A 57,038-nucleotide genomic window follows, 5' to 3' on the forward strand; every position below is an offset into this window, starting at 1 on the left:
TCAATTTTCAAAATTGTCGGTGCGCCCCTCCCTTGGTCCCACAGGCCCGACCGAGTGGCCAAACCTTGCCAATTTCGAGTTTCGCCAATGGACGCATAATGTCGACCTAACCCGGGAGTTCGAGATCGGTCTGGCGCGCCCTCTTCAGGTCTCGGTCGGCGGCGAATATCGCCTGGACCGTTTCCGTACCTTTGCGGGCGATCCGCTCGCCTACGAACCGGCAACCTACACGTTCAAGCCGGGTGATCAGCAATATGACTGGAACGTGGGACGTATTGCGTCGCCTGTCGTCCAGGGCGCGATCGTCCTCTCGCCGGCGGACGAAGCGGACATCAGCCGCAAGGTCTATGCAGGCTATGTCGACCTGGGCATCTACCCTTTCGACGCCTGGTATATCGGCGCTGCCCTGCGGGCGGAACATTATAGCGACGGATCGGGCAGCCCTGTCGGCCTCAAACTCAACAGCCGCTATGAATTCAGCCCCGCTCTCGCCATTCGTGGTACGGTCGGTACGGGCTTCCGCGCCCCCTCTTTGACCCAGATCGGCTATGCCCAGACGGACGGGCGCACCTCCTCCTTCTTCAATTCGGCGACCGGGCAAACCGAATTGCGGCCTACCGTTGCCAAACTGGTGACGGCGGATTCAACCGTCGGTCAGCTCCTGGGTGCCAAGCCGCTCAAGGCGGAAAAGACCTGGAACGCTGGTCTGGGTGTCGTATTCACGCCTCTGCCCTCGCTCTCGATCACGCTCGATGGCTATTATATCCGCATCAACGACCGCATCGAACGCACCGGTCGCCTGTTTGGCACGGGCATTTCCGCAATCCTGGCCGCCAACGGCCTGTCGGATATCGAGCAGGCCGAATATTTCATCAACGCGGCCGACACCACGACCAAGGGCTTCGATTTCGTCGCCGACTATTCCACTGGCCTTGGCGATTTGGGCAAGCTCGGCGTCACGCTGGCATTCAACTATTCCCGGACCAAGGTAACCGACGTCGTCGCGACCCCGTCGCAACTATTTGCCGCCAATGGTTCGTCCCTGCTGGGCGCGGGATCGGTATTTTTCGGCGGCGACAAGATCGGCGAACTGGAAGTCCTCCAACCGCATACCAAGCTGGTGAGCACGCTGAACTGGTCGAAAGGCATCTTTGGACTCAGCCTGACCAACACGCGCTACGGCAAATATACCCAGCGCACGGCGGCAGGGGATGACCGCTATTTCGGCGCCAAGATCATCACCGACGCAACCATCAGCGCAAAGGTGACCGCCTTTGCGACGCTGTCGGTCGGGGCCACCAACCTTTTCGATGTTCGGCCGGAAACCAACGGGCCGGGCAATCCCCAGACGGGACAGGGCTATTATGGCCCGTCTCCCTTCAACCCTGCAGGCGGATATTATTATGGGCGCATCGCGCTTAACTTCTGATCGCAGAACGGTGCTTGCGGGCCTTGCCGCGCTTGGCCTCGCCGCATGTGGTGGGGATGGGAAAGGCGGGCGGACCAAACTCGTCCTGGGCGATCAGGTCCACCTCCTCCAGTCCAAAGCGGAAGCAGCCGGGGTTCTCGATAATCTCTCCTATGATATCGAGTGGGCGAATTTCGTCGGTGCCGCCCCCCTGCTGGAAGCCCTGAACGCAGGCGCGGTTGATACTGCGCCTGCGGGCGATATGCCGGTGGTGCTGGCGGCTGCGGCTCATGCGCCGCTCAAGATTATTGCCGCAAGCCAGTTTTCTACACGCAGCATCGCCCTATTGGCTTCAAAAGGATCTTCGATCCGGAAGGTCGCGGATCTGTCCGGGCACCGGGTTATCATATCCAGTGCACGGGGCAGCATATCGCATTATCTTCTGCTCGAAGCGCTCAAGGAAGCGAGGGTCGATCGGCGCAAGGTCGAGATGGGTTTCATGCTCCCTAACGACGCCGCAGCAGCTTTTGCCGCAGGTCAAATAGAAGCATGGGCAACTTTTGGCACCTACCAGATCGCCGCTGAACTGGCCGGTGCCAGGCTGCTGCGCGATGGAGAGGGGATCAACAGTCCTTATGCCCTCATCGCTGCATCGCAAAAAAGCCTGGACGATCCCGCGAAACGCTCTGCCTTGCGTGACCTTATCGCCCGGCTGAAAAAGGCAGCTTCATGGTCGCAGGCAAATCCTGACGCCTATGCAGCGATTTTCCAAAGGCAGACCAAAGTCGATGTCGAAGTGGCCCGCATCATGGCGGAACGCCAAAACGGTTTGTTGGTGGCACCCGATGCAGCGGTCGTTGTACCGCTGCAGCGCATCGTCGATCGTTTCTACGCCGATGGCGAATTGCCTGCCCATGTCGATGTCGCGTCGATCGTGGATGCCGGGATTTTCCCCGGATGAGCATTCGCCCCATTCACTTCAGTTTTCCTCATTGGGCGCTGCCCTGCCGCCCGCCTACAATTGCCTGCAAAGGAGTCTGACCCATGGCCACTATCCTCAAAGACGACCGTTTTCGGGAAAACCCCATCAGCGACGCGGAATGGAAGGTGCGCTTCAATCTCGCTGCCTTCTATCGCCTCTCTGCGCTCTATGGCTGGGACGATTTCATCTACACCCATATTTCCGCGCGGGTGCCAGGCCCGGACCATCATTTCCTGATCAATCCCTTTGGCCTGATGTTCGATGAAATCACCGCATCCAGCCTGGTCAAGGTTGACCTCGACGGCAATGTCATCGGGACAAGCGACTATGGCATCAACTATGCTGGCTATGTTATCCACTCGGCGATCCATGGCGCACGCGACGATGCCCATTATATCGCCCATTTCCACAGCGCCGATGGCATGGCCGTCTCCGCCCATGCGGAGGGACTGCTGCCACTGAACCAGCGGGCGCTGGCGCTTATTCCGCGTCTCTCCTATCATGATTATGAAGGCGTGGCGCTCAATCTTGACGAGCGGGAGCGGCTGGTCGCCGATCTTGGCGATACCAAGGTCATGCTGCTCCGCAACCATGGTACGCTGGCGCTGGGCGCGACACCGGGCGAAGCCTTCAGCGGCATCTATCATCTGGAAGAAGCCTGTAAGGCGCAGGTCCGCACGCTCAGCATCGGTCGCGAGAATGTACTGATCGCGCCGGAAGAAGCACAGGCAGAGGTTCGTCGGCAGATCGGGCGCGAACGTGCACCGGTCGAAGGCGAGCGTTCTCATTATGATCTGGTCTGGGAAGCCGCGCTGCGCAAAGCGCAGCGGCAGGCTCCCGGCTTCGACGCCTGAACGGGATTGCCATCATGACCAAACGTCAACTCAAACTCGGTCTTGTACCCACTGGCGTAGGCGGCCCCGGCGACAGCAATCGCTGGCTGGACACCGACATACCGCTTGATGCCAGTGTCAATATCGACTGGTATATCGACGTGGTGCGCCAGGCGGAGGCGGCCAAGTTCGACCTGGTGTTCATCGTCGACAGCCAGTTCATCACACCCGATTCTCCGCCCCATTATCTCAACCGGCTTGAGCCATTGACGCTTCTTTCGGCGCTCGCCGTGGCGACCAGCAAGATCGGTCTGGTTGGCACGCTCACCACCTCCTATAATGATCCGTTCAACCTTGCGCGTCGCTTCGCCTCGCTCGACCTTATCAGCAAGGGTCGTGCAGGGTGGAATGTCGTGACCAGCGGCGATGCCGGGACAGCGGGCAATTTCAGCCAGCCCGAGCATTTCGACTATGACACGCGCTATAGCCGGGCCGTCGAGTTTCTGGACGTAGCGCGGGGCCTGTGGTCATCGTGGGAGGATGGTGCGCTGGTACGTGATCGCGCGACCGGCCAGTTCCTCGATCCTGATAAACTGCACCGGCTGGATCATCGGGGCACATTCTTCCAGGTCGCAGGGCCGCTCAACATCCAGCGGTCACCCCAGGGCGAGCCGGTCATATTCCAGGCGGGTGACAGCGATCAGGGACGCGATCTTGGCGCGACCATCGCAGACGCCATCTTCACCCACGCAGCGACGATCGAACAGGGACAGGCCTTCTATGCGGACCTGAAAGGCCGGGCTGTGCGCCGGGGCCGCGATCCCGACCAGATCGTCATCCTTCCCGGCTTTTCGGTCATAGTCGGCGACACGGATGACGAGGCGCGGGACATTGAACGCCACTACCGGTCGCTCGACCAGAGTTTCAATCAGGCGCTTGCCGAATTTGGTCGCCCGTTTGGCTGGCACGACTTCCGCAGCTACGATCCCGACGCACCCTTTCCGGTTGAGTCGCTCGAACATGCCAAGAGCAGCTTCTACACGCAGGCGAAGAAGATCACGGATCTCGCTATCGCAGAAGGGCTGACGCTTCGCCAGACGGTCGAGCGTTTGCGCGCCGGGCGCAGCAGTCCTTTTGTCGGGTCGGCACGGACAGTCGCTGATGAGATACAGCGCTGGTTCGAAGGGCGGGCGCTTGATGGCCTGAATGTTCATCTGGGGCACCCGAGCCAGTTTGCCCGCTTCGTCCGTGAGGTCGTTCCTATCCTTCAGGATCGCAACCTGTTCAGGCGCGATTACGAGGCGGATACGTTACGTGGACATCTGGGCCTTGCTGTGCCATCCGGTATCGCAGCAAACGGCTCGGGACGCCGTGACGCAGCCTGACCCGCTCCATCTATAAAAATTTGTCGTTCTTCTTCCCGCAACTCTCATTGGCCTGCTCACCCCTCCATCGCCAATAATCAGGGCGTTGCGGGAAGGAGATCAATATGGCGACGATCCTCAAGGACACACTCGAAACGCGGTTCGCTGCGTTGCAGGCTGAGCGGGCGCGCAGCTGGCCGGCCGCACAACTGGAGGGGAATGCGCGGCAGCGGCAAGTCCTGCGCGACCGGTTCGACCCTGCCTCTTTGGCGCAGGTCGGTGACATCCTCCCGCCCCTTGCCTTCGAAGGGGTCGATGGAGAAACCCTCGACATCGACGCGTTGACTGTCAATGGCTCCGCATTGTTCATCTTCTTCCGCTTTGCCGGCTGCCCGGCCTGCAACATTGCTTTGCCCTATTATGCTGAGGCGCTTGTCCCTGCATTGCGCGACAGAGATATTCCCCTGGTTGCTCTTAGCCCGCAGACGCCAGAACGGCTTACCGACATCAAGAAGCGGCACAACTTGCCCTTCGCTGTCGCGACAGACAAAGACAACCGCCTCGCCCGACAGATCGGCATCGCGTTTCGGCCCGACGACCGCCCATCACCGCCGCCTGCCGGCTGGATCGGCGAAGTGACGGGCACGGGCAGCTGGGAATTGCCGCAGCCTGCCGTGCTGCTGGTCGGACCCGGTCGAGTCGTGCAATGGCTTCATGTCAGTCCAGACTGGCTGGACCGGCCAGAAGCTGAGGAAATCATTGCGCTGATCGATGCGTTCCGTACCGGGCTTCCTCGCCGATACGGCGCGGCACATGGCACGCCACCTGGACACTTGCGCGGACATTGAGGCTGCTCATGCCGTGACGCCTGCTCTTTACGCCATGCGGCAAGGCTCTTGATCATGCGATGCAAAACGCTCTCGTGGAAGGATGAAGAAGGCCTTTATCCGAACATAGCATAAATTTGATGTCTACTATTTTGGTTGAGTTTATGGGGAGGTGTCTGAACAGGGGAGTAGCTATGGCGAGCGACAATGAGCAACCGGCGCTGGATCTGGAACGGGCGCGCCTCCTTGATCACGCCTTGACGACCACGCGTGACGCTCTGACGCGCTTGCGTTACGGGGCGATCACATTGACCGTCCATGACGGAATATTGGTCCAGATGGATGTAACCGAGCGATTGCGCTTCAAAGAACGCTGAGTGCGTACACGCTAGGATATTGATCCATGCAATTGCCAATTTGCCCGTTCCTTATTGCCGATATGGCAGGTCCATCCCAAACCGAGAGTCAAAAGAAGGCTCAATGGCGATATTTTCAGGAATCGTCTCATGGCTCGGCCGATGATGAAGATCATACACTGGAAATTTTTGGCTTACTGAACGGGCCTTCATGATGTTGAAAAGGCGAAGGGCCTGATGAGGCAGAAAACCGCTCTGATAATCCGGCATGTTCCCTATGAAGGCGTAGCTGCCTTTCGTGGTCCGATCGAAGCTGCGGGCTACAGCGTTGATCGGATAGATGTTACTGATCCAGGCTTTCCCTCGATCGATCTGTGCGCCCATGATCTTTTGATCATGATGGGTGGCCCGATGGGGGTTTATGAGCAGGATCGTTATCCATGGATAGCCTGCCAACTGCGCCGCCTGGCTGCGCGACTCAACGCGGAAATGCCGACATTGGGCGTTTGCTTTGGCGCGCAGATGATTGCTGCAGCGCTTGGTGCCAGGGTCTATCCGGGGCCCGTCAAGGAGGTCGGCTTCCACCCGGTGCAGATCCATGACAACGCCAGTGATGGACCATTGCGACACCTTGTTGATGTCCCTGTACTCCATTGGCATGGCGACACCTTCGATTTGCCGAAGGGCGCAGAGCTTCTGGCATCCAGCCATGTCTATGACCATCAGGCCTTTCGCCGTGGTTCGAATCTTCTTGCCCTGCAGTTTCATGCCGAAATGGGTTTGGATGAACGCTTCAATGCATGGATTGAGGAGTGGCCGGAATCGGTTATTGAAGCTGGTGGTACCGAAAGCGACCTGCGCGCTTCCCATGAAAAATTCGGCCCAACGGCCGTGGCCGCAGGGCAGGCAATGATTGGCGAGTGGCTCGCTGGTCTAGCTAATCCGGACTGACTGACAGGCAGCCACGGTCTTGGAAGCGTCATCAAGGCGTAGGCGACCTGCAGTACAGGTGCGCGATTATACCATGCCGTCCGCGTGGGCGCGTTCGAAAACATCGCGCTGCAATGTCGCAGGCCAAACGCCATTGATCCCGACATTCCAATCGGTGCGGCAGCACGCGTTCACAGAGCAAGCTTGTAGACGGCACCAAGCGCAGCGCAGCCACCCAATACCGTCAATACACCAAGTCTGAACCGGAAAATGGCGATGGCAGCAGCGAGCGCCAGCACGACGGCCACCAGGTTCACCGACCGCAATATGGGCACATCGAACGTGCCGGTCCAGGAACGGACCAGCATCGTTTGACCGAACAAGGTGTGGATGGCGAACCAGATGGCGAGGTTGAAGATCACGCCGACGACCGCAGCCGTGATCGCGGTCAGGGCGGCGGACAGTGCCGTGTTGCCGCGCAGCCGTTCGATGAATGGCGCTCCGGCAAATATCCACAAGAAGCATGGCACGAACGTGATCCAGGTGGTGAGGATCGCACCGAGCGTCGCCGCCAGCAAAGGCGGCAGGGTGCCCGAGTCGCGAAAGGCTGCAAGGAAACCGACGAACTGGGTCACCATGATCAGTGGTCCTGGGGTCGTCTCCGCCATGCCCAGGCCGTCGAGCATTTCACCTGGCTGCAGCCATCCAAAAGTCCCGACAGCCTCCTGCGCCACATAGGCAAGCACGGCATAGGCGGCAGCCTCGGAGAATATCGGATCGACTGGGGACCGGGCTATCGACTCTATCTCGCCAAGGAAGGGCATGAGCTTATCATCCTGTTCGTAGGTGGGACGAAAAAACGGCAGCAGTCCGATATCGATCAGGCTGCGGTGCTGCTGAATGAATACAAGGTCCGCAAGGCGACCGAAAGAAAAGGCAGAATGTAACGAGATGGCGCTGACCCGAGATTTCAAGGAAACGGTGAAGGAACGCGCCATGCGCGACCCCGCCTTCTCCAAAGCCATGCTTGATGAGGCGGCGAACGCTTTCCTTAATGGCGAACCGCATGTCGCGCGGCTCATCCTGCGTGATCTGGTCAACGCCTCGGTTGGCTTTGAGGCGCTGGCAGAGGAGACCAAGCATCCGAGCAAAAGCCTGCATCGGATGCTGTCGGAAAAAGGCAATCCTAGCATGGATAATTTGGCGGCAATTTTCGGGGCTGTTCGCAAGCGACTTGGCGTGGCATTCGAAGCGCATGCCGTAGAGGTTGCTTGAACCGCCCCAAGGTTTGCCGTAGGCCATTTGGCTTAAGCGAGCGGCGATGGTACGTTGCCCAGTATGGCATCGTAGCTCTGTTTGGCTTCGGCAGCCGCATAAAGCACTGTTCCGCAGTCATCGGCGGAAAACCTATCGAAAAACATGATTTGCGAGAAATAGTTGCGGCAACTCGCGACCAGTTCCGGTTGGTCACTACATCTCCGGTAAACGTCCTCAGGCATCCCCTCATTTCTGAGATGACGTAGGGCGGGAAAGATGCTTCAGCATTTCCGTATCGAACGGAGCGCAGGATCGCATGGCGCATTGGACCGCCAACTTGACCAATTCGACAAACATGCAAGCGCGAAGAAAGGGAATGCGGGTATCGATATCTTTGTCGCCCAGCGGGCCCCATCTGTGGGGCTTGAGAATTTCACCTCGTTTTGAGGTGCGGGACAGAGAGGAAAATCCTCCGCGCGGCGACGATGCAGAAGAATCGTCGCACGGCAGGCCCATCTATCGACCATATGCTCGTGACGGCGATGTCTACTATTATCGCGCGCGCGATTGGTGGCAGGACGGGGAGTATCCGACCGCCGCAACGGTGATGATGACCACGACTGAAGCTGTCCCGGCGGCCGTAGCGCGCGAGGTGGTGCCCGATCTGCATAGAGCAGCGGCGGACATTCTGTTCGGGTGACTTTGGCCAGATGCTCATTGCGTGCCGGCCCTGCCCAAACGCTCGACAAGGGCATCAGATGGGCAAGGTTCAACGTATAGACCAGCGGCTGCCGGACATTGGCATAGACATGGCCGGGGCATAGACATGGCAGCGACCCCAGCCAGGCTTCCACCGCATACACCCTCTCGCGAATGCAGGTGAAGCCGAGGCCATTGACGAAGCGCTCGACGATGCCATGGCCTGCCATGAAGGCGAGCGCGGTCTCGAAGAAGTCGAGCCGACCGAGCGCCGGAAATTCATCCAGCATCATCAGGAGCTGATGCTTGCGGCTCTTATGCGGATCGGCCTCCAGACGTTCGGTCAGACGGTGCCCGATCTGGTTGAGGACGAGACGGACCAGCGGCTTGGTCCGCGAAATTTCGGACGGCGGAATGACCAGATAGAGTGAGACCGGATGGGCCGCATCGACAAGATCGCTGATGCGCCAGTCGCAGGCCGTCGTATTGCACGCCACGATCGGATCCCGGTGCAACCCAAGGAACGACATCGCGGTTGAAAGGACGCCGCTGCGTTCGTTTTCCGACTTGTTAAGCACCTCGCGAGCTGCGCTGGCAACCATCGGGTGGACCTGCGGCTGTTCCTTCGTCCCCAGATGGTTCGTCGCCATCATCCGTCGCAGCGTATGCGCGAACGAACGCTGGGGATCGGACAGGAAGGTCGCTACCCGGGCAAGGGTCTTTTCTTCCTCGGCATAGAGCACATGGAGGATCGCGCCGACGAGCAGCGAGTGCAACGTCTTTTCCCAATGGCTATGACACGCCAGCGCGTTCATGCTTTCTCTTCAAGCGCAATTTTTTAGCGGTCCTGAACATCGGGCTCACGATCTGTATTTGCAAGTTTCTCCCTCACAGGGCCCGCGATAAGGTAAGCGAGACTGTTGCTCCTTGGGTCTGCTTGCGCGTTTCCTTCCCGGAATAATCGCCGGCTCGGTTGGGAACGAAGAAACTCCGCAAGCGATCGCTGTTGTCTCCCGTGATCGCGCTGGCCCGCAAGGTCGTCTTGAACCCCGGCACAGCCGTCGTCTCTACGAACACGTCCCACACGGGTCTTTCCCGCCAGAACAGGCGCTCGCTTGTATAGAAAATCTCGGCCTTTTGTGCGGACTCGTAGCTGAAACCCCATGACGACCGCAGACGAGGCAGATCATGACGAAACTCGGCCTCGAAACTGGCCGAGGGCAGATCGTCCATCGCCCGGACCTCGCCTGTCAGGGGATCGCTAAAGCGGGAATCGCAAAGCGTACCTGAAACCGTGATCCGTGCGCCCTTGAGCAGGCTGTGCAATGGAAGGGTTGCGTTGCCGGTGAGGCCCCATTGCCGTGCGTCGCCGATGGTGCCGAGCGCCTCATCGCCCGTGTCGAGCACGAGATAGCCGAGCAAGCCCTTGTGCCATTGATGGTAGGCCTCGAGCGCCAGCGCCGCGCCCATGCCCCAGCGATGGTCCAGGCGCAGAAAGGCCCGCGTGACCTGTGCTGGGCGCAGCCCGGAATTGCCGCCCATGGGCCGCCCGTCGGTCTGATCGACCGAAGCGGCGAAATCCGCGAAATCGAGTTGATCGATTGTGCGTCGCATCGCGAGGCGAAGCTGCGTGCTGTCCCGTGGCGACCAGACCAGCGCGGCGGACGGCTTGAAGTAGGACAGGCTCTGCGCATGATCGCTGTCGCCATCCACCCTGAGGCGGGACAGTTCGAACGCGCCGCCGACTTCCAGATCGAGGCGCGACGTCAATCTCACCGCAACATTCGCGAAGGCCTCGCCGCGCTGTTCAGAGACGCGCGTATTCGCGTTGCTTAACACGACCGGCATCATGCTCTGTCCGGTGTCCTCGGCGTAATCCAGGTCGCTGGTCAGGCGGTTATATACCAGTTCAAGGCCGAGTTCCGGGCGAATGGCATAATCGCCCTGACGCGCCAGTGTGACGCGCCCGATCAGTTCCAGCGGCTTTTGCCGCAGGTCCGAAACACCGCGATAGTCCGGCTCCTGATAATCCTCGTCGACCCCGCTCGTCGCCATCTGGCCGAGACCGACGAGCTTCAGCATCCAGCCTGCACCCAGTCCACGCGTCCAGTCGAGCCCAAGCTCGCCACTGCTGCTCTCCTCGCGATACGCGATGAAGCGGTTGGCATAGGTCGCACCCGCTATCTCTCCGCCATAGAGGCCTACATCGGTCGCGGAACTATATACATCGTGATTGAGCCGCAGGTTCACCGTCAGTGTGCCGCCGCCCAGCGGACGGGAAGCAGACGCTGCCGCCCCATATTCCGGTGCCTTGCCCAGCGACTCCTGAAGCCGCCCCAGCGTCAAGGCGCCCGCTGCATCAAGATTATGGAACCGCGCGGTGGAGGGATAGCGCGCCTCACCCGCCATCAGCTCAACACTGGCCTGCCACGCGCCGATTGCCTTGGCATAGCTGGCCTTGGCCGTTGGTGAGAGACCGCCATCGGCCGCGCGCTCCAGCGTCAACGTCGCCGTCCCGGCGCCACGTGCATCGGTTTTGAGGATGACATTGGCGACCAGCGTCTGCCCCTGCGCTTCGGCTGCATCCGATCCACGCAACAGCACGATGCGTTCCACCTGAGCGGAAGGAATGCGCCGCAGCACCTCGCTGATACCGCCTGCCTTCACGCTAGGACGCTGCCCATCGATCAGCACATTGCCCGCCGCCCCGCCAAAGCCGCGCACGCCACTGCCATCGGAGATGGAGAAACCGGGCGTGCGTTCCAGCATCTCAAGAGCGGTCTGGGGCTGGAACGGGGTATAGAATTCCGCCGGATAGGCTGGATCGGACCCGGCGGCCGCCACAGGCCGAGGCAGGCCTTCACCCTTGAGGTCGGGCTGATCCGGGCGTTCTTCCATCGCCCCCGCCAGAGCGGCGAGGCTGGCAAGCAGCACTGCAAAGGCGCTCATCGCATGAAGAACTCGACCGGGACGACCAGTTCAACGGTGTCGCCCGCCACCTCCTTGGGTGGCTTTGGCAGCGGGGCCGCGCGCTTGGGCAAAGCGAGCGCTTCATTGTCGAGCGCGCGGACACCGGACGACCGCTCGAGGCGAACCGAGAGCACCTCGCCGTTCCGGTTCATCACGAAACGGATATAGGGCACGCCCTGCTGGCGCCGGAAAGAGGCTTCGCGCGGGTAGCGCTTCACCTTGTTCAGCGCGCCGAGCACGAGCACTTCCCAGGTCGGCTGGCCGCTGGACATCTGCGGTGCGGGCGGCGCGGGCTGCGTCTCGGGCGCCGTCGTTTCCTTTGCAGGCGGTGCCGGATCGGGAACTGGCTTCCAGACCGGAACCGGCAGGGGATTGGTGCTCGGCACGCGAATTTCCGGCGGCTCGATCTGTGGCGGCACAGTGTCAGGCATGTCTTGATCCTTCTCCACCTCTTCCGGCCCAGGCGGGATCTCCCGCGCAGGCTCTGGTGGGGCAGCAGGAGGCGCGACGTCGAACACGCTCAATGTCGCGGGCTTCTGAACGGCCTGATAGGTCGTCCAGGTGAACAGGGCGCCGCCGGCGATGAGTAAGGTGATCCCGCCGGTACCGCCCATGCCGAACAGACGCGTTTTGAGGCTCATCGGTTGATCCGAATAGCGCGTCGCTGGCTTCCATGGCTCAATGGTGGCGGCTGGCGAGAAGCCGGGCTCGGTTATCTGCCCGGCCGCGCTAGCGCTGTCTTGCGTAACCGTTTCTTCATCGTCCGCAATATCGAACATGATGGAGTTCATCCTCTCACGCCAGGCAGTAAGGCCAGCAGGGCCGCGCCCACGGGAATGGAAGCGCCGATCAGCCAAATCCATGCCCGCACCGCGCTGCGGGCATGGAACACGGCCATGGCGATCAGGGCGAAAACGGCAAAGCTCAGCAAGGTGGCTGCCGTCACGGCCTCGACCCGATCCATGCCGATCCGTGCCAGCAGCAGCGAGAGTGCCGCCGTGAACAGCGCGGTCACGCCGTAAGCACCCAGCGTCCCGGCAAGGCTGCGTGCCGCCACGGACCAGCGATGACGGGCCTGCTTGCTCATGGCGATCGCGCTGGTCATCAGTGCGCGACGAAGCTCAGCGACGCAATGTGCTGCAGGCTCGCCACCCGCTGCCCGGCGATCTCGACATCGGCCGGGGCCTCATGGCGGGCGACGAGGATATAGCGGCCTTTCGCGGCAACCGGCACGGTGAAGCGCCCTTCCCCATCCGTCTTGAAAGTCTTTTCCCAAAGATCGGGATTGATGACGGTGATGCCGGTGTCAGCAAGGGGCTGCCCCTTGAAGGTCAGGATGAAGCTGTCGCTCCCCGACGCGACGGGCACCAGCTCGAATGCGTGGACCGCCTGCGTGCTATCGCGCCCTGCTTTCGCCTGGAAGGCGGCTGCCTGATAGTCGCCTTCGTCCGTCTTCCAAGGCGCCCAGACCTGATCGTTATAATAGCGCAGGTCCCCGGCACCGCCGACATCGGCTGCCAGATGATCGGACTGTGCCGTCACAGCAAAGGCCCGGTCCGGCTGCGTTTCGTACAGGCGGGAGGTGGCGACGAGCTTGGCGATTTCCTCGCCCTTGTCGCGCTCGCCCGCAGCGTCTCCCACATGGACCCGCGCCGTCGCGCCGTCGCGTTCGATCCATATTTCATGAGCGGAGGCACTGGCGGCAGTTCCGGCGAGCAGTACGGTAGCAATAAACGTCTTGAACATGGCGATCTCCAACATTGGCAGGGTAAGAATTGCAGGCATCAGGGCCGGACCCTGGGCAGAAGGCGGTCCCGATTGAGGTTGGCGACGACGATCAGGGCGGCGGCGGCGGTCATCCAACCGAACCACGCAATCGAGCCGTAGCCCCAGCCAACGCCCGCCCCCGCAACGAGAAAAGCGAGTGCCAGCATCAGGAAGCCGGACAGACGCAGGGCTCTGCTCCGGCTCGCAGGCAGCTTGCGGCGGAGCCAGTCCTGCTGGTGTCGCGCCATCGCGAGCAGCAAGGCGGCAAAGCCAGACAGCGACAGGAGGAAGATTGCCGCGTGAATCATGCCGCCGCCGCCGCCAGCTCGCGCGTCTTGCGGCGGGGCGCAGTCTTTGGCTTGCGCGTGGCGACTTTCCACGCCGTGAAGCCGCAGGCAGCAGCCATCACCAGCATGGCAAGATCAAAGCCGGCAAAAATCCAGTCGCCAGCGATAAGGCTGGAAAGGAGACCGCGCTGTGTGGTGAGCGCGCTCACCACCGGCACCAGCGCATAAAGCCCTGCGCAGGCCGCCAGCGCCTCGATCCAGGCCTGTTTGACCGGGCGCGCGATGGTCCAGGTGAAGATCGCGCCCCAGGCGATGAACAGGCTGTGGATTTCCCAATCGGCGCGATGCGGCAGTTCGACGGGTAGCAACCGGTTCGCGAGAAAATACACGGCGAGCCCCGCACACGACCCGGCGATCACCCCGATGTTCAGGCGCTCTACCAGCCGGAAACCCAAATGCGGGCGGGATGGGTCGGGCAGCTTGGCCCGGCGCTTGACGGTCCAAAGGACGAGGCCACTCACCACCATGATCGTGCCCGCCACGCCCGACAGGAAATAAAGCCAGCGCAGCACCGCGCCTGAAAAGCGGCCCGCATGGAGGTCGATCATAACCCGTTGCGTGGCCCGGGCACCGCCGGGCTTATCGCCCGTGCCGAGGACGTCGCCCGTGGCAGCATTCAGATACACAGGCTGCCGCCCACCGCCCAGCATTTCCTGCCCCGGCCAGATGCCGGCAACCATGTCCGGCGTGCCTGGATTTTCGATGCTGACGTAACTGGCCTTCTGGCCGATCCAGTTCGCTTCGGCTCGCGCGATTATCTCGCGAAGCGGACGTGGCTGTGACGCCGAGCCGGGCGATGCGCGCGTCGAAGCTATCGTCGGCGCTGGGGGAAAGCTCTTCTCATAAAAAGCATCCATACCGCCAAACGCGGCATTGGCGCCCCAGGGCATGAGCGTGAACAGCAAGGTCACCAACCCGGTATAAGTGATCATCAGATGGAACGGCAGCGCGAGGACCGCCGTTACATTGTGCGCATCGAGCCAGCTTCGCTGCCCCTTGCCGAAGCGCAGCGTGAAGAAATCGGCGAAGATCTTTTTGTGCGTGACAATGCCCGAAAGGATCGCGACCAGCATCGCGAGCGCCGCCACGCAAACGAGGTAGCGCGCCCACATCACTGGCAAGTAATGGAGGTCGAAATGCATCCGGTAGAGGAAGAAGCCGCCTGCGCTTTCGCGCACAGCGACTTCCCGGCCAGACGCGGGATCGAGCTTCATCTCGCCCCTGTCTCGCCAACCCCCGCCTTCAGGCGTCCATGAGAGCACCAGGGCCTCGTTGCTCCGCCCGCTCGGGAGCGACACGCTCCAGCTTTCCGCACCCGATCCACGGGCGCGCAACATGGCATCCGCCCGGTCGAGCGCCTGTGCGGTGACCGGCGCCCGCTCAAGTTCGGGATGCATCCAGCCGTCGATTTCCAGCTGGAAGAAGGCCGTGGTGCCAAACAGGAAGATTACGAACAGCAGCCATCCGGGCAGGAGTCCTGCCCAGGTGTGCAGCCATGCCATCGACTGGCGAAGCGAGTCCTTCACAGCGCGGCTCCGGTCACGTCCACCTCAGAACTTTGCGCGCAAGGTGCCGACGATGCGGCGCGCCTCCCCGAACGTCGCGAAATAGGCAACGCTGGAATAATAACGCTTGTCCAAGAGGTTGCTCGCGTTGACCGACAGCGTCAGGTTGGGCGTCAGCGCATAGCGGGCAAAGGCGTCCACCACCGCATAGGGCTTCTGTTCCGCGATGGTCAGGCCATCGGCCACATAGCTGATGTCGGAATAGGTCCGGCTGTTCCACAGGACATTGCCGCCCACGGTGAGCCCGCGCATGCCAGCACCAGTCAGGTCGTAGCTGGTCAGCAGCCGGAAGCTATCGCGCGGCACTTGCGTATTGAGCGGCACGCCTTCGCGATCCTTGACTGTGACATGGCTGAACCCGCCGGCGATCTTCCATCCCGGCAGCGGTTCGCCCGTCGCCTCCAGTTCAAAACCTTCCGATCGCGTGCCGTCCACCGACTCGTAGACGGAATCGCCCGTCGGCCCCACGACATCGGGCACATAGACCGGGAAGTTCGATTGCCGGATGCTGAACCATGCCCCGGACAGGGCAAGACGCCCGTTCATCAGATCCGCCTTCGCACCGATCTCGTAATTCTTGCCGGTCAGCGGATCGAGATAATCGCCATTGATGTCGCGATAGGATTGGGGCGAGAAAATGCTGGTATAGCTGGCATAGAGCGACACATTGCGTGTCACATCCAGGATCACCCCGACATAGGGCGTGAACTCGCCCTTCACCGATGTCGGGCTGACCGTGCGCCCTTCGCCGGTTGTCTGGTTCCAATATTCGCGGCGCCAGTCGGTCAGGCGCCCGCCCGCAATCACCGAGAGCATCGGCAAGGGCTTGATCCGCAAAGTGGCGAAGGCCGCGGTCTGCTTCTCATCGTTGCCGTATTGACCAAGATAGGGCCAGCCCGGCTCGGGCAAACCGTCGCCCTGCCAGTCGTAATAATTGGGGATCGACGGATCGTAGCCATCGAAAAACCAGATCTGATAGTCGTCGCCGCCTTCCTTGGTGGTGTAATGGCTCGCGCCGACCATCAGCAGGTCGTCATCGCTGAATATCCGCAGCGGCCCGGAAGCTGTGCCGACAAGGCTGGTCATGCGCTGTTTGTCGGCCCAGCGACCGGGCCAGATGCCGGTGCCGGTGCCATCCGGGTTCAACGCGCCCCGCAAGGCATAGCCAAAGACCATGTCATAGGTCTTGCGCGTCCAGTCGAGATCGGCGCGGAGCGACCATTCGCCCAGCTTCTGCTCAATGGAAGCGAAGGCGCTGAGGGAGTCGCGATCATAGCGCGTCCAGTCCGTGACGGTGTTGCGCGAACGGGAAAAATGCGTGGGCGTGCCATCGGTGGTGACGATGGGCACGCCGGCCATGTTGGCATCGTCCGCGCTGCGATTGAGGTAATCGATGCCCGCCCGCAGCAGCGTGGTTTCGGTCAGATCGGCTTCCACCGTACCGTAGAAGATGCTGCGATGGGAGGTGGCGCGATCGATGTTGAGCCCGCCATCCTGATAGGCCGCAACGAAGCGGCCACGCACACGCCCATCCTTGTCCACCGGGCCGCCGACATCGACCTGCCCGCGCACATAATCCCAGCTTCCGCCCTGCGCTTCCAGCTGCATCTGCCATTCGCCCGGCGCACGCTTGCGAACCAGATTGACGGTGGCGGAGGGGTTGCCGGAGCCATTAAGCAGCCCCGATGCACCGCGGATCACTTCGACACGGTCATAAATAGCCATGTCCGCATAGGCATCGCCGAAACCATAGGCCGTGGGCCGCGCGATGCCGTCCACCTGCCAGTTGTTGACTTCGAACCCGCGCGAATAGAGCCCGCTTTGATCGGAATCAGGCGAACCGCCGAGATTGAAATTGATACCGATCGTCTGCGCCAGGGCCTGGCTGATCTCGGTGATGTTCTGATCCTCGATCCGCTGGCGCGTGATGACCGTGACGCTTTGCGGCGTCTCGCGCAGGGTGAGCGGCATACGCAGCGCCGTGGTGGTCACCGGCGAGCGATAGCTTCCCGTGCCTTCCGTGGTACCGAGATCGCTCGTCCTGATCGGTGAGGCAAAAACCACCGCGCCGGAACCGGCATTGCCCTCCACGCGCACGGGGCCGAGCTGGATCGCGCCTTCGGCTGCCTGCGGGGCAGGTTCAACCACCACCGAGCGGTCGGACTGCCAGCGAAATGTAAGGCCGGTTCCGGCCAGCAACTGCGACAAGGCATCGGCGGGGGCCAATTGACCCGACACGCCCTGGGTGGACTGCCCGCGCGTATTGACGCTCTCCGCCGTCACCTCGATCCCTGCCTGGCGTCCGAACAAGATCAACGCGTCGGGAAGCGACTGCGCGGGAATACTGAAAGATCGCGTGGCAGCCGAGGATTGGGCCGTGGCCGACGTCGGGGCGAATGCCGCCACGCCAGACGCGGTCGCCAGCAGCAACGCCATCCCCATCGAGCGGCTGGGTTCATTCCATCGTCCATTTATCAATCGCATTCCGATACCCCTGAGATAATCCAGCTTGGGTCAGGGCTGCGATCCATATGATAATGATTCGCATCCGCATAACCCTCAGTAACAAGGACTCTGCGAAGGCGATCGATTTTCAGATTTTTTCGAGTTTTATGGAGACGAACATCATCGCTTTGAAATTATGTGGTTTTATTCGTGAATAACGATGAGCCACGGCGTGATCTGCGTAACCGCACCGCCCAACGGCAGGATCATCGAACGGATCGCCTTGGATGGGTCGCGCGGATCATAGACGCCATTGACCCGGCGTTTCCCCAACGCCTTGCTCATCACCACGATCTTGCCCCGATACCAGGGCCGGATATCGTCGATCACATCACTTACCGCCCGGTCGCGCGCGTTCACTTCATGCAACGCCCAGGATGCAATCAGTTGCGGCGCCATATGGCCGGTCACGGCCGTGCCATCCTCGCCAATCGCCACAAGGTCTCCGGTTGAGAGGAACACGGGGCTTGCCCCTTGAGCCGTCCGGTCGACCCGTACGCGCCCATGCTGCACGCCCACTTCGGTCCTAAACTGCAGGCGGCGAACGTCGAAGCCGGTTCCCAGAACCGTAATAGTCACGTCATCGGCATGGACCCGGAACGGGCGGGACTTGTCGGGCGTCACCTGAAAGAGCGCTTCGCCTGCCAGCAGGTCTATCCTGCGCTCGCCCTCGGCGTAGCTGACCCGGATTGCAGAGCCCGGCCCCAACTGCGCGATAGAGCCGTCCTCCAACTTGGCGACGTGGAGTTCGCCTGTACCCGTGCGGTGATCGGCCTGCAGGGCAAGCATGGCTTCAGGCACCAACCAGACCGCCAGCGCAACGGAAGCGGCAACCGCCAATACTCGCCGCTTGCGGATGGTTTGGAGCGGATACCCAGTTTCACGCCTGCCCCGCTCCCGCTTCCAGAACCAGCGCCGCGACCGTGCGCGCGCCCCGACTTCCGGCCAGTGCGTTGTCATTTGCGGCTGCGTCTTGCCGATCAGATCATAGCTATCGTTGAGGTTTTCCCAAACTTCGCCATGCCGCCTGTCGGCGGCCAGCCATTGCTGGAAACGTGCCCGTGTCGATCGGTCACCCGGCCTTTCGGTCAGTGCCAGCAGCCAGTCCGTGGCTTCATCGAGGATATGCTCAGCGTCGTCCATTACCGGCAAGGTGCAATCTCGGCTCGCGACAAGCCGCAGCCGCGCGCGCCATCTTGCCGATCCGCTTGGAGGAGGACAGTCGCCCATGTCCTATAGACAGGTCTGCCCGTCCGAATTTTCAGAATAAAGCCCATCGCTCTATCTGTTGCGGTTGCGGCGATGATGGCAATGCTTGATCCCATCGGCAACGAGCGTGTGGGCGAGCCCGACTGAAATCCCCAAGGAGCCGGCTATTTCCGCGAGCGTATGCCCGCCGAACCTGTGCATTTCTACAGCGATCCGCGTACGCTCCGGCAATTCTCCGAGCGCGGTGCGGACAAGCTCCAATTCGCTGCGCGCAATCGCGATGTCTTCAGGTGAAGGCGCATCGCTGGCAATCGTATGGGTGATTGCTTCCACATCCACCGAGCAACGCGACACTTCGAGGGCAGCCCGCCGATTTTCATCAACCGCAAGATTTCGGACGATCCGATAGAGATAATGCAGCGGCTCGCGCAGGGTCACCGCATTGCAGGCGTTCCGGAAGCGCAGCCATGCGTCCTGCACCACGTCTTCCGCTGTGCTCTCGCTGCCGGTAATTACGCGCGCATAGTCAACCAGTGACGCACGATGCGACTGGTACACTTCCAATGCGGCGCCTTCTTGCGACACTATTCTTGAGGCCTCCTTTTGGCGCCTCTCCACCCACTGAGCAGACGCACACGGACTCCAGTCGCACAATTGCGATCCACTCGCAATAGTTCGTATTGTCGACAGCGCTAGCCCTGCAGCTACCAAATTCTTTCTCACGAGCCGACGTTTCAGCGTCCTGCCCCGGGGAACGTCAAATTCACCTTCTAGGCAAGCACCTCATCCATATGGTTGACACCGTCAAGTATTCTGGCGCAATTGATGGCATGAACGACGCCATTGCCTCCATTCGCAGTTTCAACCGCTTCTATACGCAACTGGCCGGGGCGCTCGATGCGCGCTTCCTGGGCAGCAAGGCGACACTTCCCGAGGCGCGGCTGCTGTTCGAGATTGCTGTCAATGCACCGGGAAGCGCCAACGCGCTGCAGGCGAGCCTGGGTATGGATGCGGGCTATGTCAGTCGCATACTCACGCGTTTCGAGGAGCGTGGCTGGATCATCCGGGACCGGGGCGCCGACGCCCGGACTCGTCCGATCCGGCTGACCGAGGCGGGTCGAGAAACATTCGCGCTGCTTGATGCACGCCAGCGCGATGCCGTGGCGGGCATGATCGGGCGGCTCGATCCCGTCGCACAGTCCGACCTGGTCGAGGCGCTGGCCAGAGCCCGCCTCCTGCTCGATGCCACGCCCACATCGGGCTTTACCATCCGCCCGTTCCGGACCGGTGATATGGGCCGGATCGCCGCTCGGCAGTCCATTCTCTACGCTGACAGCCATGGCTGGGGATGCAGCCTGGAGGTGGTGGAAGGCGAGGTCACGACCGCATTCCTGCGTGATTTCAAGCCAGGGCGCGAGCAATGCTGGGTGGCGGAGGTTGACGGCGTAATGGCCGGCTCAATCTTCCTGACCGACGAAGGTGGCGGTATCGCGCGGCTGCGCCTTCTCTATGTCGAGCCGTTCGCGCGCGGACGACGCATCGGCGATGCGTTGGTCAGGACCTGCATCGGCTTCGCGCGGGACAAGGGCTATGCCACGCTGACGCTCTGGACGCAGGCGGTGCTTGAGACCGCGCGCAGGCTTTATACCCGGCACGGGTTCGAGCGGACCGAAACCGCCGTCCATCAGGATTTCGGCGAACCGGTCGACGGGGAACGATGGCAGCTTCGCCTCGCGCGGCCTGCATGATCATAAGACCTTATGGGGCGCTCCAGCATCGTCGAGCCTGGTTGAAGCCTTAATTTCCAGCACAGGGTTGATGAGCCCGTCCCTCATATCATAAACCCATCCATGGAGCTGCAAGGGCTGATCGGCGGCGAAAGCCTGTTGGATTATATTGGTTCGAGCCAACCTGATAAGCTGGTCGCGGACATTGACCTCGACGAACCGGTTCACTTGCGCGCTCATATCGTCAGCAGCGGCTATCTCGTCTGCGTGATCCGACAAGACTTCGCGGGCGTTCGCGAGCCATATGTCGACCGGGCGGCTTGTGCCACCATCGTCGCATATTCTGGTTTAGGTTCATGTTTGCCTGCGATGAGGGACAGGCATAAGGCATGGCAAACCTTGAATTCTCGGTCAGCATTCGAAAAATAATCCGCACCGCCTCAGCACGCCTTGAACCTTATAAGGCGGCGTGGCCGACTTTAATAATGTTATAACGTCCCATTGACATATTGCTGCAGTGGCGAAATGGTCCGAGCCAACAGCCAAGGAGCTTCATTCATGTCCCTGACCGCAACCGGCCAGCGCATCATATTGTCCTACGTCAACTTGTCTTATGGCAGCTATCCTGTGCTGCGCGGCCTTACCTTGCATGTCGATGCCGGGGAGATTTACGCGCTGTTGGGCGGTAATGGCGCAGGAAAATCGACGACTATGTCCACGTTGCTGGGCTTTGCCCGGCCCGACAAAGGCACCGTGCTGGTCGCAGGACATGATCCGGCGAGGGCACCGGACAAGGCGCGCGAACAGATCGCCTATGTCCCAGAAAATGTCGCGCTCTATGAGCATCTGACGGCACGGGAAAATGCCGCCTATCTGTTGGCTCTGGCCGGACGTCATCCTGCGTCAGACGCCATTGACGGCGCGTTCGAGGCGACGGGATTGCAGAATGCTGCCTGGGACAAGCGGCTTGGCGGCTTTTCCAAGGGCATGCGCCAGAAGGTGGCGATCGCCATCGCCCTGCTGCGTGAAGTGCCGGTGCTGTTGCTTGACGAGCCGTCCTCCGGCCTAGACCCGCGCGCTACGGCGGATTTCAACACGCTGGTCCATGATGTCGCACGCAAAGGCGCCGCGGTGCTGATGGTGACGCATGATCTGTTGTCGGCGGCCGACATTGCCGACCGCATCGGCTTCCTTGAATCCGGACGGATCGTCGATGAAGCATCGGCGCAGGGCGAGGAACGGTTCGACGTGCGCGCACTGCACAGCAAATTCGTACGTGAGGTCGTTGCCGCATGAGCGCCATCAGCCTTGTTGCGCGGGACGAACTGCGCCTCATGCGGCGCAACCGGGTCGCTGTCATTGCCTTTGCGCTCCTGGTCCTGTTGACGCTGGCGGCAGCGCTGATCAGTTGGTCCCACCAGCGATCCATTGCTGAAACCCGCGCGCGCTTTCAGGAGGAGGCCAGCGAAGCGTTCGAGGCGCAACCTGATCGCCACCCCCACCGGATGGTCCATTATGGCAATTTCATCTTTCGCCCGCTGGGGCCATTGGCCGCCTTCGATCCGGGCGTGGACGCATTTACCGGCAACAGCATGTTCCTGGAAGGCCATCGCCAGAACAGTGCCAACTTCGGCGATGTTCGCCAATCTTCGCTACTTGTCCGCTTCGGCCAGTTAACGCCTGCCTTTGTGTTGCAGGTCATCGCGCCGCTACTGCTGATCTTCCTTGGCTATGGCGCGGTCGCGCGGGAACGCGAGCGCGGTACATTGCGCCAGATGCTGGCGCAGGGCGTATCCGCACGCGCTTTGGTCCTGGGCAAGCTGCTGGCGCTGTCCCTGATCGCGGCGCTTGTCGGGCTGCCCGCCATGATCGCCTTCCTGCTGATCGCGGGACAGCCCGGCGCGCTGGCTGGACCTATGCTGGTGATCGCTCTCGGCTATGGCGCTTATCTGGCGCTATGGGCGGTCATCGTCATCCTCGTTTCCGGGCTGGCGCAGCGCGGACGCGACGCACTGCTCGCCCTGTTGGCGCTATGGGCTGTGCTGGTGATTCTGTTGCCGCGGATCGCACCGGACATTGCGTCCCACGCTCATGCGCTGCCTACACGTCTTGAGACCGATATCGCCATCGCACATGACCTCCATACGCTGGGCGACAGCCACAATCCCGATGACCCCTTTTTCAAGGCGTTCAAGGAAAAAACGCTGCGCCAATATGGCGTGACGCGAATCGAGGATCTGCCGGTCAATTATAAGGGTTTGCTGGCGCTGGAGGGCGAAAAGCTGACCTCACGACTGTTCAACGATTATGCAAATCGCAGCTTCGCGGTTCAGCAGGCGCAGAGCCGACTGACCGACGGCTTTGGCATCCTCAGCCCCGCCATCTCGCTGCGACGGCTATCGATGGCGGCGGCAGGCACCGACCTAGAGGGGCATCGCCGCTTCCTGACACAGGCCGAAGCCTATCGCTACGACATAGTGCAACGGCTGAACAAGCTTCAGGCCGATGCCGTCAGCTATGACAATGATACGGCCAGCGATGCAGGTGCCGACCAGCGCAAGCGTATTTCTGCCGAGCATTGGCACGAAATCCCGTCCTTCCGCTTCAAGGCCGCCAGTGCTGCCGAGTTGGTGAAGGCCAGTGTGCCGGGCCTTGGCTTGCTTATTGGCTGGCTTATTATCGCCGCGCTGGCCCTGCTGCCTGTCGCCCGCCACCTTCAAAAGGCCCGTCCATGATCCTGATCGCTCACGAACTGCGCCTGTTACTGCGGTCGCGCATGGCTGCACTGTCGCTGCTGCTCGTCACTCTTTTGTCGCTTGCCGCCGTGGGGGCGGGCATGGCGGAAGTTGCCCGCCAGCATGATGTCATCGCCCGCATCCAGCCCAAGCAGGCGCAGGATATCGCCAGCATCGCCCAATGGGTGGACCGGGACAAGGACGCTGGAAGCGCAGCCTATTACAGCTTTCATGCGACATGGGATGCACCCGCGCCGCTGGCGTTCGCGGCGCTCGGCCTGCGCGATGTCGCACCCTATATCCTGCGGGTCCGGGCGCTGGGACTGGAGGCGCAGCTTTACGACGGCGAAGCCTTCAACCCCGAACTCGCGCTGCCCGGCCGGTTCGACTTCTCCTTCGTGCTGATCTATCTTACGCCCCTGTTCGTGATCGCGCTGTTCCATGATCTGGTGTCGGGCGAACGGGAAGCGGGTCGATTGCACATGCTGGATGCCCTTGCGGCATCACGGAGCCATTTGTGGGCGCGGCGCGTGGTTTTGCGCGGCGGCTTGTTGTTCCTGGCGCTTGGACTACCGCTGTCGATCGGCGCAATCCTGTCTCATGTACCCATCACTACACTGCTGACGGTGCTTGCCCTTGTCGCTCTCTATCTCGCTTTCTGGATCGGGGTCACGCTGTTGATCGGCCGGCTGCGCTGGAGTTCGGTCGCCAACGCTGCGACGCTGGCGGGGCTGTGGCTGGTGCTGACTCTGATTTTGCCCACTGTCGCCAATGTTGCCATTAACCGGGCCGTTCCGGTGGGTCAGGGCGTAGAGATAAGCCTGGCCCAGCGAGAAGCAGTGAATCGCGCCTGGGACATCCCGCGCGAAGACACGATGCGCGCCTTTTACGCAAACCATCCAGAGTGGAAGGACAGCCCGCCCCTGACCTCCGCGTTCCATTATAAATGGTATCTCGCTTTTCATCAGGTGGGGGACGAAAGCGTCGCGGGTAAGGTCGCGGCCTATCGCCACGCAATAGAGGCAAGAGATGCCGCTGCCCACAGCCTTGGCTGGCTTTTGCCTTCGGTCGGGGTACAGGCGGTGCTCGCCCGCCTGGCCGACACCGACATGCAGGCGCAACTCGCCTATCAGGATCGCATCCGGGCGTTCCACGCGCGGCTCCGCACTTTCTATTATGGCTATCTTTTTACCGACAAACCCTTTGGCAAGGTGGACTTCGACAAGGTGCCGAAATTCGAGGACTGATAGCGGCATCCGACGTCCCATCCCACCAATATGGTCACATGGATGACATGGTCGAAATCTATACTGCCCTCCCGTGCCGACCGCTGACATAATGCTACGAAATCGAGGATTGAAGTGCGTAGAGAGTTGATGGATCGCCGCCGTTTCACCGTCAATATGGCGGCGGCGCTCGGTGGGCTGGCAGTGGCGGGTTGCGCGCAGCGGTTTGCTGTGCTGGAAAGCGCCGGCATCACCGCTTCAGGCTATGGGCCGACCGTCGCCGACCCGGCGGGACTGATCGATCTGCCGGCGGGCTTTTCCTATCGTGTCATATCGCAATTCGGTGACAGGATGAGCGATGGCCTTGTCGTGCCTGACCGGGCCGACGGCATGGGATGTTTCGCGCTGCCTGGCGGCCGACACGCGCTTGTGCGCAATCACGAGTTGGCGATCAACAGGATCGACGACGGGGCGCTGCGCGGTGGCAATGTCGAATTGCCCGCCTTTGACAGACTGCCTGACGGCCGTGCGCTGCCCGGCGGCACAACGACCATCATCTTGGATAACGCCAGCGGTCAAATGCTTTCCCAGCATCTGAGCCTGGCAGGAACGATCCGCAATTGCGCAGGCGGCGCGACGCCATGGGGCAGCTGGCTGACCTGCGAGGAGGATGTGACGCGCGCGGGCAACGGCGTCCGGCAGGATCATGGCTGGGTATTTGAGGTGCCTGCCGCCGCGCCTGGATTGGCGGCCCCGCAACCGATCCGCGCCATGGGCCGCTTCAACCACGAAGCAGCAGCCGTCGATCCACGCACCGGAATCGTCTATCTTACCGAAGATCGCGACGACAGCCTGCTCTATCGGTTCCTCCCCGAAGAACGCGGGCAGATGGTCAAAGGCGGCCGACTTCAGGCGTTGGCGTTGCTTGATCCCGCCCGCACCGATAGCCGCAATTGGATACGGGAAGACATGCCCCAAGGCGAGTGGCTGCCTGTTCGCTGGATCGACCTCCATGGTACGGACGCACCTGACGACGACCTGCGTTTCCGCGGAAATCAGGCGGGGGCGTTGCGCTTCGCGCGCGGCGAAGGCATCCATTGGGGCGACGGCGAACTGTTCTTCTGCTGCACTTCTGGCGGAGCAGCCAAGCTCGGCCAGATCATGCGTCTGCGACCCGGCCCGCCGCAGGCCGGACGCTTTTCAGACCGCCTCCAGCTATTTGTCGAATCGCGCGCCAAGGCGATGCTCGACTTTGGGGACAATCTGACGGTAGCGCCGACGGGCCATCTGGTCGTTTGCGAGGATCAATATACCAAGGTCGTCGCCAATCGTCTGATTGGCGTGACGCCAGCAGGGGCCACCTACGTCCTCGGCGCGCTTAACACGCAAACCGAACTAGCGGGCGCTTGCTTCTCTCCCGATGGCCGAACTCTCTATGTCAACGCTTACAGTCCCGCCAAGACGTTGGCGATAACCGGGCCTTGGCAGAACGTCGTTCAATAAGTTTCGCTGCCCGCCTTTGCTACGATGGGTTCAGCCTTTAAGCACCGCCATGCCAAGACCATCCTCAGCGCGACGGAAATAGCCGCGGTCGCAAAGAGAGACCGACCGCGCTCCGCCATCAGTCGGCCACTCATTCCTGAACAATGGGTAGCCAAACGGCGCTGGCCGCCTCGCCGCCCCAGTGGATCGTCTCAGTCGCCTTCACATAATCGGCAGGCTTGGCGTTCATGATCGATGGCACCCAGCTTTGCGGATTGCGATCGTAGAGCGGGAACAGACTCGACTGGACCTGCACCATGATCTTATGACCGGGCAGGAACACATGGTCGACATTGGGCAGAGACCATTGAAAGGCGTAGGTCTTGCCCGGCTCCAGCGGCGCGGGGGTAGCGAGGCCGTGGATGTAGCGGCCTCGGAATATCTCGATTCCGATGCCGAGCTGGTAGCCCGCCATGGTGGGACTGGCGGCATTCTCCTGCGGATAAACGTCTATCAGCTTGACAACGAAGTCGCTGTCGCGACCTGAGGTTGCCGCACGCAAATCTACCTTGGGTGCACCTTTTATATGCACCGGCTTGTCGAGCACCCCAGTCGTGTAGCTCAGCACATCGGGGCGTCCATCGACGAAGCGCTGGTCGTGTACCAGCCATGTTCTCCAGTCCTCGCCCTGCATGTGCACGGGGCGCGGCAGCATCGGCACGGGCTTTGCGGGATCGGAGACATAGCTGTCGCTGCCCGTCTGCGGCCTGGTCCACGACAAGCCGAAATCGGCACCAAGGTAAAGTGGGGTGGAGGTGCCTGCCGGCCATTGCTGTGAGACTTCCCAGCGGTTGGCGCCAGTCGCATAGGTCAGCACGGGCGGCGTGGCGCATGGGGGCGGATCGGTCTTGAGATGGCAGTCCAGAAATGGCTTCATGTATCGCGTACGGAATTGAAGCCCGGTGTCGCCTTCCCACTGCAGTGGCCCGAGCGCGCGCGCCTCGTAATTCACCTGGGAATGGCGCCACGGCCCGATCACAAGGCTGACCAAGTCATTGGCTGTGTCCTGCTTCTCAAGCGCCTGATAGACTGCGGGCGCCCCATAGCTGTCCTCCTGGTCCCATTGGCCCACGACAAGCATGGTGGGAACGGTCAGCTTGCGCTCACCCAGCAGCTTGTCGACGGCCTGCCCCTGCCACCATGCGTCGTAGCTGGGATGTTCCAGCACCTTTCGCACGACAGGAAGGTCAAGCAGACCGTAAGCGCGCGCATAGTCGGCCGCCGAGCCCGCCTCCAGATAGGCTGTATATTCGTCGCCCGTGCCCTTGGGCACCGGACCGCCCCCTTTCTTCGCCGTCTGGCCAAGGTCATAGTCGAAGCCGAAGGTGCGGAACGCGCCATTGTGGAACCAGTCGTCGCCCATCCACCCATCAACCATCGGGCTTTGCGGCACCGCCGCCTTGAGCGCGGGATGCGGGTCGATCAAGGCCATCAGCGAGGTGAAGCCAAGATAGGAGGAGCCCGTTATGCCGACCTTCCCGTTGCTCTCCTTCATATTCTTCACCAGCCAGTCGATCGTGTCATAGGCGTCCGTGGCGTGATCGACATTGGTAGGGTTGAGCGGGCCGCGCAGCGGGCGGTTCATGACATAGTCGCCCTCCGACCCATCAAGGCCGCGCACGTCCTGATAGACGCGGATATAGCCGTCATTGACGAACACGGCGTCCATGACGGGCAGGATCTCCTCGATCTTCTGGCTCCGGTTGCGACTGGTTGCCTTGTCGGCATTATAGGGTGTGCGGCTCAGCAGGATCGGAGCGTCTGTCACACCTTTGCGATAAACGATCACGGTATAGAGCTTCTTCCCGTCGCGCATCGGGATCATCGCTACCTTGCGCACATAATCGGCCTGCGGGCGGACCCAGTCATACGCCTTGACCTGCTCATTCATCATCGTGTCGGTGAGCGGTGCCCGCTGCGCGGCAGCAACGCCGGTCATTAGCGCCCACCCGCAAAGTGGCAGGAAAGCAGCGCTGGCGATCCGGTGGCGTAAGGAAATGCCACGCTTTATGTTCTCAATCATCTCTTTCTTTCCTCACGAAATGATGTCGCCGATAATGCGGGCATCGGCCGTTCCATATTGGCTGTGCCACGTCAGCGCGCCTTGAGTTCGGCCACCAGTGCGGGGGCGGGGTAGAGCTTTTCCAGTGCCTCCTGCACCGCGTCGGTCGACACGACCACAGTGCGGTTCAGTAGTGGGTCATAACCATAATTGCCGCCCAGCGAATGGATATTGCCGTCGAAGGCCGCGCCGATCACAGCACCGCTGCGATCGACCACCGGACTACCCGAATTGCCGCCAATAATGTCGTTGGTGGTCACAAAATCATAGGTTGCAGCCAGATCGATAGCGTTGCGATGTGCGGCAAAGGCGGCAGGCAGGTCGAACGGAGCGCTGCCCGTCGCGCGGTCGAACGTGCCTCCCATGACCGTGGCATAGGGCACGGACTTGCCCCGTTCGGTCCAGCCCTTCACCTGACCATAGCTGATGCGTAGGGTGAAGGTGGCGTCGGGATATAGCGCGTCGCTATAGGCTGCGAAGCGTGCCTGCGCGAGCTTGCCGCCGGCTACGGTTAGTGGGCCCTGATAGGCTTCGTCCACTTGGCGGGTGAGCGCGCGTTGACGCGGTTCGAGCCTCAAGGCATATTGGACGAGCGGGTCGCTGGATGCCTCGATAACCTGCAACCCGCCTTCCCATAGCTGACGACGATAGGCGGGATCAGACAGGCGCGTCTGCGATACCAGTCGCTCGGCGAGTTGTTCAGGACTCTCCTTGCCAAGGAGCAACTGCGTGTCCGCATCGTCAACGCCCAGATATTCGCGTGCCTTCGACAGGCTCCAGGACAGTTGTAGCTTTTCGAGCCATGGATAGAGCGGCCGCTTGTCCAATATCTGTTTTTCCAGCAGCGGCAGCGCGCTGTCGGTATAGCCGGGCAGGCGCTCGCCATTGGGCTTGGCCTTTTCCTTGCCCGCCATGACCAAAGCCCTGGCATAGCCGTAGAGGTCGCTTGATGGCGTGATGAAGCGGTAGGGCAGGTAGACCGTGCGATAAGCCTGCACGGCCCCGGTCACATTCGCCCACGGGTCGCCGATGGCGACATTGTCCGCGCTCCGCTGCCGCAGATCTGCTTCACCCTTCGCCAAGCGCTCAGCGAAAGCAGGGTCGTTCAGGGCCTTGGTCCGGCCGATATAGACTTTGAGCGAGTTTTCGATGCCGTTCAGCGTATCCCGCCCTTCGCGCTGTTTTTCCGGGCTGGTCTCCATCGCTGCGATTAGCCGCCCACGCAGTTCGGACAGAATCGCCACGGTGATCGGCAGACGCATCTCACGCTCAAAGGCGAACTGGCTCTGCGTCCATAGGCGGGCGGTCGCCCCGGGATTACCGACGACGAAGGTCAGTTCGTCCTGCTTGGGCGCACGCGCCGTCCATGTGAGGTGGTCGGACGGCCTGATCGGCTTTCCATCCTCATAGGCGCGCAGGAAACTGGCATCGAGCGAATAGCGCGGAAAGTTGAAATTGTCTGGATCGCCGCCGAAGGTCGCGGCTCGGTCTTCCGGTGCCCACACCAGCCGTACGTCGGAATATATGCGGTAGGTGTAGAGTTTATACTGGCCTCCGCCAAACAGGGTGACGACCTGGCAGCGCGTCGTCTTGCGATCCGGGCAGCCATCGGCCTCGATCTTCGCGATGGCGGCGTCGCGCGCGCGCGTCAGCGTCTCGCCCGCCATGCCTCTATAGGCACCCTGCACGGTTCCGGTGACATCGGCGATGGCGGTGACGACCTCCGCCTGCTGGCCAGGACATGATTTTTCGTCCTCGCGCCGGCCAGCGGTGAAGCCATTGTCCAACAGGTCAGCCTGCGCGCTGCTGTTGTCGAACAGGCAACTGGCGACGCAATGATGATTGGTGAAGATCAGCCCCGCGCTCGATACGAAACTTGCCGAGCAACCGCCGGTCAGGCGAACCGCTGATTTACGCACATGGTCGAGCCAAGACTGGTCGGGTGCCCAGCCATAGTGATCGTACATTATCTTTGCAGGGAATGTGTCGAAGGTCCACATCCCTTCGTCCGCGGCGGCCGGTCTGACTGAAAGCATTGCGAGCGATAGGATGGCGGAGTAAAGCGATAGGGTTTGAAGGACCTTCATGGACCTGTCTCCGGGCGGAATGCTGTTGATGTGATGAGTCTTACCCGATGGGCCAAGATCGAGAAAAGACTAGCTGTAAGGTGACGTTGGTCTGCTCATTGGCGTAAGGGCGAATAGAAGGCGGGTTTCGCCGGTGGCAACAATGGGTGGCGATCGATGGAGAATGCGTGGATTGTCGGTCCATTGCCAGCCTTTGAATAATCCGACTTCACCCGGCCGCAGGTCATGGATCAACCCGTCACCGTTCGCATGAATCCATTGCGTGCCGGGACCAACCAGCGGCATCAGCAAACGCACGGCGACATTGTCGGCATGGAATTTCCGGCATGCGTCCGTCTCGATCACTTCAAGCCGGACCTGCATATGCGCGCAATCCATGATGCCAGAAAAGCGTTCGCACAGCGGAACGATATCGCGCGCTAGTGCGGCTGCCATGCCGTCATAGCCCGCCGCTTCGAGAAGGGCCGGAATTTCGGCACTCAAAGTCTCGCGCGACACCGACTCGTCGATGTCATCGATCTCTTCCCAATCCAACACGGACAGTTGAAGCTCTGCCGTAAGCGATCTTCGCCATATGGCCAGATGCACATCCGGTTCCCATATCCTCGCCAGGATATTGGGATCGCAGTCGGTCAAAACAGCATCGTCGCACGCGACCAGAGCGTTCACGCAGCCGCCTCCATCTCCGCCTGCCAGCTTGGAAAAGGGTCACGCAGGCATGTCCACGTCTCCGGCACAAATGTTCTGACAGGCAGCAGGCAAGCGTCCAGCCGCTCATGGATGCGCATCTCATCCATGCCGATCCCGATGAACACAAGTTCCTGCCGCCGGTCGCCCCATCTTTCGTCCCAGTGGGCAGCGACGAAATCCTGGAACCGATTATCATCGGGCCAGTGGTTTTTCGGGATCGATGCCCACCAGCGCCCCATGCGCGCTGTCATGGTCTGCGCGCCGGCGACCGACAATTCGCCCACCCAGTCGGGCCGCGTCGCCAACCAGAAGTGCCCCTTGGCGCGGACAACGCCGTCCAGCCCGCCATCGGTCAGGAAGGCATGGAATTTCGCTGGATCAAACGGCTGGCGCGCGCGGTAGACGAAGCTCTCGATGCCATATTCCTCGGTCTCTGGCTGATGGCTTGCATAGCCATAAAGCTCCTTGGCCCACAGGGGATGCTGCGCCGCCTTCTCCTCGTCGAACAAGCCGGTGTCGAGCATCGCGTCGAGCGGCACTTGGCCCTGGTCACAGGTGATGATGCGCGCATCAGCATTGAGCGAGGCGACCAGTTTCTTGACGATCGTCAGTTGCTCGGGCGATACGGCACTCGCCTTGTTGATGACGACGACGTCGGCAAACTCGATCTGTTCGACCAGCAAGCCGACCAGGCTGCGGCTATCATCATCACCCAGGCTTTCGCCGCGATCAGCCAGAAAGTCCTGGCTGGAATAATCGGCAAGCAGGTTAAGCGCATCGACCACGGTCACCATCGTGTCGAGTCGCGCGACATCGCCCAAACACTGGCCTTCCTCGTCCCGGAAAGAGAAGGTCGTCGCGACCGGCAAAGGCTCCGAAATGCCCGTGCTTTCGATCACCAGACTATCGAACCGGCCTGCCTCCGCCAGCGCGCGCACTTCCTTGAGAAGATCATCACGCAGTGTGCAACAGATGCAGCCATTGGTCATCTCAACCAGGCTCTCTTCGCTACGCGCCAGAGCAGCGTCGCCGCCGCGCACCAGATCGGCGTCGATATTAACCTCCGACATGTCGTTGACGATCACAGCGACTCGTCGTCCTTCACGATTGGCGAGGATGTGATTGAGCGTGGTCGTCTTGCCGGCACCTAAAAAGCCGGACAACACAGTGACTGGAAGCCGTTTGTCATCGAAAGCCATATTCTACCCTTGACTGTAATGTTACGGTATATCATTGCATGATAATGAATTAGACGACGCCTGTCCAGCGTCGGCCGGAGATTGTCATGAAAGTCTTATCCTGCAGGCAACATCTCTATGACGGCTTGGCGATCACCGCCTCCTTCATCTGCCTTATCCATTGCCTGGCGCTGCCCTTGCTGATTGTGCTGCTGCCCACTCTGGCTGCATTTCTGACCGTGCCGGAACCCTTCCACGTCTGGGCGCTTGGCGTCTCGGTGCCGATCAGCCTGCTCGCACTCTCTGCAGGCTACAGACGCCATAGCGGCGCCAGACCTGCGTTCATCGTCCTTCCAGGCCTTGTGCTGCTGACGCTCGGTGCGCTGATACCATCCTCGGAATGGATGGAAACGGCGCTCACCGTCCCTGGCGCGCTTCTACTCGCCGTCGGTCATGGATTGAACTGGCATATGCTGCGCCATGGAACCCAGAAGCGTAAGGCAGTCGCATGAAGCCCCCGCTTATCCCCACCAGCTATGAAGAATGGGAGCATTGTATCACGGTGCTATGCCGCATTTCCCTGACGCCCGCCTATGTCGAGACGCGGATCACAGCACTCGACGACCCTGGCGATCATATGACGCAGCGCTTCGTCCAGACTTGGGGGGAGGCGCATCTCGACCGCGTGCGAAGCTGGTTTCGTAAGGCGCGCGAGCAATTGCCGACTGGAAAACTGTCATGAGCCCCATCCTCACTGGTCCTCAATCACTGATACCCGTATCGGTCGTCACCGGCTTTCTGGGCAGCGGAAAGACCACGCTGCTCAACCAGCTTGTACAGGCGCGCGAAATGCGTCGAGCGCTCGTCATCATCAACGAGTTTGGCGCGATTAGCCTCGACCATGACTTGATCGCGCGATCAACTGACGATCTCGTCGTGGAGATGATGGGCGGATGCTTGTGCTGCACAATTCGTGGCGACTTGCTTCGTACGCTGCGCGAGGCTCCCTGGCGGTTCGCGCGCGAGGGCAGTTGCTGGTTTGACAGGGTGGTGATTGAAACGACCGGCCTGGCCGATCCTGCGCCTATCCTGCATACGCTGATGACCGACGACCATCTGACCACCCTCTATCGGCTGGACGGGGTCATCGCGACGGTAGACGCATCGACAGGCATGACGACGCTAGACGCGCAGGAAGAGGCGATCAAGCAGGCCGCCATGGCCGACCGGATCCTGCTGACCAAGACGGATATTGTGTCCGCGAGGGAGCAGACGACTCTTGAATCCAGATTGCACCTGATCAACCCCGCAGCACCCATCATCCCGGTGACGAACGGGCAGATCGAACCAGCTGCAATATTCGACGCAGGTCTCTATGATCCGGCGATCAGAAGCCATGACGTTCAACGCTGGCTGAAGACCGAAGCCTATGAGACCGAGCACCGCGGCCATGTTCATGGACATCACCATCATCACGATGTGAACAGGCATGATGACCATATTCACGCGACCTGCCTCACCTTCGATGATCCGCTTGACGCCGAGGGGTTCGAGCGTTGGCTCGACATACTTACCTTGTTTAAAGGCCCCGACATCTTGCGTGTGAAGGGCATCGTCAATCTGGTGGGCGAAGCGAAGCCTGTGGTCATCCACGGCGTTCAGCATATCTTCCATCCCCCAGTGCTGCTCGAGAGCTGGCCATCAGAGGACCGACGCACGCGGTTGGTCATCATAACCCGCGACATCAGCGCCGAAGAACTACGCGCTACGCTATCCCTGTTGACCAGCGGCATTACACGCTATGACCTTGCAGGCTTTGTCGAGGATATGCTCAATGACCACGCACCGGCATGAGGGCGTTTTCTCAGCGGTCCAAAACCTGAACTGACCTAATCAGCGACAGCTTATAATCGCGCCTTTATCATATCTCGGCCGCGATCACATAATCGAAACCATGCCGCAAGCCCCCTTCGCGCGCGATAAAGGTCAACGCCTCCTCTCGCAAGGCTTCGCCGTGCGCGTGGAGCGCCGCCGCCAGCGCCCGGTCGTCGAGCTTTGCCAACCGCGATGCACACATGTCGATCTGGCTGTTCACGAATTGGTGCCGGTAAAGGATCGGAAATCTATGCGTGCAGGTGACGCGAAAGCCCGACGCTGCCAATCGTTCCAGCACCCACTCCATCGGAAACTCCCGATAGGGCCGCTCGCCCGCGTGCAGCAGGACAGCGTCCCGCCATCGGCCAATGTCCCACAATATCTGGCCATCAGGCGTTCCGGGCCTGTCGGTGACATAGGGTTCAAGACCGACCAGATACAGCAGTCCGCAAGCCAAGGCACGCAGACGAGCGAACATCCGTTCCTGGAAATAGGGCGCGAAACCTTCGACCGCGCCAACCAGATAGTCGGCGAGAATGGTATCGAAGCGATCTCCGGCCAGCAGCGCGGGATCGGCCCAGTTGCCGACGATGATCCGGTCCTGCGGCCGACGCACGGAATCGGATGCGTCACGGACCTGGATAGCATGGCCGGTCGCGCCGGTGACGGCCACCCAGCGATCGGTCGCAAGGCCCGACACCCAGCCGATCGAATTCGTGCCCGTCCCAGCATCGAGGAAAGCGCCCCAGGGCCTGTCGCCCTGAAGTGCCTCGATATGGCGGAACAACGCGGACGGTTGCCGCGCTGTTCTTTCTTTTTTTCTCAGAATGCCCCCCTCAGCCCAAACACGAAGTTGCGGCCGCGCAGCGGAGAGAAGCTCTTGATGAACGAGGTATGGTTATACGCTAGCTCATTGGTCAGGTTGGTGCCGCGCACGAACAGTTCGGCGCTGTGCTTGCTGCCAAGTTCGAGGCGATAGGCAAGCGTGGCATTGATCATATCATAGCCAGGCGTGCGCGTTTCATAGGCAGCGAAACGATCCTGTTCGAACACATGATAATATTCCGCGTCCGCCGTGAAAGGCCCGACATGCGCGTCGCCGCGTGCACCCAGGCGACCGGCAGGAATGCGCGGCAGGTCGCCACCGCTATTTTTCAACTTGGCGCGCACATAGTCTCCGAACACCGACAGAGCGAACTGATCGTTAAAGGCGTGGCGCACTTCACCATCGACGCCGGTGAAGGTCGCCTCGGCTCCAGCGTAGCGGATCAGACGGAAATCTTCGAACTGATCGAGCGTCTGGGCGTAGATATAATTGTCGAAGTCCTGATGATAGGCACCGATCGTAAAGGTTGTCGGACCCTCCGTCTTGCGCAGCGTCAGATTGACCGAATTCGACCTTTCCACACCTTCAGATACCTGATTGGCTAAGCGGCTGTTGCCGCTGACGATTCCGATCTCATAGGTGTTGGTCGCCAGGTGGAGGCCATAGGCATATAGCTCCTGCACCGAGGGCGCGCGCTCGGTACGGGCGAGCGACAGAGCTAGCGAATAGTCTCCGCCAAAGCTCCAGATCGCAGCGGCGGACGCCGAGAAAGGCTTGTGCTTGATCGATGGATAGCGGGTGATGAGCGACTTTACCGTCTGCCATTCCTGCCGCGCGGCGGCTTCCAGCCGGACATTGCCGAGCGAGAATGTTTCCATAAGGAATATCGCCGTATTGCTCGTGTCTGTATTCAGCGTATGCGTGTCGCCGCCGCTGATCGCCTGGAACCGGCTACCGCTCTGCTGGATACCGAAAGTCCCACGCAATCCCCCAATTGGCACATGGGTCAGTTCCAGGCGCAGGTCGTGAGCCTTGTTGAGAAAGGTGTTTTCCGCTTCGCCCTCTTCGATTTCGTCATGCACATAGTCGGTGAAGGACAGGCGGAAGCGCACCTTCTCCAGCGCGGGCACCGGATTATTATAGTCACTGCGAATATCGAAGCGATTGCTCCGCAGCTTCACGAACGGCACTTCGTCCTCGTGACCGTGCTCATGATCATGGTCGTGCTCGCCTCCTTCCTCAGCATGACTGCCGCAGTGCAGCCCGATGCCGTGGGGGTGACAGCTTTCATAATCATGATTGTGACCCGGAACGCCATATTCGTTACGCTGGCGTGTGTAGGCGACACCCAGATATCCATCCGGACCGATCCAGCTCCCACCGACGCTGAAGGTGGACGTATCATTATAAGAACCATGGACACGGTCCTCGCCAAAGGAGCTGGGGACGCGATAGTCGTCAGACCGGCGGTGTGCGCCCTCCACGCGCAGCGCCAGCGGTCCGAAGCCGACCGTTGCGCCGCCTACGAAGCTGCGTTCATCATCGCCCGTGCCCAGCCGTCCTTCTGCCACACCGGAGATGCCACCTTCGGGAACGAACGTCGGCACCTTCTCGTCTAGCAGGTTGACCGCGCCACCGATCGCGCCGCTGCCGTAGAGCAGGGTCGCCGGACCGCGCAGCACTTCAATCCCGCGCAGCAGGAGCGGCTCGCCGGTGACATTATGATCGGGCGATATCGCCGAAGCGTCCTGCACATTAGCGCTGTCGCTCAGCACCTGCACGCGCGGCGAGGATTGGCCGCGAATAACCGGACGGCTGGCACCGCCACCGAAGTTTTCGAAATTGATGCCTGGCTGGCCGGCCAGAGTCTCACCAAGCGTTGCGGCGCGCCGATGGATCAGCTCTTCGCCGGTAAGGGTCACGACTGGCGTGGCGGTTTCGTCGACTGTCTGACCGAAGGGGGCGGCGGTAACGACGATATCTCCCAGTCCATGGCCACCTGCCTGAGCAAATGCCATGCCAGGCGTGATCGCGACGATTGACACGGCGCATAGATAATGACGGCGATTTCTCACAGAATGTCCCCTTATGATGTTCTGATAGCGAGCCTGTTACGTAATACCATATCATACAGCAACCCCCAAAATTTGGGGAAAAGTGATCGCGAGATCAGCAGATTTGCAGATAATCACCCAATAGCGCTGGACATAAATTGTCGCAGCCCAGAAGCCGTTGGCTGCTTGCAAGAGTTATGATACATCGTCACACAACGCACCGCCGGTGCTGCTTTAGCCCCAGGGAGACAGCATGATATCCCGCGCAACACCAGTGCTCGCTATCACCGGATTGAAACATGGATATGGCCACAAACCAATCCTGACTGGCGTGGAAATCGAACTGAATGAGGGCGCGCATCATTTACTTCTGGGACCATCGGGATCGGGCAAGACGACATTGATCCATGCCATTTCCGGGCTCCTCGAACCCGATGATGGGAGCGTCGTCATCGATGGCGAGGCTATGACAGGCCGCAGTCCGGCAGCCCGCGATGCGCTTCGGCGGAGTAAGATCGGCCTGATCTTCCAGTCGTTACGCCTAGTCTCGGCGCTCACCGTGCGAGAGAATTTGCATCTGGCGGGCCGCCTGAGCGGACATCCCACGACCGACGCTGCGATCGACGCGCTGCTTGCGCAGGTCGGCCTTGGTCATCGCTGCTCTGCCAAGCCCCGTCACCTGAGCCAAGGCGAAGCGCAGCGCGCGGCGATTTCGCGAGCGCTGATAGGCAAGCCTCGCCTGCTTATTGCCGACGAGCCCACATCTGCGCTGGACGATGAAAATGCCGACCGAGTGGCTTCGCTGCTGATCGAGACGGCAGACCGCAATGGATCGACGCTCCTGGTCGCGACCCATGACCAGCGCCTGAAAAAACTGATCCCGCGCACCGTCACCCTCCTTTCCCAAAGCATCGCAGTTCCATGATCCGCCTCGCACTTGCCTATCTGCGCGATCGTCCACTCATGAGCGCGCTCAATATCCTACTGCTGGCGCTGGCGGTCGCTACGCTAGTGATGCTGTTGTCGGTCTCCACCCAGATAGGCAATCGCTTCGAGCGCGACGCGCGGGGCATTGATCTGGTGGTTGGTGCCAAGGGATCGCCACTTCAGTTGATCCTTTCCAGCATCTACCAGATGGACATACCCACAGGAAATATTCCGTTGGAAAGCATAGCATTGCTACGCCAGGATCCGTCCGTGCGGCAGGTGATCCCGCTCACCATGGGCGACAATTTCCGGGGCTTCCGGATCGTGGGAACCGAACCGGCCTATCTGGGGCTGCAGAATGCGAAGCTGGCACAAGGGCGGATGTTCGCCAAGGCACAGGAAGTCGTCATCGGCACACGGGTTGCTGACGAACTCGGCATGACTCTTGGCCAACGCTTTGTCGGATCGCATGGCCTCACCGACGACGAGAATGCCGGCCATCACGAGCAAAGCCCTTTCACCACTGTCGGAATCCTTGCGCCGACCGGGTCGGTGATGGATCGCCTGATTATATCGAACGTGGAGAGCGCCTGGGATATCCATGGCATCGACCATGACAATCTTGAGGACGAGGTGCTGCACAAGGGCGAGCATGAGCATGGACAGGAAGATACAGATCATTCCGAAACGGTCGACCATCATGACAAGGATGATGCCTCCGTCAGCCTGACGGAGCGCGAGCAAATGAAGCCGGAAATCACGGCACTCCTGGTGTCTTACAAATCCGCTTTCGGTGCCGTGCGCATACCCTCGATGATCAACCGGCAGACGAACATGCAGGCTGCCGTGCCCGCCGTGGAAACCGCGCGGCTGTTGTCGTTGCTGGGTGTCGGCATCGATGGTGCGCGATCCTTCGCCTGGCTGCTTGCAGCGACGGGCGGCCTGTCCATCTTCGTCGCTTTGCTGGCGGCTGCATCCGCGCGGGAAGCCGACCTGGCACTGCTTCGCGTCATGGGTGCCAGTCGCGCACAGGTGTTCGGCACAATCATCGCCGAAGGACTTCTCATTTCCGCCATTGGCGCAATTGCCGGGCTGTTGCTGGGTCATGGCGCGCTCGCGCTCGCCCACGCAAATTTCGAACAACTCAGGGATTTCGGCTTCGATCCCTTCGTGATGCTGCCCGGCGAAGGCGGGATCCTGCTCGCAGTCCTTGGCATTGGCCTTCTGGCCACCCTTATCCCCGCCCTGCGGGTCTTCTGCGTCAATCTGGCCGAAAGCCTTGCCCGATCCAGCTAGGAGCTTATTATGCGCATGTTCATCACGCTTGGTCTGCTTGCGGCAACAGCCCTTCCGGCCGCTGCCGCCATGCAACTCGGCAAGCCTGCTCCCACCAAGGATGTCTGGCAACCGGCAAAGACGCCAGCGGGCGGCACAGCCTGGTCACTCCTGCAACAGACGAAGCTGAACGACCGCAAGGACGAAGCGACAATGACGATCTTCACCAAGCCGAGCTTTCCGGCCGCGGTGAAGGCCCTTAACGGCAAGCAGATCAAGGTTGCAGGTTGGATGATGCCGCTCGATAACGGCGTTCAGCAGAAGCATTGGGTCTTGCTTGGCTATCCGCCCGGTTGCCCGTTCCACATGCACGCGCTGCCCAACCAGTTCATCGAGATCAAGGCGGCCGTCCCATTTCCGACCAATGAGAGCAAGGTGCATATCGTGAGCGGGACGCTGCAACTGACCGGCTATGATGAAAGCGGTATCTTCTATCGCCTCATCAACGCACGTCCGGCCTGACATCCCACAAGGAAACCCCGCCATGAAAATCGCCTTCGCCGCCGCCCTCCTCGCCATATCAGCGGTTCGAGCCCCTGCGGCCGAACCGCAGACAGCCGCCACGCAGAAGGGTGCTTTTACGCTCGCGCCGCTCCCCTTTGCTGCCAATGCATTGGAACCCGTCATAGACGCACAGACCATGGCGCTGCATCATGACAAGCATCATCAGGCTTATGTCGATGCGCTGAACAAGGCCGTCGCAGCCGACCCGGCATTCGCCGGTCTTTCGCTGGAGGCTCTTCTTGCCCGCGCGGGCACTTTGTCCGCAGCGGCGCGCAACAATGCCGGCGGTCACTGGAATCACAGCTTCTTCTGGGCGACGATGGCGCCACCACAACAGGCTAGCGCACCCTCACGGGACCTCGCCGCCGCCATAGACGCCCAATTCGGGTCGATGAACGACATGAAGCAGGCGTTCAAGTCGGCAGGAACGAGCCGTTTCGGATCGGGCTGGGTCTGGCTGATTGTCGGAACGGATGGCAAGCTCACTATTACCTCGACGCCCAATCAGGACAATCCGCTGATGGACGTTGCGCATAGGAAGGGTATGCCGATTCTGGGCAATGACCTGTGGGAACATGCGTATTATCTCAAGCATCAGAACCGCCGGGCCGACTATCTCGATGACTGGTGGAAAGTGGTGAACTGGCAGCAGGTATCAGAGCGCTATGCCAAGGCGATCGCAAAATCCTGAATCATATCCGATAGTGGACCTTAGGTTTGACTTCGTTATGCCTAAATATCACGTTATCACATAACCTACCGGAGGTTTGTCTTGCGGGTTTTAGGTCGAATTTTCAGTATCGCCCTTCTCGCCGGGCCATTGGCGGGTGTTCCGGCGGCTCTGGCGCAGCGACCGGATAATCTCAAGCCATCGGAATCGATCTGGAAGCCTGCCGCCGCGCCGCCAGGCGGCATTTCCTGGACAACGCTGGAATCCACGAAGGAAGTCCAGCGACGGCAGTCCGGCACCATCTATTCCAAGCCCGACTTTTCGACAAGAATCGAGGCGCTTAAAGGCAAGCGGATCAAGGTCAGCGGCTATGTCATGCCGTTGCAGAACACTGCGAAACAAACGCATTTCGTTCTACTCGCCTATCCCCCCGACTGCCCGTTCCACCTCAATCCTGCCCCAAATCAATTCATCGAGATCAAGACCGCTTCTCCCATCAGCGTGCGATCGGGTGTCCAGTCCTTTGAGGGGCAGCTTGTCCTTGGAGGACAAGATGAGAGCGGCATATTCTACACGATGCTCGACAGTCGTGAACTTTAGATCGGTATAGAAAGGACTGGGTCATGGGTGCCTTGGGTTCTGCTCTTGTGGGGACTGTGTCGTTGATCGGCATTGTGTCAGCGACGCCGGTCTCGGCGTGCGACATGCATGGCTATGGCTTTGGCGAAGCCGATATTCTCGCAGCAATCGACTTTACCGGCATGACGTACAAAGATCAGCTCGCCGCGCAGGAAGAGGCGTTGGCACAATATGAACGAGAAAAGGCAGCTGAACTGGAGCGCGCGCGCGCAAGCTTCGCATCCCGGTTTAAAATAGAACACAGCCCGCCTCAGGTCGCCCAAAAGTAAGTCACGAGATTCGCCTTTACCCCAATGGCTGGCCAGTCGACGCATGGACTGGCCAGCTTTCGCTATGCGTAGTGGATAGATGTCACCAAACCGCAGGATCGGCACGGGGGCACCTCCGGCGGGGTTTCCTATGCCATTCTCTCCTAGATGAGTAGGGCAATCGCTAGAAACGTGAGTTCAGGCATGCCAAAGAGGGCAGGCCAGCCTAGATCATAGTCCTCCCGCCTCATGAACTGCGCTAGCCCGCTGAAGGGAATGGCGATCATCAGCATGATCAGATGAAAGCGAGGAGGAACCGCCAGCACCATTGCGAGGACCCGAAGAACTGCAAGGATGAACGGCAATGCCGTACAATGTGCAAGGCATAGCTGCGAAGCGCCATTGGCAATCCGTTCCAGCCAATCTTCCCGCTGCGCAGGAGGCAAGAAACCGGCCAAAGTGAGAAATTCATTCTTGCTCGGACCCGACATGCCTGCGTAATGATACAACGTCACTTTGTGTATAAGGGCTTTCTTCGATGACGGTCGATACTATCTTCGCTTCGGCGTTTCTGCTTGATCCGGGCTTGGTGACGGGGCGTCGGCGTTGAGCCAGGCTCTGCCCAATGTGTTGGAGAAGACACTCGCCGCTGCGACGCACATATTGGCTGCGGACCTGTTCGCCTTTGAAAAGGTGCCTGTCTTAACGCGCGCCAATGGCGAATCTTTCTGCGTGGACCGGCCTCGGCGTCAATATGTTGACAGTCTTCTCGACGCTCATGGCAAAACTCTCGCGCAGGTTTAATATGCACTTAACTGCCCGTCCACGAGCCAAGCGCAACCCTGACGACATCGACGCGCTTGTCCTTGCAGGCCTTCGGGAATCCGCCATCGCTCTCAGCGCCTATCAGATTGTTGACCGTCTCTGTGCATCCGGCAACAGATTGACGGCTACTCAGGCCTATCGCACGTTGGGCCGGCTAATCAGCCAGCGTAAAGTCCGAAGAATCGAAACATTATCTGCTTATGTCGCCATAGATGGCGATTTCGACGTGGTTCTTGTATGTAATTGCTGCGGCACCCTGCGGCCTTTGACGGAGCCTGTACTCAAGCGCCAGATCGCTGGCCTCGCGCAAGCACATCGTTTCGCGATTGACCGCATCGCCCTCGAAATCGTTGGCAGTTGTCCTCAATGTGCGCAGTCTGCGATGGCTTGACCATCTATGACGCCCATTATCCGCTCAGTACATTGATTGCTGAATTTGAAGCGGCACAAAATATCCAGAATGTTGCCTTGTAGCCAACCGCAATGAAGCGCTTGTCATAAGGGCCGCCGTCTCGCCGTCACAGCACCGCATCAATTGCACTCGCTCTGTATCAGTGCCGCTGGACCAGCGATGATACAGAACGCATATCTTATGTCCCAGCTGCGGGCATGGTTAGGGCTAGCGCCGCAACGAGTAGATATCGACGCCGTCGCAACGTCGAAAATGCAGGTCTGAGCCTCTTGGAGCGTTCGTTCCGCATTCAGAATGCTCATCTTCGGACGCTTACTGGCTCTCGCGCCTAATAGGATAGACATGATGATAGGGACTGGGTTCGGGCAGGCGCGCCGACAGCCAATCGAGCCGCGCATCGCCATCCGCCGCGAATGTGGCATCGTTGGCCAGCTTGGCCTCGAACGCGGCACGCAGGTGCGGATCGGCAGCCAACAGCGCCTCGGCGATCGGCGCCTGCACGAAATCCTCCACGCCCGACGGCGCGGCCAGGATTTCCGGGAAGAAGCCCCAGGCGAGGAAACCGTCCTGGCTTTCCGGTTCCAGCAACGCCGCTGCCAGCAGGCCGAGCGGCTGGTCGGCGGGCACGCGGACCGTGCCGATGGGCAGCGTTTCGGTTACATCCTCATGCACCAGTTTCGTTTCCAGCGGGATGCGCGCGTCGCGTGGCGGCGTCGATCTGGGATCGATCAGTCGCACGCGATCGAGCGTCAAGGTGCGCTGCGCGGCCAGCACCTCATGACGAATGCCGTGCAGCGTCAACCGGTCGATCACTTCGGCCTGGCCTGCGGGCACCCACCACGCCTTTGGCAGGCGCACCTGTTCGAACGGCTCCTGGCCGATGATCGGCATCCGCCAATCGACCGGTCGGCCCAGCCATTTCTGTTCCTTGCGCCCGCTGGCCGGTGAGACATAGGTGTCGAAGGCAATACCCTTGAACGCTTCTACCCAGCCGATCGGTCGCGCGGCAGGTTTCCACCGGGTCAACATCTCTGCGGGCCGCGATACCCGGTCGCTGGCCTTGGCTTGCGCGATCGCGCGCGCATCCTGCCCGGCCAGTTTCAGCGCCGCCTCGAGCAGCACATAGGTGCCCAACACCCGCTGGCGATAGGGCTTCATCATGTGGTTTTCGACGAGCACGGTCGGCACGCCGATGAAGTCGCCATAGCCGGTCGAATAGCGCGGTCCTTCGGGTGCTTGTCGAATGCCCTTGAGCGGCGCGCGCGTATCGATGGGGTTGGGATAAAGGGTGGGAATATGCCCGGCCTTTTCCAGCGCCGCCGTCACGCTTGGCCCGAAGCGCCGCTGCAGCCAGTCGGCGGTCGCACGATGGTAGGCATAGCGGCCCCACCCGGCATAGGTGAAGGTGATGTCATATTGCATGTCGAAACCGTCGCTGACGTGACAGTCGATATAAAGGATCGGGTCCAGTCGCCGCAGCAGGCCGATCATCGCCCGGCTTTCAGGCGCATCCGCCTTGGCATAATCGCGGTTCAGGTTGATATTGCGGCTGTTGCCTACATAGCCCTTTTCCGCCGGGCCGCGCAGCGCCGGGAAGTTCCAGCGGCTCATCCTTTCATGCCCGTCGATATTATAGACGGGCACGAAAATCAGGTCGACCGTGTCGAGCAACCCGTCCTTGCCACGCAGCGCAATGTCGCGCAGCAGCATCAGCCCGGCATCCTTGCCATCGATCTCGCCCGCATGAATGCCGGCCTGCACCAGCACGACCGGCTTGGCGGCGCCCGATCCATCCTTGCCCTTGCTGGCCCGTACCAGCAGCATGTCACGCCCCTCGCCGGTGCGGCCAAAGCTCTCCAGACTGATCAACGGCGATGCTGCGTCCAATCGCCTTAGCCAGTCCTCGACCTGCGCGTAGCGCGGCGTGGTGGCGAACCCCGTTTGTTCGGCGGGCGTGATCCACGGGTCATCCTTGCGAGCGACCAATGCCTCACTGGCGCCCGACCAGGGCTGGACCGGCGGCAGCACCGAGGCAGGAAGCCCGGGCAGCGGCGCCTTCGTCGGCTGTTGTGCGACCGCGGTGGCTGCGATGCTGAGGGCGGCGATACTCAAAAGGGGCGATATCATCTTGCGCATGGCTCTATCCACCGGTTCAGAAGCGCGCGCGCAGGCCGACAGACGCGGTGCGCGGCGTGCCAGGCTGCACCCAGACGGCGCTGTAGCTGCTGGCGAACCATTTTTCGTCGAACAGGTTGCTGACAGTGCCGAACAATTCGACGCCTTCGGCGACATCCACGCTGCCAAAAAGACGGAATAATGTGTGTGATGGCAGGATGAAATCCGTCCCCGTCTCACCCAGTCGTTCGCCGACATATTGCATGCCGATGCCCAATTGTGCCGGGCGTCGCGCAACGGTGAAATGCTTGGCCAGCTGGATATTGAGATTGTGATCGGGAATGTTGATCAGCCTGTCCCCTGGCAGGATCTGCGTGGCGAAATTAGGGTCGTTCACCGCCGCACGCGCTTCGGCATCGGTATAGGCATAGCTTAGTAACAGATCGATATCGCCGGGCAGATGCCCGTTCACGTCAAGCTCCACCCCGCGGCTTCGCGCGCTGCCGATGGCGACGGAGAATCCAGGATTGTTGTTGTCGCTGGCAAGGACGTTATCCTTGGTCAGTTGGTAGACGGACAGGGTGCCGGTCAGCGCGCCGCCCAGCGCGGTCAGCTTGACCCCAGCTTCAATCGACTCGCTCGTTTCCGGGTCGAAGATATTATTGAGGAAATCGGCCCCGACATTGGCGCGATAGCCCTGACCATAAGCGGCATAGAGGGTGAGTGGATCGCTCAATTGATAGACGATACCCGCTTGCGGGCTAAACCGTTCATATTTGCGCTGATTGTAGCGGTTGGCATCGGGAAGGACGCGGTTGTCGACCTTCAAAACCAGATGATCGTAGCGCCCACCGATGCGGATCTGGAGCCGCTCGGTGATTTCGATCTGGTCCTGCACATAGAAACCGATGCTGCGCTGGGTATCGAGACGGTTCGTCAACACGGCCGTCGCAGGCAGCGGATATTGGCCATAGACCGGATTGTCGATGTCGATGACATAGCCGGCCTGGTCGGTCGGGTTCGTGCTGACAGCCGGGGGACGGAAACGGGTGAAATAATTATCATATTCGAACTGGTCGAAATCACCACCGATCAGAACGCGATGGCGCAGCGATCCGGTCTCGAAATTGCCCGCGATTTCGGCGCGGACGACGCTATGTTCCGCATCATAGCGGCGCGACCGGCGCTGGCGCGACAGGGAGCGACCATCGACATAGAGCTTCTGGCGCGATGCGGTCTGCTCCGCGTCGGACGAAAAGCCGGTCAGAAGCGTGTCGCGATGGCTGGCACCGACCAGCAGGCTCCAATCGTCATTGAATTGATGGTCCAGCCGCAACTGATGGCCGGTGGCGCGGGCGATGGTGTCGCCATCCCCCGGCTCACCCAGGAAACGCGACCGCGGCACCCTATCGAAATCATTGTTAAGGACGACGATACCGCGATCGAACGGCACCTCCACTCGCGTCCATTCGAAATCATAGCTGAGGCGCGTCCTGTCGCCCAGCGCTACCCCGATCGAGGGGAGAAAACCCCAGCGCTTCTGTTCCACATGGTCGCGGAACGTATCGCCCTTCTCATAATAGCCGATCAGCCGCGCCGTAATCCCGCCGGTCAGCGCCAGATTGGCGTCAGCGTCCGCCCGAAAGCGATCATAGCTGCCATATTGTAGCGACCCCGTGCCGAAGGTCCGGCCGATCTCCGCCTGCTTGGTGACAAGATTGATCGTGCCCCCTGGCTCGCCCCGACCGATGAGTGCTGCCGCTGGCCCCTTGAGGACATCGATCCGTTCAATCCCGGCTACGTCGCGCTGCCCGCCAAAGCCGCGCCCGGCATTGAAGCCGTTGACCAGATAGCCGCTCGGTAGGTTTTCATCGCCGGCAAAGCCGCGAATGGCGAAACTGTCCCACAGGCCCCCCAATGTGTTCTGGCGAACGACCGAGGCATTCATGTCCAGCGCATCGGTCAGGCGCAGGATATTATTCTGCTGCAGCGTTTCGGCGTCGATCGCGGTGACCGCCTGCGGGATTTCCCGTATCCCAAAATCGCCGCGATAAGCTTGGCGCACACCGGTCACGGTAATCGCACCTTCGCCATCCTGGGCATGATGGATCGCATCACCGGTCTGGGCCTGCGCTGGAATCCAGACGAGGCCAGCCGCCAGCGGCAGCGCGCGCGCGATCTGGCGGAAGCGACGGGCACGGGTGAAGGCAGCGCCAACGCACTGCAAAAACTGGATCGGCATAAATTCCCCTGAATAGGATGAGACAAAATCTCATTCGCCGCTGCCCCTAGGGGAGCCATCCAGCGCACGTCAACGGAAATGTTATACTGTTTCATTGGATATTGCTGCAGCACCAAAAATGGGTCGTGCCAGCGGCCTGGGATGTCCCGCTGCGCCTATTGGCCGCCACTGGCCAACGTAAATTCCATTCTCCGTTCCGTCCTAGAACAACCATCCTTGACGAAGGATATGATATACCCTTACCAGGGTGTTGTTGCAGTGCGGCGGATAGTGTTTTGGGGGTCAAGCTTGTCTAATCATTATGGGTCCAAGGCCCGCATGTCTGTTCGACGGAATTACGTTTTGCCGCTACTCGTCTCCCTGCCGCTCATAGCCACTCCCGCGCTCGCCGATGACACAGCTGGTGCGGTTCTGATCCAGGAGGGCGCAGAGACCGCGGCGCGCGACGATGCAATCATCGTGCTGGGGACGCGCGAGCAAGGCTATCGCGCCACTGTCGCGCCGCAGACCAACAAGTCGGACACGCCGCTCAAAGAGACACCTTTCTCCGTGCAGGTTGTCACACGCGAGCTGATCCAGGATCGTGGCATCACGACCGTGGGCGAAGCGCTACGCTATGTGCCGGGATTCAGCCCCCAGGTTGGTTTCGGTGCGACCAACGACCGCTTCTACATTCGCGGATTCATCACGCCCTATAACCTCAAAAACGGCTTACGACGCTCTGCCTATGCGCCTGACGAGCAGCTTCAGAATGTTGAACAGGTCGAGGTGCTGAAGGGAGCAGCATCGGCGCTCTACGGTCGGTTCGAGCCCGGCGGCGTGGTCAATTTCGTCACCAAGAAACCGCTCGGCACGCCCTTTCTGGAAGTCGGCGCGCTCTACGGCTCCTTCGATCAGCTCCGCCTGACGCTCGACGCATCGACGCCGATCACGGATACGCTCGGGCTGCGGATCAATGTCAGCCATGACGATCGCGACGGCTTCCGTGACTTCACCTTCACCCGCGATACGTTCGTCGCGCCGGTGCTGCAATGGCGGCCCGATGCCGACACCACGGTCACGCTCGAAGGCGAATATGCCTGGAAGCATGGCTATTTCGACCGCGGCTTCGCCAACGATGCGATCTTTTTGGAAGCGCCCCGCAAGCGTCAGTTCGGCGAGGCAGACGCGCGCTATGACAACAAGGGCGGCGTCGCCAGCCTGTTCGTCGACCATCGCTTTTCCGATGCAATCTCGGGCCGTGTGGCGGTCGGCTATTCGGATTTCACCAAGGACTCCTTCTATTACGCCTTCGGCTTTCCGCCGATCGACGCCAGCGATCCCGACCGCCCGCTGGTCAATCGCCGTCCCAGTCTCGCCTATGACCGGCAGAAGGATCTGACCGCGCAGGCCGAACTTTATGCCCGCTTCTCGACGGGCGCTGTCGAGCATAAGGCGCTGGTCGGCGTCGAATATGGCTATGACCACTGGCGCTACAACGTGGTCAATCCGCCCTTCGGCGTGAACATCCCCATCGACTTCTACGCCCCGGTCTATGGCCAGCGTGCCACGCCGACCGTGCTCACCTCCGATGGCGAGTGGAACAGCGATACGACCGCCATCTATGCGCAGGACGAGGCGAAGATCGGCCAGTTCCGTCTGCTTGCCGGTCTGCGCTACGACTGGAACGAGCTCGAGAGCCGCAACACGCTTCTGGCCGGTCCCAACGAGAGCACGAAACGCGGCGCAGCCAGCCCACGCGTGGGCCTGACCTGGACGCCGAGCGAGGCGATCTCGCTGTATGGCAGTTGGTCGCGCTCCTTCCGTGCGCAAGTGGATGTCGGCCGCCTGCGCGATGGGTCGCTCCCCAAGCCGCTGATCGGGGAAAGTTTCGAGGCGGGCATCAAGACCAGCCTGCTGGGGGGGCGGCTGACCCCGACCTTGGCACTCTTCAATATTGAACGCCGCAACGTCGCCGTCTCGGATCCGGAAGATTTCGATCTCGTCATCCAGATCGGCAAATCCCGTTCGCGAGGCATCGAGGTCGACGTGCCCGCGGTCATCTCCCCGCGCTGGCGCGTGATCGCCAATTACACCTATCTGGATGCTACTATCCTTGAGGACAGTTTCGCGACGCCCGGCGCGCGGCTCGTCAACGCACCTGAGCATTCGGCCAGCCTGTGGACCACCTATGATCTTGCCGGCCCCTTGGATGGAGCCAGCATCGGCGTGGGCGCACAGCATATCGGCAAGCGCGCCGGCAATACCGACAATACGATCTTCCTGCCCGCCTATACGCGCGTTGACGCCAATCTCGCCTACATGTTCGACGCGGGCTTTGGACCGATGCGCGCCCAGGTCAATGTCCTGAACCTGTTCGACACCTTCTACTATGACAGCGGCGGTGCCTTCCTGCCGCTCTATCCCGGCGCACCGCGCACCGTCACTGCCAGCCTGTCCTATCGGTTTGGAGGCAAGCGATGAGCGAGCCGATCCAGACGACCGGCTATTGGAATGGCGCGGTCGACAGCTACATCGCCGGCGCCGAGCCCTTCACAGCGCAGTTCTGCGAGGATGCGGTTGTCCTGGCGGACGTCGATGCCGGCCTAGCTTTGCTCGATGTCGCGACCGGACCGGGCGCACTGGCGCTGGCCGCCGCGCGCGCCGGTGCGGTTGTGACCGCCATCGATTTCTCGCAAGCCATGATCAACCGCCTGTCGGCCCGCATCGGTGAACTTCCCATCACCCCCGCCTGCATGGACGGGCAGGCACTCGATCTTCCCGATGCCAGCTTCGATCGCGCCTGCTCCGTCTTCGGCATCCCGCTCTTCCCTGACTGGCGAGCAGGCCTGTCCGAAATGGCGCGGGTCCTGCGGCCGGGCGGCCGAGCGGTCGTCGGCATCGCAGACAATCCCCATGGCTTCGGCCCCAATCCGTTGCTCGCGCGATCACGCGAGAAGCATTTTCCGCTGTCGCCAGCGCCAGTCGATGTGCGGATGGATCTCGTCGCCGAGCCGCGGAGGCTGGTCACGGAGTTCGCGGCGGCTGGCTTTGGCAACATCGCAATCGAGGAGCGGACGCATGACTTCGTTCTTATCGCTTCGCTGTTCACCGCGGACCACCCCATGATTGCGGCGAACCCGATGCTGACCGGCCTCTTGGGCGACGATCGCCTGCGGGTGATCGGAGAGGCAATCGAGGAAGCCCATCGCAGGAGCAGAGGCGACCATCTCCTTCTGCCCGGCACCGCCCGCTTCATCATCGGAGCGAAATCATGAAGTCATTGCTTGCCCTCACCGGCCTTTCCCTGCTCGCAATCCCGGCCGTGGCGACGGCGGAGGAAACGCCCGCCGATAGTGCCGCCGATACGATCGTCGTAACCGCCACCCGCAGCGAGCAATCGCTAATCAACGTACCGGCCGATGTCACGGTCAAGGACATGGAGACGCTTCGCCGGGACGGGTTCACCTATGGCACCGAGGAATTTCGCGGCGTGCCCGGCGTATCGTTCCGGCGTGGCGAAGGCGATGGCGATGAATTCCCGTTCGTCTCGATCCGGGGATCGACCGGCACCGAGGGTTATCTGCCCCTTATCGATGGCATCCCGTTCATCGGCAATGACGAAGAAGGCGTGCTCAACATCGTGCCCTATCCGGCGCTACAGCGGGTCGAGATCGTCAAGGGACCAGTGTCGGCGCTGTACGGGCGTGGCGCGCTCTATGGCGCGGTCAACTATATCACTCGCTCGCCGCGTGAAGATCGCATGGAGCTATCCTTTTCCGCCGGGAGTGACGATTATTATCGCGGCGAGGCATCCATTTCACGCAAGCTGGGGAACAATGCCGGTCTTTTCGCCTCGGCCTTTTATGAGGATTATGGCGGGTGGCGCAAACAGGGCGGGCGCAAGCAACTCAATCTGTTTACTAAGCTCGATTTCGACCTTGGCGAGCGAACAACCGTCACGCTCTTTGGCAATTATCTGGATCGCAAGTCGCAAGCGCCCAACGGTCTTCCGGTCGATTCTAACGGCAATGTCATAGACGTCGCTGGCGGGCCTCGTGCTTTCCTTGGCTATGGCCGTCCCCAGGTCGATGTCGAAGGCGGGATCGCCGCATTGCGGGTCGAGCATCGCGCTACCGATGAACTGACCTTCACCGCCACCGGCCAGTGGCGACGCTTTGACAGCGACGCCTCCTTCAACTTCTATGACCCATATGGCTTCGACCCGTCACGCGGCGTGTACGGCGTGAACGGCCTGGCCGCGACCGGGCGTCAGGAAGTGTTTTACGGGGAAGCCACTGCAAACTGGCAGCATGGCGCGCATAATCTGATTGTCGGCCTTGCCGGTGAACGAGGTACGGCGCGGTCGTTCAAGCGCTGGAGCGGCGTCAATGGCTTCACGGCGGAATGCGGCTTCAATTTCTACCTTGTCGAAATCGACTATCGTACGGGCCAGGTCACCAATGGCGACCACCCCTGCTTCGCGGTTGAAGACCCGGTGTCGAGCGACCACTTCACCAATCAATTCCGGGGCGCCTTCATCCAGGATGAGATCGCCCTATCCGATCGCTGGTATCTCACGGTCGGGGGCCGCTATGACAGTTTTCGTCGCCGCGTGAGATTCGATCCGATCGCCGGGGTGACGGACGGTTCGAGCGAGAGCGCCAAAGCCGACGCCTTTTCCCCCAAGGCGTCCCTCTCCTACCGCTACGACGGGGGGCAAATCTATCTCGCATATGGCCGGGGCTTCAATTCCAACTTCGGTAGCGGCTTCGAGTGGGATTCCAACCAATATGCCCGGCCCGAGCAGAAGCCCACTACGCTCGACAGCTATGAGATCGGGTGGAAAGGCAGCGCACTGGGCGACACACTGCGCGTTGCAACGGCCGCCTTCTGGTCGGTGCAGAAGAATCGCCGCCAGGTCATTCCCAACCCGGCGGCCGAAACGGATTTCAGCGCGCCGTCCAACCTCATCACCTATGGCGATCGCTATGAGGCAAAAGGTGTCGAGGTCTCGCTCGACATCCGCCCACGCGAGGGCTCGTCCTTCCTGATCAACTACTCGCACATCGCGCCCAAGTGGAAAGACTATGTGCTGGAGACCTTCTCCGGGCCGGTCGATCTGTCCGGCACTACACCGGTCGGGGTCGCATCCAACATCGTCTACATATCTGCCGAGCAGCGTTTTACGCCCTGGCTCACCGGCCGTGCCGTGTTCGAATGGTATGATGATTACAAAATCACGCAGGATAACCGCGTTGACGGTGGCGGTTATGAACTGCTGAACCTCAACGCTCGTATCCAGCCAGAAAGCTGGCATGGCCTAACGCTCGATCTCACGGTCATGAACGCGCTCGATAAGGAATATTACTGGTATTTCGGCGGACGCACGGCGCCGAGCTATGCGACGCCCGGTACACCTCGGCAATTCCGCGTGACCTTGCGAGGGAGCTTCTGATGCGCCGTCTCGTTCTCGCGCCTTTGCTCGCGTTCACGATTGCGGTGCTGCCCGCTTGCGGCAGCGAGCAAGCCAAGCCCCCGGCATCAAGACAGGACGTGAGCGGCCGCGAGATTCCGATGCGGTTTGCCAAGACCTTCCGCGTCGTCGAGCGTGAGGGATATCGCGTTATCGACCTCAAAGCCTCGGTCGTTAGCTGGGGTGGCAATGCGGTCGGCGAGGAGCAGTTCCAGCGGCTGGTGCTCGTCCCGCGTGATGCTCCGGCTCCCACGCTTACTGGCGACCTTGCAGGCGCCACGCTCATTCGTACCCCAGTGCTCAGGATCGCCAGCAACACCGGCTATCACGAGGCGATGACCAAGGTTCTGGGGATCAACAACAGGTTGGTGGCGGTCGGCGGGGTCAAATCCTATGATGACGACCTGCGTGCCCGCGTTCGCCGCGGTCAAGTGCGTCAGATCGGCTATGGCTGGCATTCGCCGCCCGAGCTCGACGCCTTGATTGCCGCAAAACCGGACGTGCTGCTGATGAGCATGGGCGACATGGATAATATCGGCGCGAAGCCCCGGATCGAGGCGCTCGGCATCCCGGTCGTTCCCATCTTCCTCGACAATGAGGCCGACTATATGGGGCGGGTCGACTATGTCCGCCTGATTGGCATGCTCACAGGCAAGGAGCGCGAGGCGGACGCCTTCGTCGCGATGGTTACGAAGAATGTCGAAGCATTGAAAGCGAAGGCGGCCGCGCAGCCGACACGCTCAGTGCTCTCAGCCTGGTTCTCCGGGGGCGACCGCTGGATGCCAACGATCCGCAATGCCGACGCCAAGCTGCTGCGCGACGCCAATGCCCGCAATCCTTTCGAGGCTACCGACGATCCGCGCAAGGACAGCTTCAACCGGGTCAGTACCGAAGAACTGATCGCGCGCGGCAAGGATGCCGATTGTTGGATCATGCGCGATTCCCATTCCGCGCCCTTCAAGGATGTCGCGACACTTCGCCGTTTCAAAGCCTATCGCGACGGTTGCCTGTTCGCGGCCGACGGCATGACAAAGCCTCCTGCCGACGCCTATGATTATTACGAGATGGCGGTCATCCGGCCCGATCTCGTGCTCGGCGACCTGGCGCGCATGCTCCACCCGGCGCTACGTGACGCGCCCTTCCTCTATATCCGGCCAGACAGGCAGGTAACGCGATGAGCACATCCTTGCGAACCGGTGTCGGCACGATCCTGTTATCGTTCGCGATCGTGTCTGCCGGTCTCTTCGCGCTCGGCTTCGGAATGATTGATATCGGACCCGGGGAGGTTGCCGCCAGCCTCTTTGGTGGCGGCGATCCGATGCACGCACAGATTGTGCGGGAATTGCGGCTACCGCGCATCATCACCGCGATTATCGCCGGCAGCGCGCTCGGCGTTGGCGGGGTATTGATGCAAGCGCTGTTCCGCAATCCGATGGCGGATGCCTGGTCTCTCGGCCTGACCGCTGGTGGCCAGCTTGGCGTCGCGCTTCTGGTGACGGCGGCTGCCTTCTCCGGCCCTGCCGCGATCGCGTTCTTGCGCGCGTTCGAAGGCCTCTCGATCACGGCGGGCGCCATGCTGGGCATCGGCGTGTTCGCGCTCGCTATGGCGTCGCTTGCGCGCAAGGTCGGCACGGTGACGCTGCTCGTGGTTGGCCTGATGCTAGGCTTTACCGTGCAGGGCGTCGTCAGCGTCATCATCCACTTCGCCAATCGTGTGGGGGGGCGTGTTTTTTCGGGCTGGAACGATGGCAATTTCGCAAACGTGACGGCGGCCGATCTGCTGATGTTGGCAATTCCTACAGGGATGGGCCTGTTGCTCGCCTTGTTCAGTGCCAAGCCATTGACGGCCCTGCTGCTAGGCGAGACCTATGCCAGGAGCCTGGGCACCGATGTTACCAGGTTGAGGCGGCTGACGCTGGCCGCTGTCTTGTTGCTGACAGCTCCGGTGACCGCCTATTGCGGACCTGTCACGTTCGTTGGACTGATCGTACCGCATTTCGCGCGTGCCATCGCTGGGACCGCCCGGATCCTGCCGCTGATCCCGCTCGCTGCTCTTGCCGGCGCTTTGCTCGCACTGTCTGCGGATGTCGTCGTACATGCGCCTTGGGAGCAGCATTTCCTGCACCTCAATGCCGTGCTCGCACTGGTCGGCGCTCCGGTGGTGATTGGATTGCTCATCTTTTCTAAATCCATGCGGGGTCAGCGCTGATGCTCATTCTCGAAGGTCTTTCTATCGGCTATGGTGCGCCTCGCGGAGCGGTACTATCGGACCTCCATGTTACCGTCGAACCCGGCAGCTTCGTCTGCGTGCTTGGCCGTAACGGGGCAGGTAAGTCGACGCTGATGCGGACGGTGTCGGGGCTTCAAGCGGGGCTCGGCGGGCGCGCCTGTCTCAATGGCGACGATATCGCCTTCCTGCGGCCACAAACCCGCGCGCGCCGCATTGCTGTGGTGCTGACCGAGCGTACGGGCAGCCCGGGGCTTACCGTTGATGACGTGGTGTCCTTGGGGCGTCAGCCGTTCACAGGCTGGCAGGGCCATCTCACGAGCGAAGACCGCAGCCTCGTCCTTCAGGCGCTCAATCAGGCGGGCGCCGCCAGATTTTCCGGTCGGTTGTTCGACGACCTGTCTGACGGCGAACGGCAGCGTGTGCTGATCGCACGTGCCATTGCCCAGACACCCAATCTGATGGTGCTGGACGAGATCACCGCCTTTCTGGATCTGCCGGGTCGCGTCGAGATCATGTCTTTGCTGCGGCTTCAGGCCCGGGCGAACCAGGCGATCGTTCTGCTCTCCAGCCATGACCTCGATCTTTCGCTGCAATTTGCCGATAGCGTCTGGCTTCTTGATGGACGAGGGGGACTGCAAGTCGGTACGCCTGCAACACTTATTGCAGATGGCCATATCGGCATGGCATTTGACACCGATGCTGTTCGCTTTTCGACGCAGCGAGGGCGCTTCGAACTGGCTGATTAAAGACGGATGGCTGTCATTTAGGGCGCAATGGATCGGTGACGCGGCATAGACCGCAGCCCCGACGTCCATGTCACCCTGGCCGAGCAAATTGCAACGGCAACTGATACTCCACTGATCTCCATCGCTTCACGTTGTCGGCCAATGGCAAATGGTTTGCAAATGTCGGTCCATTCGTAGCGGATGAGTAGAACTTCACCTTGATTGGGTCCGCGAGAGTGAAGCTGTGTGCGACCGATTTCACTCACTACGGTCGGTACCATTTTTTGGATCCTCGCTAGGGTAGGTCAATGACACCCATGGTGTCACTGCCGGACATCGTGGTTGCATTGTCCGGCGCACCACGGAGATCCACCTGATAGCAATGAATTGCAGCACGCACTTGTACAATATCTGCGTTGGCAAGCAGCTGCTGTCACGACGGACAATGGACCACGCAGGCTACCTTCCACGATAGCCGGTTCAACTGCCCACGAAAGAAACATCCAAGCATAACCGATCGATGGCTTGGCCGACTCGCTACGCTTCTTTGGAACCGCGCTCGCGTATGATGGTGCCCCGGCAGGCCGGACGCGCTCTATGCCTTCCGCCCTTGTCGTCGGCACCCAGCCCCCTTGGGTCTGGGCCTTGCGGTAATGATCGCTGGCACAAGGCTGGTCCCGCAGGGACCATGATGCGGTCGCCGCGCCTGGCGCGGCGGCGTCTTTTGTGAGCCTCTCCCGAAATGCGGGAGTGAGCGGCGCTCCCTGCTAGGCCCTTGGCGGTTGCCGGCAACCCGTCTGCGCTGCGCTTGCGGGTGCTTCACTTCGTTGCGCCCTTCGGTGCCGGCACCCGCCGGGGCGGGCCTTTCCAGTCGCGTTTCGCCGCCCACCCCCGCTTTACGGGGAGCCTCATGTTTTTGGGCAGGCAGGAAGACAGGACATGGCTCGTAATAGCTTACGTCGCGCGCGTCGCCCGCAGGGTGGCGATGCGGCGCAGCCCGAACGGATCCCTCTCTATGACGAGGTGACCGCCAGGATCATCGCACAGCTGGAGGCGGGGCGCGTTCCCTGGGTCCAGCCTTGGGCATCCAGTGCGGACCCAGGCCTTGGCGGCCTTGCCCCCGGCCTGCCGCGCAATGCGCTCACGGCCCGCCATTATTCCGGCGTCAACGTCCTGATCCTGTGGGGCGCGGTGATGGAAAAGGGCTATCCCTCGCAAAGCTGGCTGACCTTCAAACAGGCGCTGGATGCAGGCGGATGCGTGCGCAAGGGCGAACAAGGCACAACTGTTGTCTATGCCGACCGCTTCACCCCCGAAGCGGAGAAAGAGAAAGCGCGCGAAACGGGTGGTGACGCCAAGTCGGTCGCTTTCCTCAAGCGTTTTACCGTTTTCAACGTCTCGCAATGTGAAGGGCTGCGACCCGGCCTAGCCGCCGAACCTGCGCCTCTGCCCGAACGGGAAATCGTGCCGGTTGCAGAGGCACTGATCGCGGCCAGTGGCGTCGATTTCCGCATCGGCGGCGACAAGGCCTATTATGTGCCGAGCCAGGACTTTGTGGCGGTGCCACCGCAGCCCGCCTTTTTCGAGCAGATTAATTTTTATCGGACGTGCCTGCACGAACTGACCCACGCTACAGGTCATGCCTCGCGTCTCGCCCGCAAACTGACCAACAGCTTTGGCAGCAAGGACT

The 57,038-nt window shown here is 60.9% G+C and carries 51 protein-coding genes and 3 pseudogenes (2 of these 54 cut by a window edge); 31 read left to right on the forward strand and 23 right to left on the reverse strand.

Translation table 11 applies throughout. The annotated features are described in order from the left end of the window. A protein-coding gene (locus J2W40_RS07895) for a TonB-dependent receptor plug domain-containing protein (RefSeq protein WP_310223542.1) crosses the window boundary here: on the forward strand, positions 1–1,429 show its 3' portion. The gene continues 1,094 nt to the left of window position 1, outside the view; 1,429 of the gene's 2,523 nt are visible here — the last part of the coding sequence; its start codon lies beyond the left edge, outside the window; it ends in the stop codon at positions 1,427–1,429. Here J2W40_RS07895 and J2W40_RS07900 read toward each other — a convergent pair. After that, positions 1,419–1,700 (reverse strand): hypothetical protein, encoded by a 282-nt coding sequence (locus tag J2W40_RS07900; protein WP_310223346.1) that lies wholly within the window; start codon positions 1,698–1,700, stop codon positions 1,419–1,421. The genes J2W40_RS07895 and J2W40_RS07900 overlap by 11 nt on opposite strands. On the opposite strand from J2W40_RS07900, the gene J2W40_RS07905 reads away from it, so the two are divergent. The 7 genes from J2W40_RS07905 to J2W40_RS07935 all read left to right on the forward strand — a co-directional run bounded on the left by J2W40_RS07905 (position 1,671) and on the right by J2W40_RS07935 (position 6,721). Beyond that, entirely contained in the window at positions 1,671–2,369 is a 699-nt protein-coding gene (locus tag J2W40_RS07905; protein ID WP_310223348.1) for an ABC transporter substrate-binding protein, read from the forward strand. The genes J2W40_RS07900 and J2W40_RS07905 overlap by 30 nt on opposite strands. 83 nt (positions 2,370–2,452) lie before the next feature. Next, positions 2,453–3,244 carry a class II aldolase/adducin family protein gene (locus J2W40_RS07910; RefSeq protein WP_310223350.1) on the forward strand — a complete coding sequence of 264 codons (792 nt, stop codon included), beginning with the start codon at positions 2,453–2,455 and terminating at the stop codon, positions 3,242–3,244. Positions 3,245–3,258: 14 nt separating this feature from the next. After that, positions 3,259–4,608, forward strand: coding sequence for an LLM class flavin-dependent oxidoreductase (locus J2W40_RS07915; RefSeq protein WP_310223352.1), 1,350 nt, complete (start codon positions 3,259–3,261; stop codon positions 4,606–4,608). 104 nt (positions 4,609–4,712) lie between these two features. Beyond that, positions 4,713–5,435: a peroxiredoxin-like family protein gene (locus J2W40_RS07920; RefSeq protein ID WP_310223354.1), complete on the forward strand. Its 723-nt coding sequence runs from the start codon at positions 4,713–4,715 to the stop codon at positions 5,433–5,435. 173 nt (positions 5,436–5,608) lie between these two features. Continuing rightward, positions 5,609–5,791 (forward strand): YezD family protein, encoded by a 183-nt coding sequence (locus tag J2W40_RS07925; protein WP_310223356.1) that lies wholly within the window; start codon positions 5,609–5,611, stop codon positions 5,789–5,791. Between the two features lie 26 nt (positions 5,792–5,817). Next, positions 5,818–5,985 carry a hypothetical protein gene (locus J2W40_RS07930; RefSeq protein ID WP_310223358.1) on the forward strand — a complete coding sequence of 56 codons (168 nt, stop codon included), beginning with the start codon at positions 5,818–5,820 and terminating at the stop codon, positions 5,983–5,985. A 22-nt stretch (positions 5,986–6,007) separates the two neighbouring features. Next, positions 6,008–6,721, forward strand: coding sequence for a glutamine amidotransferase (locus tag J2W40_RS07935; RefSeq protein WP_310223359.1), 714 nt, complete (start codon positions 6,008–6,010; stop codon positions 6,719–6,721). 170 nt (positions 6,722–6,891) lie between these two features. Here J2W40_RS07935 and J2W40_RS07940 read toward each other — a convergent pair. Next, positions 6,892–7,455 (reverse strand): annotated as a pseudogene (locus J2W40_RS07940) (chromate transporter); the annotation flags it as partial. Positions 7,456–7,696: 241 nt separating this feature from the next. Here J2W40_RS07940 and J2W40_RS07945 point away from each other — a divergent pair. Then, the gene (locus tag J2W40_RS07945) at positions 7,697–7,975 is read left to right on the forward strand and encodes a helix-turn-helix domain-containing transcriptional regulator (protein WP_310223361.1); all 279 of its coding nucleotides are present in this window, start codon (positions 7,697–7,699) and stop codon (positions 7,973–7,975) included. 638 nt (positions 7,976–8,613) lie between these two features. Here J2W40_RS07945 and J2W40_RS20645 read toward each other — a convergent pair. From J2W40_RS20645 to J2W40_RS07995, 11 genes and pseudogenes are all read right to left on the reverse strand, one after another. Beyond that, a pseudogene (locus J2W40_RS20645) lies at positions 8,614–8,868 on the reverse strand (hypothetical protein); the annotation flags it as partial. Continuing rightward, positions 8,869–9,465 (reverse strand): annotated as a pseudogene (locus tag J2W40_RS07950) (type IV secretory system conjugative DNA transfer family protein); the annotation flags it as partial. A 79-nt stretch (positions 9,466–9,544) separates the two neighbouring features. Further along, complete coding sequence (locus tag J2W40_RS07955; protein WP_310223364.1) at positions 9,545–11,605, reverse strand: TonB-dependent receptor plug domain-containing protein; 2,061 nt, start codon at positions 11,603–11,605, stop codon at positions 9,545–9,547. Continuing rightward, complete coding sequence (locus tag J2W40_RS07960; protein ID WP_310223366.1) at positions 11,602–12,405, reverse strand: energy transducer TonB; 804 nt, start codon at positions 12,403–12,405, stop codon at positions 11,602–11,604. Before J2W40_RS07960 ends, J2W40_RS07955 begins: the two co-directional genes overlap by 4 nt. A gap of 8 nt (positions 12,406–12,413) precedes the next feature. Next, positions 12,414–12,713: a hypothetical protein gene (locus J2W40_RS07965; RefSeq protein ID WP_310223369.1), complete on the reverse strand. Its 300-nt coding sequence runs from the start codon at positions 12,711–12,713 to the stop codon at positions 12,414–12,416. A 17-nt stretch (positions 12,714–12,730) separates the two neighbouring features. Beyond that, the gene (locus J2W40_RS07970) at positions 12,731–13,372 is read right to left on the reverse strand and encodes a DUF4198 domain-containing protein (RefSeq protein WP_310223371.1); all 642 of its coding nucleotides are present in this window, start codon (positions 13,370–13,372) and stop codon (positions 12,731–12,733) included. A gap of 38 nt (positions 13,373–13,410) precedes the next feature. Continuing rightward, positions 13,411–13,701 (reverse strand): DUF3325 domain-containing protein, encoded by a 291-nt coding sequence (locus J2W40_RS07975; RefSeq protein ID WP_310223373.1) that lies wholly within the window; start codon positions 13,699–13,701, stop codon positions 13,411–13,413. Next, positions 13,698–15,266 (reverse strand): PepSY-associated TM helix domain-containing protein, encoded by a 1,569-nt coding sequence (locus J2W40_RS07980; protein ID WP_310223375.1) that lies wholly within the window; start codon positions 15,264–15,266, stop codon positions 13,698–13,700. The genes J2W40_RS07975 and J2W40_RS07980 overlap by 4 nt, the downstream gene beginning before the upstream one ends. Positions 15,267–15,290: 24 nt before the next feature. Then, entirely contained in the window at positions 15,291–17,789 is a 2,499-nt protein-coding gene (locus tag J2W40_RS07985; RefSeq protein WP_310223377.1) for a TonB-dependent siderophore receptor, read from the reverse strand. Positions 17,790–17,954: 165 nt separating this feature from the next. After that, entirely contained in the window at positions 17,955–18,953 is a 999-nt protein-coding gene (locus J2W40_RS07990) for a FecR family protein (protein WP_310223379.1), read from the reverse strand. Between the two features lie 138 nt (positions 18,954–19,091). Further along, a complete protein-coding gene (locus J2W40_RS07995) occupies positions 19,092–19,604 on the reverse strand; it encodes a sigma-70 family RNA polymerase sigma factor (RefSeq protein WP_310223381.1) in 513 nt (170 codons plus the stop codon). Between the two features lie 245 nt (positions 19,605–19,849). On the opposite strand from J2W40_RS07995, the gene J2W40_RS08000 reads away from it, so the two are divergent. Beyond that, the gene (locus tag J2W40_RS08000; RefSeq protein WP_310223383.1) at positions 19,850–20,767 is read left to right on the forward strand and encodes a bifunctional helix-turn-helix transcriptional regulator/GNAT family N-acetyltransferase; all 918 of its coding nucleotides are present in this window, start codon (positions 19,850–19,852) and stop codon (positions 20,765–20,767) included. Here the strand turns inward: J2W40_RS08000 and J2W40_RS20575 are convergent, their stop codons facing one another. Continuing rightward, the gene (locus tag J2W40_RS20575) at positions 20,768–21,025 is read right to left on the reverse strand and encodes a carbonic anhydrase (RefSeq protein WP_409050354.1); all 258 of its coding nucleotides are present in this window, start codon (positions 21,023–21,025) and stop codon (positions 20,768–20,770) included. A 279-nt stretch (positions 21,026–21,304) separates the two neighbouring features. On the opposite strand from J2W40_RS20575, the gene J2W40_RS08010 reads away from it, so the two are divergent. The 4 genes from J2W40_RS08010 (at position 21,305) to J2W40_RS08025 (ending at position 26,210) form a co-directional block, all read left to right on the forward strand. Beyond that, positions 21,305–22,042 carry an ABC transporter ATP-binding protein gene (locus J2W40_RS08010; RefSeq protein ID WP_310223386.1) on the forward strand — a complete coding sequence of 246 codons (738 nt, stop codon included), beginning with the start codon at positions 21,305–21,307 and terminating at the stop codon, positions 22,040–22,042. After that, positions 22,039–23,481, forward strand: a complete 1,443-nt coding sequence (locus J2W40_RS08015) for an ABC transporter permease (RefSeq protein WP_310223388.1) — start codon at positions 22,039–22,041, stop codon at positions 23,479–23,481. Before J2W40_RS08010 ends, J2W40_RS08015 begins: the two co-directional genes overlap by 4 nt. Beyond that, positions 23,478–24,728, forward strand: coding sequence for a DUF3526 domain-containing protein (locus tag J2W40_RS08020; protein WP_310223391.1), 1,251 nt, complete (start codon positions 23,478–23,480; stop codon positions 24,726–24,728). The genes J2W40_RS08015 and J2W40_RS08020 overlap by 4 nt, the downstream gene beginning before the upstream one ends. Before the next feature lie 129 nt (positions 24,729–24,857). Further along, positions 24,858–26,210, forward strand: coding sequence for an alkaline phosphatase PhoX (locus J2W40_RS08025; protein ID WP_310223393.1), 1,353 nt, complete (start codon positions 24,858–24,860; stop codon positions 26,208–26,210). A gap of 130 nt (positions 26,211–26,340) precedes the next feature. Here J2W40_RS08025 and J2W40_RS08030 read toward each other — a convergent pair whose 3' ends face one another. The 4 genes from J2W40_RS08030 to J2W40_RS08045 form a co-directional block, all read right to left on the reverse strand. Further along, positions 26,341–28,188, reverse strand: a complete 1,848-nt coding sequence (locus tag J2W40_RS08030; protein WP_310223544.1) for a CocE/NonD family hydrolase — start codon at positions 28,186–28,188, stop codon at positions 26,341–26,343. Positions 28,189–28,343: 155 nt separating this feature from the next. Beyond that, entirely contained in the window at positions 28,344–30,398 is a 2,055-nt protein-coding gene (locus tag J2W40_RS08035; protein ID WP_310223395.1) for a S46 family peptidase, read from the reverse strand. A gap of 69 nt (positions 30,399–30,467) precedes the next feature. Beyond that, on the reverse strand, positions 30,468–31,067 hold the full coding sequence (locus tag J2W40_RS08040; protein WP_310223397.1) for a DUF1826 domain-containing protein: 600 nt from the start codon (positions 31,065–31,067) through the stop codon (positions 30,468–30,470). Further along, complete coding sequence (locus tag J2W40_RS08045; RefSeq protein WP_310223399.1) at positions 31,064–32,287, reverse strand: GTP-binding protein; 1,224 nt, start codon at positions 32,285–32,287, stop codon at positions 31,064–31,066. The genes J2W40_RS08040 and J2W40_RS08045 overlap by 4 nt, the downstream gene beginning before the upstream one ends. Positions 32,288–32,373: 86 nt before the next feature. On the opposite strand from J2W40_RS08045, the gene J2W40_RS08050 reads away from it, so the two are divergent. Genes J2W40_RS08050 through J2W40_RS08060 form a run of 3 tightly spaced genes read left to right on the forward strand, consistent with a single transcriptional unit; the run spans position 32,374 to position 34,120 of the window. After that, positions 32,374–32,778: a MerC domain-containing protein gene (locus tag J2W40_RS08050; RefSeq protein ID WP_310223401.1), complete on the forward strand. Its 405-nt coding sequence runs from the start codon at positions 32,374–32,376 to the stop codon at positions 32,776–32,778. Continuing rightward, positions 32,775–33,008 (forward strand): hypothetical protein, encoded by a 234-nt coding sequence (locus tag J2W40_RS08055; protein ID WP_310223404.1) that lies wholly within the window; start codon positions 32,775–32,777, stop codon positions 33,006–33,008. The genes J2W40_RS08050 and J2W40_RS08055 overlap by 4 nt, the downstream gene beginning before the upstream one ends. After that, complete coding sequence (locus tag J2W40_RS08060; RefSeq protein WP_310223406.1) at positions 33,005–34,120, forward strand: CobW family GTP-binding protein; 1,116 nt, start codon at positions 33,005–33,007, stop codon at positions 34,118–34,120. Before J2W40_RS08055 ends, J2W40_RS08060 begins: the two co-directional genes overlap by 4 nt. A 67-nt stretch (positions 34,121–34,187) precedes the next feature. Here J2W40_RS08060 and J2W40_RS08065 read toward each other — a convergent pair whose 3' ends face one another. Together J2W40_RS08065 and J2W40_RS08070 are read right to left on the reverse strand one after the other, a co-directional pair. Next, positions 34,188–34,928 carry a hypothetical protein gene (locus J2W40_RS08065; RefSeq protein WP_310223408.1) on the reverse strand — a complete coding sequence of 247 codons (741 nt, stop codon included), beginning with the start codon at positions 34,926–34,928 and terminating at the stop codon, positions 34,188–34,190. A 35-nt stretch (positions 34,929–34,963) separates the two neighbouring features. Then, positions 34,964–36,985 carry a TonB-dependent receptor domain-containing protein gene (locus tag J2W40_RS08070; protein ID WP_310223410.1) on the reverse strand — a complete coding sequence of 674 codons (2,022 nt, stop codon included), beginning with the start codon at positions 36,983–36,985 and terminating at the stop codon, positions 34,964–34,966. A 289-nt stretch (positions 36,986–37,274) separates the two neighbouring features. On the opposite strand from J2W40_RS08070, the gene J2W40_RS08075 reads away from it, so the two are divergent. The 6 genes from J2W40_RS08075 to J2W40_RS08100 all read left to right on the forward strand — a co-directional run bounded on the left by J2W40_RS08075 (position 37,275) and on the right by J2W40_RS08100 (position 41,365). After that, the gene (locus J2W40_RS08075) at positions 37,275–37,946 is read left to right on the forward strand and encodes an ABC transporter ATP-binding protein (protein ID WP_310223412.1); all 672 of its coding nucleotides are present in this window, start codon (positions 37,275–37,277) and stop codon (positions 37,944–37,946) included. Further along, positions 37,943–39,244, forward strand: a complete 1,302-nt coding sequence (locus J2W40_RS08080) for an ABC transporter permease (protein ID WP_310223414.1) — start codon at positions 37,943–37,945, stop codon at positions 39,242–39,244. The genes J2W40_RS08075 and J2W40_RS08080 overlap by 4 nt, the downstream gene beginning before the upstream one ends. 9 nt (positions 39,245–39,253) lie before the next feature. Beyond that, positions 39,254–39,745, forward strand: a complete 492-nt coding sequence (locus J2W40_RS08085) for a DUF3299 domain-containing protein (RefSeq protein ID WP_310223416.1) — start codon at positions 39,254–39,256, stop codon at positions 39,743–39,745. A gap of 22 nt (positions 39,746–39,767) precedes the next feature. After that, entirely contained in the window at positions 39,768–40,478 is a 711-nt protein-coding gene (locus J2W40_RS08090) for a superoxide dismutase (RefSeq protein WP_409050355.1), read from the forward strand. Positions 40,479–40,559: 81 nt separating this feature from the next. After that, the gene (locus J2W40_RS08095) at positions 40,560–41,057 is read left to right on the forward strand and encodes a DUF3299 domain-containing protein (protein ID WP_310223418.1); all 498 of its coding nucleotides are present in this window, start codon (positions 40,560–40,562) and stop codon (positions 41,055–41,057) included. A 23-nt stretch (positions 41,058–41,080) separates the two neighbouring features. Beyond that, positions 41,081–41,365, forward strand: a complete 285-nt coding sequence (locus J2W40_RS08100; RefSeq protein ID WP_310223420.1) for a hypothetical protein — start codon at positions 41,081–41,083, stop codon at positions 41,363–41,365. A 143-nt stretch (positions 41,366–41,508) separates the two neighbouring features. Here J2W40_RS08100 and J2W40_RS08105 read toward each other — a convergent pair whose 3' ends face one another. After that, positions 41,509–41,835, reverse strand: coding sequence for a MerC domain-containing protein (locus tag J2W40_RS08105; RefSeq protein WP_310223422.1), 327 nt, complete (start codon positions 41,833–41,835; stop codon positions 41,509–41,511). A 224-nt stretch (positions 41,836–42,059) separates the two neighbouring features. Here J2W40_RS08105 and J2W40_RS08110 point away from each other — a divergent pair, with 224 nt between their 5' ends. Further along, the gene (locus J2W40_RS08110; protein WP_310223424.1) at positions 42,060–42,560 is read left to right on the forward strand and encodes a Fur family transcriptional regulator; all 501 of its coding nucleotides are present in this window, start codon (positions 42,060–42,062) and stop codon (positions 42,558–42,560) included. Positions 42,561–42,893: 333 nt separating this feature from the next. Here J2W40_RS08110 and J2W40_RS08115 read toward each other — a convergent pair whose 3' ends face one another. Together J2W40_RS08115 and J2W40_RS08120 are read right to left on the reverse strand one after the other, a co-directional pair. Next, entirely contained in the window at positions 42,894–44,717 is a 1,824-nt protein-coding gene (locus J2W40_RS08115) for a M14 family metallopeptidase (RefSeq protein WP_310223426.1), read from the reverse strand. Between the two features lie 16 nt (positions 44,718–44,733). Continuing rightward, positions 44,734–46,938 (reverse strand): TonB-dependent siderophore receptor, encoded by a 2,205-nt coding sequence (locus J2W40_RS08120; protein ID WP_310223428.1) that lies wholly within the window; start codon positions 46,936–46,938, stop codon positions 44,734–44,736. A 318-nt stretch (positions 46,939–47,256) separates the two neighbouring features. Here J2W40_RS08120 and J2W40_RS08125 point away from each other — a divergent pair, with 318 nt between their 5' ends. The 7 genes from J2W40_RS08125 to J2W40_RS08155 form a co-directional block, all read left to right on the forward strand. Further along, entirely contained in the window at positions 47,257–49,401 is a 2,145-nt protein-coding gene (locus tag J2W40_RS08125; RefSeq protein ID WP_310223430.1) for a TonB-dependent siderophore receptor, read from the forward strand. After that, on the forward strand, positions 49,398–50,195 hold the full coding sequence (locus tag J2W40_RS08130; protein ID WP_310223432.1) for a class I SAM-dependent methyltransferase: 798 nt from the start codon (positions 49,398–49,400) through the stop codon (positions 50,193–50,195). Before J2W40_RS08125 ends, J2W40_RS08130 begins: the two co-directional genes overlap by 4 nt. Then, positions 50,192–52,375, forward strand: coding sequence for a TonB-dependent receptor (locus J2W40_RS08135; RefSeq protein WP_310223434.1), 2,184 nt, complete (start codon positions 50,192–50,194; stop codon positions 52,373–52,375). Before J2W40_RS08130 ends, J2W40_RS08135 begins: the two co-directional genes overlap by 4 nt. Further along, positions 52,375–53,571: an ABC transporter substrate-binding protein gene (locus tag J2W40_RS08140; protein WP_310223436.1), complete on the forward strand. Its 1,197-nt coding sequence runs from the start codon at positions 52,375–52,377 to the stop codon at positions 53,569–53,571. Before J2W40_RS08135 ends, J2W40_RS08140 begins: the two co-directional genes overlap by 1 nt. Then, positions 53,568–54,602 carry a FecCD family ABC transporter permease gene (locus tag J2W40_RS08145; RefSeq protein ID WP_310223438.1) on the forward strand — a complete coding sequence of 345 codons (1,035 nt, stop codon included), beginning with the start codon at positions 53,568–53,570 and terminating at the stop codon, positions 54,600–54,602. The genes J2W40_RS08140 and J2W40_RS08145 overlap by 4 nt, the downstream gene beginning before the upstream one ends. Further along, positions 54,602–55,369 carry an ABC transporter ATP-binding protein gene (locus J2W40_RS08150; RefSeq protein WP_310223440.1) on the forward strand — a complete coding sequence of 256 codons (768 nt, stop codon included), beginning with the start codon at positions 54,602–54,604 and terminating at the stop codon, positions 55,367–55,369. Before J2W40_RS08145 ends, J2W40_RS08150 begins: the two co-directional genes overlap by 1 nt. A 918-nt stretch (positions 55,370–56,287) precedes the next feature. Beyond that, positions 56,288–57,038 carry the 5' portion of an ArdC family protein gene (locus tag J2W40_RS08155; RefSeq protein ID WP_310223442.1) on the forward strand. Its footprint extends 326 nt past the window's final position, so only the first 751 of its 1,077 coding nucleotides appear in the window; it begins with the start codon at positions 56,288–56,290; its stop codon lies off the right edge, out of view.

Origin of the sequence: Sphingobium xenophagum (assembly GCF_031457465.1) — a bacterium.
GTDB classification, from domain to species: domain Bacteria; phylum Pseudomonadota; class Alphaproteobacteria; order Sphingomonadales; family Sphingomonadaceae; genus Sphingobium; species Sphingobium xenophagum_A.

What these genes read in the sequence shown, in the direction of transcription:
- J2W40_RS07905 (WP_310223348.1), top strand. Translation starts at nt 1,671, where the DNA reads ATGCCGGTGGTGCTGGCGGCTGCGGCTCATGCGCCGCTCAAGATTATT.
- J2W40_RS07900 (WP_310223346.1), bottom strand. Translation starts at nt 1,700, where the DNA reads ATGAGCCGCAGCCGCCAGCACCACCGGCATATCGCCCGCAGGCGCAGT.
- J2W40_RS07910 (WP_310223350.1), top strand. Translation starts at nt 2,453, where the DNA reads ATGGCCACTATCCTCAAAGACGACCGTTTTCGGGAAAACCCCATCAGC.
- J2W40_RS07915 (WP_310223352.1), top strand. Translation starts at nt 3,259, where the DNA reads ATGACCAAACGTCAACTCAAACTCGGTCTTGTACCCACTGGCGTAGGC.
- J2W40_RS07920 (WP_310223354.1), top strand. Translation starts at nt 4,713, where the DNA reads ATGGCGACGATCCTCAAGGACACACTCGAAACGCGGTTCGCTGCGTTG.
- J2W40_RS07925 (WP_310223356.1), top strand. Translation starts at nt 5,609, where the DNA reads ATGGCGAGCGACAATGAGCAACCGGCGCTGGATCTGGAACGGGCGCGC.
- J2W40_RS07930 (WP_310223358.1), top strand. Translation starts at nt 5,818, where the DNA reads ATGCAATTGCCAATTTGCCCGTTCCTTATTGCCGATATGGCAGGTCCA.
- J2W40_RS07935 (WP_310223359.1), top strand. Translation starts at nt 6,008, where the DNA reads ATGAGGCAGAAAACCGCTCTGATAATCCGGCATGTTCCCTATGAAGGC.
- J2W40_RS07945 (WP_310223361.1), top strand. Translation starts at nt 7,697, where the DNA reads ATGCGCGACCCCGCCTTCTCCAAAGCCATGCTTGATGAGGCGGCGAAC.
- J2W40_RS07955 (WP_310223364.1), bottom strand. Translation starts at nt 11,605, where the DNA reads ATGAGCGCCTTTGCAGTGCTGCTTGCCAGCCTCGCCGCTCTGGCGGGG.
- J2W40_RS07960 (WP_310223366.1), bottom strand. Translation starts at nt 12,405, where the DNA reads ATGTTCGATATTGCGGACGATGAAGAAACGGTTACGCAAGACAGCGCT.
- J2W40_RS07965 (WP_310223369.1), bottom strand. Translation starts at nt 12,713, where the DNA reads ATGAGCAAGCAGGCCCGTCATCGCTGGTCCGTGGCGGCACGCAGCCTT.
- J2W40_RS07970 (WP_310223371.1), bottom strand. Translation starts at nt 13,372, where the DNA reads ATGTTCAAGACGTTTATTGCTACCGTACTGCTCGCCGGAACTGCCGCC.
- J2W40_RS07975 (WP_310223373.1), bottom strand. Translation starts at nt 13,701, where the DNA reads ATGATTCACGCGGCAATCTTCCTCCTGTCGCTGTCTGGCTTTGCCGCC.
- J2W40_RS07985 (WP_310223377.1), bottom strand. Translation starts at nt 17,789, where the DNA reads ATGCGATTGATAAATGGACGATGGAATGAACCCAGCCGCTCGATGGGG.
- J2W40_RS07990 (WP_310223379.1), bottom strand. Translation starts at nt 18,953, where the DNA reads ATGGACGACGCTGAGCATATCCTCGATGAAGCCACGGACTGGCTGCTG.
- J2W40_RS08000 (WP_310223383.1), top strand. Translation starts at nt 19,850, where the DNA reads ATGAACGACGCCATTGCCTCCATTCGCAGTTTCAACCGCTTCTATACG.
- J2W40_RS08010 (WP_310223386.1), top strand. Translation starts at nt 21,305, where the DNA reads ATGTCCCTGACCGCAACCGGCCAGCGCATCATATTGTCCTACGTCAAC.
- J2W40_RS08015 (WP_310223388.1), top strand. Translation starts at nt 22,039, where the DNA reads ATGAGCGCCATCAGCCTTGTTGCGCGGGACGAACTGCGCCTCATGCGG.
- J2W40_RS08020 (WP_310223391.1), top strand. Translation starts at nt 23,478, where the DNA reads ATGATCCTGATCGCTCACGAACTGCGCCTGTTACTGCGGTCGCGCATG.
- J2W40_RS08025 (WP_310223393.1), top strand. Translation starts at nt 24,858, where the DNA reads ATGGATCGCCGCCGTTTCACCGTCAATATGGCGGCGGCGCTCGGTGGG.
- J2W40_RS08030 (WP_310223544.1), bottom strand. Translation starts at nt 28,188, where the DNA reads ATGACCGGCGTTGCTGCCGCGCAGCGGGCACCGCTCACCGACACGATG.
- J2W40_RS08035 (WP_310223395.1), bottom strand. Translation starts at nt 30,398, where the DNA reads ATGAAGGTCCTTCAAACCCTATCGCTTTACTCCGCCATCCTATCGCTC.
- J2W40_RS08045 (WP_310223399.1), bottom strand. Translation starts at nt 32,287, where the DNA reads ATGGCTTTCGATGACAAACGGCTTCCAGTCACTGTGTTGTCCGGCTTT.
- J2W40_RS08050 (WP_310223401.1), top strand. Translation starts at nt 32,374, where the DNA reads ATGAAAGTCTTATCCTGCAGGCAACATCTCTATGACGGCTTGGCGATC.
- J2W40_RS08055 (WP_310223404.1), top strand. Translation starts at nt 32,775, where the DNA reads ATGAAGCCCCCGCTTATCCCCACCAGCTATGAAGAATGGGAGCATTGT.
- J2W40_RS08060 (WP_310223406.1), top strand. Translation starts at nt 33,005, where the DNA reads ATGAGCCCCATCCTCACTGGTCCTCAATCACTGATACCCGTATCGGTC.
- J2W40_RS08070 (WP_310223410.1), bottom strand. Translation starts at nt 36,985, where the DNA reads ATGGCATTTGCTCAGGCAGGTGGCCATGGACTGGGAGATATCGTCGTT.
- J2W40_RS08075 (WP_310223412.1), top strand. Translation starts at nt 37,275, where the DNA reads ATGATATCCCGCGCAACACCAGTGCTCGCTATCACCGGATTGAAACAT.
- J2W40_RS08080 (WP_310223414.1), top strand. Translation starts at nt 37,943, where the DNA reads ATGATCCGCCTCGCACTTGCCTATCTGCGCGATCGTCCACTCATGAGC.
- J2W40_RS08085 (WP_310223416.1), top strand. Translation starts at nt 39,254, where the DNA reads ATGCGCATGTTCATCACGCTTGGTCTGCTTGCGGCAACAGCCCTTCCG.
- J2W40_RS08090 (WP_409050355.1), top strand. Translation starts at nt 39,768, where the DNA reads ATGAAAATCGCCTTCGCCGCCGCCCTCCTCGCCATATCAGCGGTTCGA.
- J2W40_RS08100 (WP_310223420.1), top strand. Translation starts at nt 41,081, where the DNA reads ATGGGTGCCTTGGGTTCTGCTCTTGTGGGGACTGTGTCGTTGATCGGC.
- J2W40_RS08105 (WP_310223422.1), bottom strand. Translation starts at nt 41,835, where the DNA reads ATGTCGGGTCCGAGCAAGAATGAATTTCTCACTTTGGCCGGTTTCTTG.
- J2W40_RS08110 (WP_310223424.1), top strand. Translation starts at nt 42,060, where the DNA reads ATGGCGAATCTTTCTGCGTGGACCGGCCTCGGCGTCAATATGTTGACA.
- J2W40_RS08115 (WP_310223426.1), bottom strand. Translation starts at nt 44,717, where the DNA reads ATGCGCAAGATGATATCGCCCCTTTTGAGTATCGCCGCCCTCAGCATC.
- J2W40_RS08120 (WP_310223428.1), bottom strand. Translation starts at nt 46,938, where the DNA reads ATGCCGATCCAGTTTTTGCAGTGCGTTGGCGCTGCCTTCACCCGTGCC.
- J2W40_RS08125 (WP_310223430.1), top strand. Translation starts at nt 47,257, where the DNA reads ATGTCTGTTCGACGGAATTACGTTTTGCCGCTACTCGTCTCCCTGCCG.
- J2W40_RS08130 (WP_310223432.1), top strand. Translation starts at nt 49,398, where the DNA reads ATGAGCGAGCCGATCCAGACGACCGGCTATTGGAATGGCGCGGTCGAC.
- J2W40_RS08135 (WP_310223434.1), top strand. Translation starts at nt 50,192, where the DNA reads ATGAAGTCATTGCTTGCCCTCACCGGCCTTTCCCTGCTCGCAATCCCG.
- J2W40_RS08140 (WP_310223436.1), top strand. Translation starts at nt 52,375, where the DNA reads ATGCGCCGTCTCGTTCTCGCGCCTTTGCTCGCGTTCACGATTGCGGTG.
- J2W40_RS08145 (WP_310223438.1), top strand. Translation starts at nt 53,568, where the DNA reads ATGAGCACATCCTTGCGAACCGGTGTCGGCACGATCCTGTTATCGTTC.
- J2W40_RS08150 (WP_310223440.1), top strand. Translation starts at nt 54,602, where the DNA reads ATGCTCATTCTCGAAGGTCTTTCTATCGGCTATGGTGCGCCTCGCGGA.